We start from the raw sequence: 57,226 nt of genomic DNA, 5'->3' as shown, positions 1-57,226 counted from the left end.
ACGCCTGGTAACCGATGCTGGTGACCGGCAGACCATAGATCGTGCTGGGGATGGTCAGGGCGCCCCTCGGCCCTGTGTATCCCGTGATGGTGATCGTGCCGTTATTGGTCGTGTAAGTAGTATATGGTGGCGGCAACAACACGGTCGGGAGGCCGCCAAAGGTCGTGCCCCAGCCCGTGGTCCCCGGCAAGCAGTAGACAGTCGCATTGTCGTCACCGTTGAATACATCCAGACCATCAAGCGTGGGGGCGTTGCCTTCAAAATAGACTGCTGTCAGACCTGCGCAATCAGCGAACGCATAACGTCCAATGCTGGTGACGCTGTTGGGGATCGTTATCCTGCTCAGACCCGTGCAATCAGCGAACGCCCAGATCCCGATGCTGGCGACGCTGTTGCCGATCGCAATGTTGGTCAGGCCGCTGCAGGAATCAAACGCAAAGTCTCCGATACTGGTCACGCTGCTGGGGATCGTATAACTTCCGGCTTTGCCCGCCGGGCACTGGATGAGCGTGGTTTGGCCCTTGTTTAACAAAACCCCACCCACACTACTATAGGCAGCATTGTTGGTATCCACTGTGATCGCTGTCAAGCCGCCACAGCCGTAGAACGCCAAGTACCCGATGTTGGTGAGGCTGTCGGGGATGGTCACGCTGCTCAGGCCGGTGCAGAATCCGAACGTCTGTTCCCCGAAGCTAGCGACGCTGTTGCCGATCGTAACGTTGGTCAGGCTGGTGCAAGCATAGAACGCGCTATTCCCGAGGCTGGTGACGCTGTCGGGGATAGTCACGCTGATCAGGCTGGCGCAGGCCCAGAACGCCTCGTCCCCGACGCTGGTGACCGGCAGGCCATCGATCGTGCCGGGGATGGTCACGTCACCGCCGGAACCGTAGTATCCCGTGATGGTGATGGCGTCGTCGTCATTGGTCGTGTAATTCCATTGGGCTTGCACCACGGCGGGTAGCGTCACAAACTGCAACGCCAGCGCAATGACTGCAAAGTTTGATCGGATTGCTTTCATAACACTCTCTTGGGGCAAGACACTCCTTCGGGTCTCCGGGTCTCCACACTTTCAACCCAAGCCCCGGAGTCACCAACACCGCAATGGCCCAAAAACTCCATAAATCGAGCGCATTATTGAGCCATAGAGGTGCTAATACAAAACGAGAAACTACGCGAAAGCGTTCCGGTAAAGTACGGACAGCCAGAAAGCCACGACTAAAGGTGCCTGCCAAGGGCGGATTGCCGGCCTAATTTCTCTGCTCGCCCACACTGCCGCAACAAGGCATGACCAGCGTCATGTGCCTCACCTCCTTGTTGTCATAGTTGTTGAGAATACCTGCGCTGCTATTTCCACTGCTCCACCACTCCACCGCCCCGGCATACACTTCGTGCCAATTCGTGGAATTCGTGTCTGCCAGCCGCCCTGCCCGCTCTTCCTCCCCTGGGAAAAGACTAGTCGTCTCCCCGCTGCCCCTCCATTACTCTGCCCCCGTCAATCAGCGCGGCGGCGTGGCGTCCGATTGGCCGGCCAAAAACATCCCGGTGGGATGTGAAGCAGCCCCCGGTCTTGCCGGGCCTTTCTCGGTGAGGAGGGGAGAGCGGCGAACGCGTGAGTGCGCGTCGAGAGCAGTTGACTTGCCCCACTCGCTGGTGGTGGGGCGCATCGGTTAGTGGACAGTGACGGATTTCACTCCGTCTGCATGGCAAAAGGCTGATTATGAGCGAGCGGCGGTTAGTAGTTCACCCCCGATCGGTGGGGCTAGATCTGATTTCTGCCTCGTTTCTGCCTCACCCGGCAGCCGCCGGCCTGCAGAATTGGATTTTAGGTCATTTATGTCATTTAAAGTCATCTTTAGTCATTCGAGTCATCCGTGGTCGGATTTCAAAATCTGGTAACGTTTTGGTAAAGTTTTGGTAAAGTTTGTGTCCCTTTTTGACCACTGCTGGTCGAGGAAACGAGAATCGGACCGGCTTGGGACTGTGTTTGGACCCATGTCATCGGAACATGAAGTTTTCAAAAGCACGAGGTTCGGTCCTCGCGCGCGCGGCTCTGCGATAGCACTCGCCGCTGCGATTGTCGTTGGGTCCCTGCTTTCTTCTTGGACCGGACACGCGCAGATTGGCAAGGGCCATCAAATCCTCATCAACCGCGGTTTGCAGATCGAGGGCCTGGTGGCCACCTATGACACGTTCACCCTAAGCCGGTATTCTAACGCCAACTACACCGCGATCATCTGGCTCTGGGATCCGCCGCGGTCGTATGATTCGATGTCGGTTCTTGGCGCCGCTCCGGGTTTTCCCTGGGCGCGGTGGGTAGCCGGCGAGAACGACATGCCCCCGCTCGGCGGGGAGTCGGCCTGCTTGAGCCAGCTCGTGAACCTGCAATTAGCCGACGAGTGGAATCTCAACGATGACGCCATCCGGACGCGCGCGGTCAATTGGTTCAACAACGTCCGCACCAACTGGCCCAACACCATCCTCTCGGCGAACAACTGGGGCGGCCAGATCAGCGACGCGAACCTTGCTGATTTCATCACCCGCGCCCAGCCGGACATGATCTGCTTCGACACCTATCCCTGGCAATGCGTGCACGACCTCAACGCGCCCGGCCATGTTGGCCCGCCGATCGCCGGACCGCCCACCACCTGGTACAGTCATTTGCGGACCTACCGGGACATTGCTCGCGCCCTAAGCCGCGTGTTCCCGTCAGGACAATGATGCAATCTGCGCGGTCCTGGAGGCAGCCCTTCATGGGCCGGATCGGCCCGTCAGAGACTTGAGTTGATTCTGCGCCTCAGCGTAATCCGGCTTGAGCCGCAACGCCTCTGTGAGATGGTTTATGGCTTCTTCGCGCTTACCCAGGCGCAGAAGGGCCAGCGCAAGATTGAAGTGCGCCTCGGGATTAACCGCATTCAGTCGGATGGCCTCGCGGTAGTGGTCTATGGCTTCCTCCGCCTTCCCTTGCTCAGCCAGCGCGTTGCCCAGGTTGTTATGGGCCTGAGGATCCTCCGGTTTGAGGCGCAGCGCGGTTTGGTATTCCTTTATGGCCTCATCCAGCTTGTGTTGCACGGCTAACGCGTTGCCCAGGTTGCTGTGCGCGCTGGCGTAATTGGGTTTGTAACGGATTGCGGCATAGAAGTGGGGCACGGCCTCATCCAGCTTCCCCTTCATGGCAAGAGCGATGCCGAGGTTATTGTGCGCGTCGGCATGTTCCGGCTTCTGTTCCAGCACAATCCGATAGTGCTGGATAGCCTCGTCAATCCGGCCAAGCTCGGACAACGCATTACCCAGGTTGTTGTGGACCTCGGCGTGATTGGGCCGCACCCGCAAGGCGGCCTCGTATAGCGGGACAGCTTCAGCGAACTTCTTCTGGCCGGCCAGCGCATAGCCGAGGTTGTTGAGAGCGTCCTCGTAAGCGGGATTGATCTTCAAGGCCATGCGGTAGTTCTCCATCGCCTCGGAGGTCCTGCCTCGGCCGTTCAGGTAGAATCCCAGGTTATTGTAGGCGAGGTAGTTGTTGGCCGTTACTTGGACAGCGTGCCGGAAGAGGGCCTCACTATCGCGCCAGAACCGGATTTGCCGTTCAGTCAGCAAAGCGCAGACTGCCAGCGACAACGCGGCCACTATAGCCAGCACCCCCCCGCGCCAAGGCCGCTCGGGGACCAGTTCCTCAAGCCCCCACGCCACCATAATGAACAGCCCGATGAGGGGGAGATAGGTATAGCGGTCGGCCATGGACTGGATGCCCACCTGCACCAGTCCGATAACCGGCACCAGCGTGCCGCAAAACCACAACCAGCCCACGGCCAGGTATGGCCTTCGGCGCGCCAACAGAAAGACAACAACGCAGACAGCCACCAGCAGGACCGCGGACCCAACCACCTGCCAGGCAGGCCAATGGCCCGGATGGGGATAGAGGATCGAAAGGTCCTTAGGCCACAACATCTTGCCGATGTATCGGACGTAAGAAACAAGCGCGTTAGCAAGGCGCTCCCCGAGCGTCAGGCTGGTCGAGACGGCGCCGCCTTTGCGTTGCACGATAAAGGTGATCACGCTCGAAGCCGCCGCCAGCAGAAGGAACGGCACCTTTTCCAGAACCAACCGCCCGACGGCTGCACACCGGAAACGCCGCAACGGCCAATAATCCAGCAGCACCAGCACAAACGGCAGCGTGACGAGCATCGGCTTGCTCATCAGGCCCAGGCCGAAGCAGCCGAGGGCAAGCAGATACCAGATGCCGGGTCCCAAACGGCAACCGCAGGACCACGACGCGATGGATGAGGCCGGTTGCCCGCCGCTGACCTCCAGCCCCGGCCTCCTGCCTTCAGCCACCGGCATTCCGCCTTCGGCATATCTCGCATACGCCCAAATTGTCAGCAGAAAGAAAAACGCGCTGAGCACATCCTTGCGTTCCGAAGCCCAGGCGACCGATTCGACGTGGAGCGGGTGCAAGGAAAACAATCCCGCAACCACCAGGCTGCGCCACAGCGCGCCCGTCATGCACCGCAAGAGCAGAAAGAGCAGGAGGGCGTTGGCGATGTGAAAGGCCACACTCACCAAGTGGTGGCCGCCGGCGTTGAGGCCGAATAGCTGGCTGTCCAGCATATGCGAAAGCCAGGTCAGCGGATGCCAATTGCTGGCGTGGCCGGTAGTAAAAGCCCAGACAATGTTCGTCCACTTCAGTCCGCCCTGGACGTGCGTGTTCTCGGTGACATAGTCCGAATCGTCGTAGTTGACAAAACCCTGCCAGGCAACGGGCAGGAAGATGGCCACCGTGAGCAGCGCCAGCAACAGGCAAAGCACACTCGGACGCCGCAGTCTCTCCCGCCAGTCGAAACCCCGGGCGGGTGAATCGGTTCTCCTGGCTGAGGGGGTTCTTGCTCGCGCAGTCATCACTGTTAGTGGCAGGGCAAGAAGCTATCCAAAAGGCCGCCTGCCCGAAACATAAAATCACGCTGGGAACGTGGGCATTCCCACCACTCTCCGAGGGATCCGCACCGTATCCTCACCGTATCCACACTGTCTCCACACCGTGGATACAGCCTTGACATCGCCGGTGCGTTTCAGCCTAACACACTGTCATTATTGAACTTATGCCAATCCAGGCCCAAAATCACCATTTTCCTGACCCCGAATCCGATAAATTGCTGTCACTATTGAACCTCCGCTACGTCTTGAGCCCGATGGGCCAGTTTCGTCTCTCAAAGCAACGAGGGAAGCACAGCGATGCTCGCACCAGCGGCACCATGGCGGTCATTCTGGCAGATAATGCGCCAACCTGGCACACTTCAGATTGTGGCATTTCGGCCCTGTGCCATCCTGGCACACCCTGACTGGTAGCCGCAGGCGCCCCTCCGAAGGGCCCGGCGCACATGAGGGCGAATCCCGCCTCTACCCCGCTGAGCAGAGCATCCGTCAGCACTGCCTTCGCCATGGGAAGAACGCACCTCCGGAACTCAGTGGCGTTGACAAGGCCACGAAGACCGGCAATCAAAGCACAATAAAGACGTCAAACCGGGGATCCGGCTGCCGCAGCTCCATGATCCGCCCTTGATTCAGCCGCGACCTGTGACTCGCATATAGTGGAACAAGTACTGTTGGGCGTAGCCGGAGCGGGAACCGAAGTGCTCAGCGGCGAAGCGATGCAGGCGCCTGGCGTTGACCCGGCGGCGAGGGAAGTAAAGCTGCCGCAGCGCCCTCATGACCCAGACATCCACGGGGAAAGCAGACTGGAATCCGTACGCAAAAAGCAGCACACAGTCGGCGATCTTCCGCCCCACGCCGGGCAAGCGCATTAGCTCCGCGCGGGCGGCTTCGATCGGCAGCCGCCCCACGTGCGCCAGCTCGAATTCACCGTCGGCGATCCGGCGGGCGGTTGCCAGCAAGTAGTGCGCGCGGAATCCCATCTTGCAGTCCCGCAACTCGGCCTCGGTGGCGCGCGCCAGGCGGGCCGCGCACGGGAACGCATTTATGCCCGCGCAGCCTCGCGCCACCGCCAGCGGCTCCCCGTAACGTTCGCACAGCAAGGCAACGATCTGTCGGATTTGCACTATCTGTTTGCTGGAGGACAGGATGAACGAGGCCAGGCATTCCCAGGGATCCTGGCGCAGCAAGCGCAAGCCCCGGCTCGCGGCAACAGCAGCGCGCATTGGTTCGTCCTCGGGAAACGTCCGCACCACCTCGCCCAGGTCAATCTCCAGTTGCAGGTAATGCGTCAGCCAGTCCCAGTCGGACACCGGTTCCGCTGTCTCTGCTGTCAAGGTCCCCTGCCCTGCACGAAGCCGGACCCAACGGGCGCCAATCACGCCAATCCAATACGGGTCTTGCCACACCCAACGGAAGACTTGCCCGCTGGTTAGCGTGGCAGCCAAATCATAATCCCGCACTGCAAAGGTTCTCGTTGTTTCCAAGCCAATTACCCCAGGCCGCGGCAGGCAAACGGCTGCATCGTGACCGCCAGGCGGGCGTTGCTTGCCGTCAAGGGAATCGCCGCGCCGAAGACAAGATTGATCCACCCAGGCTTAACGAAGGCCAACCGCTCAATGTCCAGCGTTGGCGGCCAGTTCATCCGGCAGGGCCACGCTCAGTAGACGACCAGCGACCGCACCGGGTAGTCCTTGAGCTTCCCACGCCCGGCCAGGAAGCTCAGCTCGATCAGGAAGGAGATCTCCAGGATGCGGGCTTCCAACCGCTGCACAAGCGCCGCCGCGGCGGCGGCCGTACCGCCGGTGGCCAGCAAATCATCAATCAGCAAGACACGGCTGCCCGCCTTAAGGGCATCCGCGTGGAGAGCCACCGTGGCGGTGCCATATTCCAGTTTGTATTCCTGCTCCAGCGTGCGGTACGGCAGCTTGCCCTTCTTGCGCACCGGCACGAACCCAGCCTGCAGCTTGACCGCGGCGGCGGCGGCGAAAATGAAACCGCGGGCATCAATTCCCACCACGGCGTCCACGTCGCCGGGCTTGAACGGCGCGGTCAGCAGATCAATGCTCGCCGAGAACAACCGGGCATCCGCAAGCACCGGCGTGATGTCCTTGAACTGGATGCCGGGCTGCGGGAAGTCTGGAATGTTGCGAATAGCCTTCTGGATGTCGGCAGGCGTCGGGCGTGGGTAGCTCATAGGGAATGGGTCTAGGACGGGTTTGGCCAAGAAACACTTGCGCTGGGGTGTTTAGCTCTTGGTCGCCTCCATCTTCTCAATCATCTTGCGCAGCTTCTTCAAGGCGATGTTCTGAATCTGCCGCACTCGCTCACGGGTGACGCCAAACTTGGCCCCCACTTCTTCCAGCGTCTTTTGCGGACCGCCGTCCAGTCCGAAGCGCGCCCGCAGAATGGTCGCCTCGCGGTGGTCGAGCGTCTTGACCATCTCCCGCAGCATCTTGGTCACCGTCTTGCCTTCGAGATGCTGGTAGGGCGTATCGGCGCTTTCGTCCTGCACAACCTCGGAGAAGTTGTTCGAATCCTCGTCGCCAATGGGCGCGTCCAGCGAGGCGGGCCGAATGGCGGCCATGCGCATCTGCGAGACGCGCGAGGCGCTGATGCCCAGCTCTTCGCCCAGCTCTTCGTCCGTCGGCTCCCGGCCCAGCTCCTCCTGCAAGCGCATCGAGGTGCGGCGCATCTTGGAGATCTTGTCCACCAGGTGCACAGGCAGGCGAATGGTCTTGGATTGGTTGGCCAGCGCTCGCTTGATGGACTGCTTGATCCACCACGAACCGTAGGTGGACAGCTTGCCGCCCTTGGCCGGGTCAAAGCGTTCCACGGCCTTCATCAGGCCGATGTTGCCTTCGCTGATCAGGTCCAGCAGCGGCAGGCCGATGCCCTCGTAGTCGCGGGCGATCTTCACGACCAGACGCAGATTCGCCTTGATCATTTGCTCGCGGGCCTTCTTGTCGCCCTTCTTGATGCGCGCCGCCAGCTGGATCTCCTCCTCCGGCGTCAGAAGTTTGACCTGCCCGATCTCACGCAGGTAGAGCTTGATAGCCGTATCGCCGTCGTAGCTCGAACGCTCCCGCTCGCGCGCGGGCAACTGGTCTTCGGTCTCGGCCTCCACGGCTGCAGCCGCCACCTCGAGCTCCTCGGGCCTGATGGTCTCCTCTGCGAGCGGCTCTTTCGCCTCACGCGCCGTCTTGCGCTCGGGCACTTCGCGGCGCTTCGACACCCTGGCGCGGCGCTTCGGCAGCGCCCGCGCTTTGGGCGCTTGCGCTCGGCGCAGACGGTGGCGCTGTTTTCGCCGGGCCGTCCTTTGACTTTTCTTCTGAGGGGCCATGAACCGGGTTACGAATTTAGGCGCTGTGGGTGACTTGGCAACCAAATAAAGCAACCAAATGAAACGACCGCTTACAAAGTGCCACCTCGCAAGGCCAGCCACCAGGGCACAATGATCAGCAGGGCGAAGGCGAGTCCGCCGACGAGATTGGCGTTGGACTTTTGCGCCACGGACGGGCAGAGGTTCAGCAGCGCGCCCAGGAGCAAGCCGCATACAAATCCTCCCAGGTGGGCCATCACATCGGTTCCCGGTGTCAGCGCCAGCAGCACGAACAGCATCACCCCGCCGCAGATGCCGCCCAGAGCAAACTTCCATGCATGGAACGTTTGCCGCCACACCGAAAACGATTGCACGGCCAGCAGCCCCAGGCTGCCCATGACCATTCCCGATGCCCCCAGGCTTCGATGCGTTTGGAGCGAGATGAATCCCGCAAGCAGGTTGCCGCCGGCCCCGGCCAAATACGCCGCCAGCAGTCCCGCGCCCGTCCCGTAGCGCCCCATCGTCAGCCCAAGCAACAACAGTCCAAGGGCCGAATTGGTGGCCAGGTGAGCCAGATCAGCATGGAGCCAGACGGCCGTGAAAAGCCGCCACCACTGCCCGCGCGACACCTCGGCCCAATCCATGACTCCGATGGATTGCAGCCCAGTGCGCGGGGTCAACCAGAAGAACAGGCACGCCAACAAAACCCAGGCCAGGCTCCCCCAATCGAACAGCAAGCCGGGCCCGAAAACCGGCTGCTGCCATGGCCAGCCCCGATTCTCGAGGCGATACTGGCGGAGCGTCTTGAGCGCGTGTTCATACTCCCGCCTGGCCACCACCAAACCCCAGCCTGTGCCGTCCTCAGCCTGGTCAATCGCGGTCTCGATGCCCTGGCTGACCAGCACGAGGCTCCAGTCCATCGCCTGGCGTTGTGAGCGCACAGGAATTCTCGCGGTCGCAGGCTCCATTGGCTCGGATCCTATCCGCCCTGCTCAACCCGTGCAACTCAAGTAACTTGTCTGCCTCTTTGACCGCGGCTCAGGCGCCCCCTCCTCAACTGTGATTCAGCAGGCCGAGCTGCCGAATCGCAGCCAGGGTCTTCTCTGGCGATTCCTGGAGGATGGCCTGCCAGCCGCGCGCGGCGCCCGCGGCAACGTTCTCCGGACGGTCGTCCAGATAAAGCAGGTCCGCGCCGTGCGCGCCGGCCCGGCGTTCGAGGACTTCGTACAGCCGGGCGTCGGGTTTCATTGCGCCATGCTCATAGGAAAGAATGTGGCCATCGAAGCTCGCGTAAAAGGGGAAGGTGCGGCGGATGTGCTCGATCGCAAGCTCGTTCGTGTTGGAAAAAGCGTAAGCTCTGAGGCCGCGCCGCTGCAGCGCCGCTTGAAGCTGAATCATCGGCTCAATCGGAGAGAAGATGTCGGCGAAGCACTGGCTGAACTCGGCGAGGCTGCCAAGGAAGCCGGTCACGCGGCGAATTTCATCGAAGAACTGCTGCGTAGTCACCGCGCCGGACTCGTACTGCAGGAACAGCGGGGACTGCTGGATGAACTGCGCGATCTCGGCCAGCGTCATCTTGCCGCGCGCGGCGATTCGCCGCGCTGCGATGGCGTAGTCGAAATCCACCAGGACTTTGCCCAGGTCAAAAACTACAACAGATGGAAGGTGCATGAGTGGGACGTTGCATCAGTCACATGGTTAGGCGGGCCTCTACGAGGTCATCTCCCTCCGCCCCTCCAACGCGCGGCTGAGGGTTAACTCGTCGGCGAATTCTAGTCCCGTGCCGGCGGGCAGCCCATAGGCGATGCGCGTGATCTTCAAGCCCTGCCGGGCCAGTTGCTTCGCCAGGTAAAAACCCGTGGCGTCGCCTTCCACATCGGTTCCCAGGGCCAGGACAATTTCCTTGATCACTCCCTGCGCCAGCCGCCGCTCCAGCTCGGCGATGCGCAAGTCCCCCGGCTCCACTCCCCCGAGCGGCGAGATGCGCCCCCCCAGCACGTGGTATTGGCCGTGAAAGGTGCCGGACTTCTCGAGGCTGAGAATGTCCACCGGCCGCTCGACCACGCACACCAGGGCGGCATCCCGGCGCGGGTCGGCGCAGATCCCGCAGGGCGACTGCTCGGTAAGTGCGCCGCAAACCTCGCAGAAACGGACCTGCTCCCGGGCATGAACAATGGCATCGGCGAGCTGCCTGGCGGCGCCGGGATCGGCCTGCACAAGGTGCAGGGCAATGCGTTCCGCCGAGCGCGGCCCGATGCCGGGCAGCTTGCTCAACGCCCCGATCAGGGAACTGATTGGCTCAGGCAATGCAGCCACTTGAAAAGGCGTCGCTCCTTGCGTGTTGCGGGACGGCGGGTCGGGCTCTCAATCCTTAACCATCACCTTCACTACGCAGTCAACCCCGGCAGGTTGAATCCGGCGGTGGCCTTGCCCATCTCGTCGCTGGAAATCTTCTTGGCCTGCTCGAGGGCCTGGTTGGCCGCGGTCAGAATCATGTCTTCGAGCACCGGCGCATCCGACGGGTTCAGCGCCTGCGGATCAATCTTGATCGCGGCAATCGTGCCGTCGCACTTCGCCACGACCTTCACGGCACCGCCGCCACTGGTCGCTTCAACCGTGCGGCTGGCTAGCGAGGCTTGGATTTGTTCCATCTGCTGCTGCATACGCGCAGCTTGCTTCATGAGTTTCCCGATGCTGGACATGTCTTGTTGTTTGTAGTTGTTGGTTGATGATTGATCGCGTAGCGACGAAACTCAGGCGCGGACATCCACAATCTGGCCCTTGAACTTCTCCAGCGCCTTCTGGATCAGGGGATCGTCCTTGAAATCGTCCTTGCTAAACGGCACGGAGGCGAGCTTCGCCTTGGCGGGCGCGGCGGCGGTCCGGGCGGCGGCGGAAGCCTTGGGAGCAGGTCCGGCAGCCGGGGCCGGGGCCGGGGGAGCTGTCCGTCCCGCGGCCAGCGTGGGAGCCTCGGCCTTGATGAACTTGATCTGAACACTGGGGTGGCCCAGTTCAAGCAGCTTGGTCCGCAGCAACTCGTGGTTGCGGGCATTGTCCACCAGCCCGAGACGATCCTCGAATTCAGGATCGAAACCGATGGTGAACACGTTCTGCTGGAACGAAACCGGGTGCGCCTCAAGCAAGTAGGAGCGAGTAAACGGGCTGACGCGACCAACCGATTCCACCAGGCCGGCCCACAACTCCTCCAGGTCTCCCGCCGGCGGAGGCGGCGCGTCCGCCGACGGCTGGCTTGCAGCCGCGGGCGTGGACAGCGAACTTGACGGGGCAACGGCGCGCAGAGGCTTCGAGCTGCCCGTCGCCGGTGGGGACGTTGTGCCGGCGGCATCACCGGCCCCGCCACCACGCAGGTTCTGGAGTTGCTTGAGAAGCGAGTCAATGCTCACCGCGCTGCGCGCCTCAATGGACTTGAGCAGGGCAACTTCGATCAGGATCTTCTTGGAAATGGCATCCCGCATTCCCGCCTCCGCCTCCGCCAGCACTTCCATGATGCGCGTGAGCCCCTCGGCGCTGGCCATGGCGGATTGCTCTTTGAGCGACCCGGCCTCGGCCTCCGAAACCTCCAGCATCTTCAGGTCGCCACGAGAGACCTGGAAAATAAGCAGGTTGCGGAAATGATTCAGCAGGTCGGACAGCAGCCGCCCCAGGTCCTTGCCGTGATTCGCCAGGTCGTTCAATTGGCGCAAGGCCGTCTCAACTTCGCCCGCCAGCACCGCCCGGGAAAGCTCCAGCAGTTGGCCCTGGGCAGTCAGGCCAAACATGGATAGCACGTCGGATTCCTCGATCTTGTCACCGCAAAAGCTGATGAGCTGGTCGAGCGCCGATTCCGCGTCGCGCATCGCGCCTTCGGCCCCGCGCGCTATCGCATAAAGCGCGGCTGGGTCTATCTTGACCTCCTCCAGCCCGGCGATGTGCGTCAGATGCTTGGCAATCAGCGCCGCCGGGATGCGCCGCAAGTCAAACCGCTGGCAGCGCGACAGGATGGTGGGCAGCACCTTCTCCGGGTCGGTCGTGGCGAACATGAACTTCACATGCGCGGGCGGTTCTTCCAGCGTCTTGAGCAGCGCATTGAATGCCGCCGTCGAGAGCATGTGGACTTCGTCAATGATGTAGATCTTGAACCGGGAGCTGGCCGGGGCGTACTTGCAGGTCTCGCGCAGCTCCCGCACCTGCTCGACGCCGTTGTTGCTGGCGCCGTCGATCTCGAACACGTCCAGCGATCGGCCCTCGGCGATCTCCTGGCAGCGAGCGTCCTTGTCGTCGAAATCCACCTTGGGGCCGCCCTCGCAGTTGAGGCACTTGGCGAAGATGCGGGCGATGGTCGTCTTGCCCGTGCCGCGCGGTCCGCAGAACAGGTACGCGTGCGCGATGCGCTTCTGCTCGATGGCGTGGGCCAGCGTCTGCGTGACGTGTTCCTGTCCCACGACATCCTGGAAGCGCTGTGGGCGATATTTGCGAGCGATGACCTGATAACTCATACAACAGCCGACGGCTCAGCGCAGAGGCGGTCTTGACTCTCCGCCTGCTGCGTTCTGCCTTCTGAATTCGAAAAGTGCCAGGGTGACCACGGCAGATGCGGAGCAGACTGCCGTTGCTGCCTTCCGGCCCTGGCGGGGTTCGTAAGTCCACAGTCCATGGGCCCTGGCAGCCTCAAATCTGCCCCATCGCCCCCACCGCTTCAAGGCCAAATTGTTACCCGAATTTGTTACCCGTGTTGCGCACACAACGCCTATGCATGAAGCCCAGGAGGGCACGGCTATTCCTGCGCTCCGATGAGTGAGGTGCGCCCGGGCAAGAGCCAAGTGCTTGAATTCTCTCGAATGCGCCTTGGGCGCCAGCTAATCTAACGCACGCATTGCTGAATTTATGACAGCCCTGTCCGGATACCTGACACTTGGCACGCGCCGCCTACAGGGCGCAGCCGCCAACGCCAGTCGGCGCCGACTAACGTCGGCGGCTGCTCTGGTTGGGGAAATGGGCCCTAGCAGAGCGTAATGAGGGATTTCATCAAAATCGAGCTGCTGCCACATGGCAAGGTGCTGCGGGTCAAACGCGGCACAGCCTTGCAGGACGTGCTCTTCGCACAGGGGGTCGAATTCCCGTGCGGCGGACGGGGGCAATGCAAGGGCTGCCGGATCAAGGTGCTGGGCGGAACACTGCCGATTACTCCAGAGGAGAGACAGAAGCTCACCGAACCAGAATTGGCCGAGGGCTGGCGGCTGGCATGTCGCAGTCAGGCACTAGGCGACTTGAAGATCGAACTGGCCCAATGGGAGGCGGCTATTCTCACCGACGATTCGGTGTTTGCCTTCACGCCGCAGGAGGGACTAGGCATCGCGGTTGACCTGGGCACTACCACGATTGTGGCACAATTGGTGGATCTGCAGACCGGCCGCGTGCTGGGCGTGCGCGCCGCGCTGAACGCGCAGGCCAGGCACGGCGCGGATATCATGAGCCGTGTCGAGTTTGCCGTGGCCGGCCAAAGCCAGCACATATTGCAGAACCTGGTTCGCCGGCAAATCGGCAGCCTGGCGCGCGAATTGGTGATGGTGGCCTCACCCAGCGAACATGAAGTCAGAAATGTGGTGCTGGTCGGCAATACTGTGATGCACCATTTGTTCTGCGGCGTGAGCCTCGAACCGCTTTCGCATTACCCGTTCGAGCCGGTTTCGCCGGGCTTGCAGATGTTCGACGCCGCTCAACTGGCCTGGCATTTGCCCGGGAATCCGGCAGTGCGGTTCCTGCCCTGCCTCGGCGGATTCGTCGGCAGCGACATCTTGGCGGGTCTGCTGGCGACGAAGTTGCACGAAGGCGACCAGTTGGCTGCGTTGATTGACTTGGGAACGAACGGTGAGATCGTGGTGGGCAACCGGGAGCGCATGCTGTGCGCATCCACGGCGGCGGGGCCGGCGTTTGAAGGGGCGCGCATCTCGATGGGCATGCGGGCGGCAACCGGCGCCATTTCGGAAGTCCACGTGCAGGAAGGCCGGCTGCATTGCCATGTGCTGGGCGATGTTGCGCCACGGGGGCTTTGTGGAAGCGGACTCGTGGATGCGGTGGCGGCAGGGCTGGACTTGGGTTGGATATCACCCAAGGGACGGATGACCCAAGGCGATTCGCTCGCGCTGGCGGGGTCGGTTTCCCTCAGCCAATGGGACGTGCGGGAGCTACAATTAGCCAAAGGCGCGATTGCCGCGGGCTTGCGCATCCTGCTCGATCGGTGGGGCGCGACGAAGGATGCCCTCAAGCACGTATCGCTGGCCGGGGCGTTCGGCAATTATATCAATCATGACAGCGCGCGGCGAATCGGACTGTTGGATTTCGCCGCAGACAAAATCAGACCAGCGGGCAACACGGCACTGCTGGGAGCCAAACTGGCGCTGTTCGGGCTGGAGCAGCAAGACGGCGCCTATCCCGATATCCTGGCCAGAATTAAGCACCTCTCGCTGAATGACGATGCAAGCTTCCAGGAGACGTTTGTGGCGGAAATGGTCTTCCCCGAGAAATAGCTCAGCAGGCTGCAAGACCCCCGCAGGACTCTGCGCCAACCCTGCAGGCCGGTATCAGCGAGGGGTAGCAGGCGTTTCGGCAGGCGAAGCGGCGTCGATTGGTTTAGGCGCGGGGCGCAGAGCCTGGCGACGGGCGTCCAATGCATCCAACTGTTGGACGGCTGCCTCGGCCGCCCGGCGCCGGCTTGCCTTTCGGACAAAGGGGAGCACCGCCCCGCTGCGATCGCGTTGCTGCAGGTAGGTTGCGATGACCCCATGATAATCCTGCACCAGACCGATTAACTCGGGGGCCATCCGCAGCCCAAGCAATTCCAGATCGCGCAGGACGCCTTGGAGCGCCGGGGTCTGCCGCATTGGATCCCATTCCCGGATGATCGTCTGCAGCGAAACGCTGGCGTGCAGCGGCAGCTCGTTGGTGCCGGTGCGGACCTGGATGGCGAAGTGGATGGACTGGTCCAGTTTCTGCCAGCTTTCCTCCAGCGGCCACGTTTGGGTCGGATCGCGCGCGTTCACTTGCGCCCGGGACAGAGCCCACCACTTTTCCACGTCCAGCGCGCGTCCGAAGTGAACGCGAAAGGCCTCCAAAAAGGCAAACTGCCAGTTGAGATATTGCGGCAGCCGGTCGAGCATTGCGCGGAGATTGGCCCGGCCATCCGGCATGCGGAGCAGTTCGCCCACAAACAGTTGGGCGCTGCCGGAGTAAAGGTCGCCGGCGTCGCCGGATAGTTGATCTTCGGCGGGCCAGCTCAAGTCATCGAAACTCAGTGGCGAGCGCCCGCGCAGCTTCTTCTGGACTTGTTCCGTCAGGGTTGAACGACGGGCGTTGCTCTGAGTGGCGCTAAGACTGACGCCGCGAGCGCTCTCCGTGGGCGGGGCGAGGATGATCTCCTCGGCGCTGGAGTCCAGCAGCAGTTGGGTGAAGCCTTCGCTGAGCCAAAGCGGGATCTCCGCAGCGTGAGCCCGGGCCTTGCGATTGGCCATCTCAGTCAGCAACATTTGCACAATTGACCGCACATACCGGGTGCGCTCAACCACATCTGGCATATCAAGCTTATATTGCCAGCCAGTGGTGAACCGCTCCGCAGTGATCGTGATGGTGTCGCTGGCAGACCGGGCGGGATAGAGCGCCAGGTAAATCGTTCCACGCCACGGCGCCGTGGCATCCAGCTCGCGCAGAAGAATCTGTTTAATGCGCTCGCATGACACCGCCACCAGGGTCGGCTCCAGCTGAACGTAACCCTGGCTCTTCGCTACCTCCAGGATGGGTGGAATGGAACCGGGAGAACGCCCGGCATATACCATGAATTGGCCGGATTGGCTCCGTGCCGAAACCAGACCAGTCGGCGAAACCGGCGCGCTGGCTTCGCTCCGCAAAGCACCCAGGCCTAGCGCCGCCGTGGCTGCCAGCACCGCCCCAAGCCTATGTCCGGCTTGAACCTGCTTTGTCATTCGCGGCCGTCAGTTGTCCTCGTCAGAAATCCAACTCCAAACTAGCGCATCAACCATGCCCCTGATCCGTCGAACCCCATCGTCGGCCTGGTGGTCCGGAGCGCATCACTTCTTCTCTGCGGGAGCTTTGGATTGCTTGCTCGGCGACTTGGCCGGTGCCGGCTTGCCACCCTGGTTTGAGGCAGGCTTCTCGGTCCCGCTGGAGGAACTCGCGGGGGCGGACTCCTTCTTGGCGGCTTCCTTATACTTGTCGCTCCGGTAATCGGTAATATAGAAACCGCTGCCCTTAAATATTAAGCCCGCGCCTGCGCCAATGGCGCGTTTTACCTTGCCTTTACCCCAGCGCTTCTGTGCGCACGAGTCTTCCGGGCAAACGGTCAGCGGGGCGGCCGAAATCGGTTGAAACTTCTCAAACTGGTGCCCGCACTTCTCGCAGATGTATTCATAGGTCGGCATAACTGGTATGTAAATAATCGGCTGGCGTGACGGGGTCAAGGAATGTGGCGCCGCTCTCCTTATCCGCCTATACAGCTCATAGACCGCGGCGGGGGCACAAACTCGGGCTCGCCAATGTGATGCCGAGCCTCCTTCTGCCAAACCACAGCCTTGAGCCAGTCGGCAATCTCCTCGTCGGAAGCCCCGCCTCGCAAAAGAGAGCGCAAATCGTGCTCCGTCACGCTGAACAGACAGGTCCGCACCTTGCCGTCCGCGGTCAGTCGGATGCGATTACAGTGGCCGCAAAAGGGCTCGCTGACCGGCGCAATGATGCCAACCTCGCCGCGGCCATCAGGGAATGCCCAGCGCTTGGCGGTCGCGGAAAGATTATCGGACGCGACCGGGCGCAAGTCGAACCGCGCTCGGAGGCGGGCCAGGACCTCGTGACCGGGCACCACCATCTCCTTGAGCCAGGCGCGCGCGGAGTCGAGCGGCATGAACTCAATGAAGCGCAAGCTTAGTTGGCGCTCCCGCGCGAATTCCGCCAGCCCTTCAATCTCATGATCGTTGAGCCCGCGGATGATCACCGCGTTAACTTTGACCGGGCGCAGACCCAGTTCCTGGGCCAGGCTGATGCTGCCCAAGACCTCCTCAAGACCATCGCGGCCGGTGATCTTCCTGAAGTTGTCGCGCACCAGTGAATCCAGACTGAAGCTGACTCTGCGGAGGCCGGCCTCACGCAGCGCGGGGCCCTTCTGGGCAAAAAGCATGCCATTGGTGGTCAGCGCCAGGTCGCCAACGCCCGGAATCCTCGCCACGCGTCCGACCAGGGACTCCACGTCGTGCCGCAGAAGGGGTTCACCGCCGGTCAGTCGGACTTTCTGAATTCCGAGACTGACCGCCAGGCGGATAACCCGCTCAATCTCCTCGAACGCAAGAATGTGGGTCTTGGGGACCCATTGCTGCAGGATCGGCGCCGGGTTGGGTAGATTCGCCCAGTGGCCGCGGTAAAAGTTCCGCGCAGCCTCTGTTTCCGGCAGGCAGTACAGGCAGCGGAAATTACACCGGTCCGTGACGCTCACCCGCAGGTCGCGCAGGACGCGCCCCTGCGAGTCAATGAGCCGCCCGGCCCCGGTCATTTGGCCGGCGGAGGAGTCGCCGCCGGACGATTGGTCAAGGGCGGTATGACCTTGACCGAACCGTCGGCGCTGACCTCCACGTTGAGATCATAAGTGGCTTTGGGAGTCTTGGCCGGCGTCAGGGCCGTTGTGCGCATTAGCTTCTGCGCGCCTTTCTGCTCGGTGCTGGCGAATAGGCCTTGGCGAATCCACTCGAGCCTGCGGGCAACCGAAAGCTCTTCCTTCAATTTCGAGACTTGTGCGCGCAGCACGGTCAAGTCGTTGAACTGCCGTTCCAGCTCCGACTTTTCAGCCATAAGTCGTTTCAGTTCTTTCTCCAGAAAACCCTTCTCGCCCTCCGAAGTCGCCAGCTTGCGCCTGGTCTCCTCAATCTGCTGAGTCAGATTCGTGATGGCGGTGCTCAGGTCAACAGCCTGCTTGTCGAGGGCTTGATTCTGCGCCTCCAGGTCCGCGATCTTGGCATCACGCTTGGCAGTTTCCTCCTGGCTGGTCTTGAGCGCAACCTCAGTATTAACAAGGCTGTTGGAAACCTGGGCTAGACTGCCGAGGACCCGCGTATAATTGTTCGTCAGCGCCTCGAATTCCTTCCTGCGTTGCTCCCGATCGCTTTCGAGCAGGGCATTGGCTTGCCTTGTCCGATCGAGCTCATCGTGGGCCTGCACCAAACTATTCGACAGTGCGCCGTTCTTGTCGGTCAATTCGCGCTGCTGCTCCGTTGCCTGTTTCTTGATGGCGATCAACGCAATCCCAAGCCCGACGCACACCAAAACCAGAATCAAAACGATAATCCCAATGCGATTTTTCATATCGGGAGCTAGAATGCAGCATGCAGTCACGTTTGGCAAGACCCCATCGGACCCCATCGTTGCCCCTGTGCCATGAGCGGATTGCCCGAGTCACTGCTTGTTTCCCATGGCGTATTGTCTTATTGCTTAGCCGATGGAAATAGCCCGAAACGCCCGGATTTATGTAGCCGGCCACCGTGGCCTGGCAGGCAGCGCAATTTGGCGCGAACTTCAGCGGCGCGGCTTCACCTGCCTCATTGGCCGCGCCCATGCCGAACTGGACCTGCTGGACAGCGCTGCCGTTCACAGTTTCTATGCGCAGGAGAAACCCGAATACGTCGTGGACGCGGCGGCGAAAGTCGGCGGTATCCTGGCCAACGACCGCCAGCCGGCCGGGTTTCTTTACCAGAATCTTCAAATCCAGAACAACCTCATCCACGGGGCTTACGAAGCAGGGGTGCGCAAGCTGCTGTTCCTGGGCAGTTCCTGCATCTACCCGCGCCTGGCGCCGCAACCGATGAAAGAGGAATATTTGTTGACCGGTCCCCTGGAACCAACCAACCAGTGGTACGCCATCGCCAAGATCGCGGGCATCAAGCTGTGTCAGGCCTATCGCCGTCAGTATGGCTGCGATTTCATCAGCGCCATGCCGACCAACTTGTACGGACCAAATGACAATTACGACTTGCAGAGCTCGCACGTCTTGCCTGCGCTCATCCGCAAGTTCCATGAGGCCAAAGTCGCCTCGGCTCCAACGGTCACCTGCTGGGGCACCGGCTCGCCGCTTCGCGAGTTCCTCTATGCGGACGACCTGGCCCGGGCCTGCGTGTTCTTGCTGGAGAATTACAGCGAAGAACAGTTCATCAACGTTGGCGTCGGCAGTGAAGTAAGCGTGCGGGCGTTGACAGAGACCGTTAAGCGGATCATTGGCTATGCGGGGGAAATCGTCTGGGACACGAGCAAACCGGACGGCACGCCGCGCAAGCTCATGGACAGCTCGCGCTTGCTTGCGCTGGGCTGGCAGCCCCAGGTCAACTTGGAAACTGGCATCCGCCTTGCCTACGAGGACTTCGTGAAGCGGTCCGGCTGAAACCTCATCCTGGCGCACTTATGTCATCCACACGTGTCGTTATCATCGGCGGAGGAGTTGTGGGTCTGGCCACGGCGCACAAGTTGCCGCTCCGCTGCCCTGCCGCGCGAATTACCTTGCTGGAGAAAGAAAGCCAGGTCTGCGCGCACCAAAGCGGGCACAACAGCGGAGTTCTGCATTCCGGGTTGTACTACAAGCCGGGCTCGCTGAAGGCGCGGCTGGCTGTGACCGGCATACGGGAAATGGTGGCATTTTGCCAGAAGCACGCAGTGCCACATGAGATCTGCGGCAAGTTGGTCGTAGCGGCGAACCTATCCGAACTGCCCCGGCTGCATAACCTCCACGAACGGGGAATGCAAAACGGCCTGGAAGGACTGCGTCTGCTCAACTACGAACAGATGCGCCAAATCGAGCCGCACGTGGGCGGGGTTGCGGCGCTAAGCGTGCCCCAGGAGGGCATTGTGGACTATGCAAGGGTCTGCCAAGCGCTGCAAAAGGAAATCGAGGCCAAAGGTGGATCGGTCGTGCTGAACGCCAAGGTTACGGCACTGCGGCTTCGGAACAACGAATGGCGGATCGTGAGCACCCAGGGAGAGTATCCAGCCGACTTCGTGATTAACTGCGCCGGGCTGCATTGCGACCGGCTGAGCATGCTTGCGGGCGAGAAGCGGGAGGTCCGCATTGTGCCTTTTCGGGGCGAGTATTACGGGATCAAACCGGAACGGCAGCACCTGGTGCGCAACCTGATTTACCCGGTGCCGGACCCCCAGTTTCCGTTTCTGGGCGTTCATTTCACGCGGCTGATTCACGGCGGCAGAGAGGCTGGCCCCAACGCCGTGCTGGCTCTGTCACGCGAAGGCTACCGCAAGACCGACTTGAAGGTTGCTGACGTATGGGATGCGCTGACCTTCCCGGGCTTGTGGCGGTTTCTGGCCAGGCACAAACGCATGAGCTGGGAGGAACTGCGGCGGTCGTTCAGCAAACGGTTGTTCTGTGAATCGCTGCAGAAGCTGGTGCCGGAAATCCGCGAGAGCGACCTGGCGCCAGGTGGCGCCGGCGTGCGCGCCCAGGCGATGTCCCCCGACGGCAACCTGGTCCAGGATTTCTGTCTGTTGCATCGGCCGCGGGCGCTGCACGTCCTGAACGCGCCCAGCCCGGCGGCCACCGCGGCGCTGGCCATCGGACAGGAAATCACGAATCTCGTTGCCAGGGAAATCTGACTTCCTTTACTTATTGCCTCCCTTAACTATGAAGATCTTAATCACAGGCGGCGCGGGCTACCTCGGATCGGTGCTAACCCCTGCTCTGCTGGAACTCGGGCATGAGCTTACGGTCGTGGACAGCTTCATGTTCCGTCAGAACAGCCTCGGAGACTGCTGCCACTACGACACCTTCCAGGTGGTGCGCGGTGATTGCCGGGACGAAGCGTTGATGAAGAAGTTGGTGGCGGGGGCCGACGTCATTATTCCGCTGGCGGCGCTGGTAGGAGCGCCTTTGTGCGACCGCGACCCGGTTGCGGCGAAGACGATCAACTTTGAGGCGGTGGCCATGCTTTGCCGCCTGGCTTCCAGCTCGCAACGCATCATCATGCCGGTGACCAACAGCGGCTATGGCGTGGGCGAGAAGGGCAAATTCTGCACCGAGGAGACTCCGCTGCGGCCCATCTCCCTTTATGGAGTGACGAAAGTGCAGGCGGAGCAGAGCATTCTCCAACGCGAAAACAGCATCAGCTTGCGCCTGGCGACGGTCTTCGGAGTGTCGCCGCGCATGCGTATAGACCTGCTGGTCAATGATTTCGTGCATCGCGCGGTGACTGACCGGGCGGTGGTTGTTTTCGAGGGGCACTTCAAGCGTAACTACATCCACGTGCGCGACGTGGCGCGCGTGTTTGTCCACGCCCTCGACCAGTTCGAGGTCATGAAGGGCAAACCCTACAATGTGGGATTGGACGAGGCAAATCTCTCGAAGCTGGAGCTGTGCGCCGTGATCAAGAAGCATCTGCCGAAGTTCGTCTTCCTGGAAGCGCCCATCGGGGAAGACCCGGACAAGCGGGATTACATAGTCTCCAACGCCCGAATTGCCGGCGCGGGCTTCAAACCGGAATGGAGCCTCGACCGCGGCATCCGGGAGTTAATCAAGGGCTTCACCATCCTGCGCAATAGCCTTTACTCCAACGTCTGAGCGCGGGCATGAGTCTGGAGCTGAACCGGACGGTGGCGGTCGTGCTGGCGGGCGGCTTCGGAACCCGGGTAGCGCATTTGCTGCCCGGTGTGCCCAAGCCCATGGCATCGGTGGCGGGCAAGCCTTTTCTTGAGTGGGTCGTGCGCTTCCTGGCGACACAAGGTATTCGGAAAGTCATTCTTTCCACGGGCCACCTGGCCGATGTGGTGGAGGCGCACTTTCGGCGCCGGCCCGTGCCTGCGGTGAACATCAGATGTGTTGCGGAGGACCGACCGCTGGGGACAGGAGGCGGCTTCCTGAACGCGGTTCGGCATGCCGGCGAGGCTCCCGACACATGGCTGGTGTTGAATGGCGACTCACTGGTCTTTGCTGATCTCGCGCAGGCGAGTTCGGAGTTGAAACACCCCGAGGCAGCCGGCGTCGTTATTGGCTGCGCGGTGGCAGACGCTTCCCGCTACGGCACCCTCGCCATCGGACCGTCCGGTGATCTAAGAGGTTTCTCGGAAAAACGGCCCGGGAAGGGAGTGATCAATGCCGGCATTTACTTGTTGCGCAGCTCGCTGCTGCGCCTATTCCCCAACCGGCTGCCGCTGAGCCTCGAACAACACGTGTTTCCACAACTGCTCACGCAAGGGGCTGTGCTCAAAGTATGCGCGGTTGATGCCCCGTTCCTCGACATCGGTACCCCTGAATCGCTGCGGCAAGCCGAGTCTTTTGTTGGGCGAAACCGCGCACGGTTTAGCGACTGAATCCCACCTTCCGCGGGAGCCGCGTCAAGCTTTGGAGACGGCCGGCACGACCCCGCAGCACCACGTTTCAGCCGGATTGGCTCAAGGGGACAGCCCGGTCAAATCTCGAGCGTCTGCTGGTAATCCGGAACGATGACCTGCGCCTTGGGTTTCATCTGCATCAGGGTCTCGGCAAATGCCAGGGATTGAGCCTCTTCGCCATGGATCACGGCAATCTTCTTGATATCTCCGGTAAGGGTCTCGACGTAGCGGCGGAGTTCGTCCTTGTCCGCATGGCCGGAAAACGAATCGAGCGAGGCAATCCGGGCGCGCACCTCGTGGGGCTCGCCAAAGATGTTCACCGGGCTTCGGCCAGACATAATTTGCGCCCCCAGGGTATGTTCGGCGCAGTAACCCACGAAAAGAACCAGGTTCGCCGGGTTCCCGATATGGTTCGCCAGATGATGGCGAATTCTGCCGGCTTCCGCCATGCCTGAGGCGCTGATGATAATGGCCGCGTCCTTCAGCTCGTTGAGCTTCATCGAATGTGCCACCTCCCGGATGTAGGTGAGGTTCTCCATGCCGAAAGGATTCGCCTTCTCCCGCAGGAACTTGTAGATGGTTTCGTTGAAGCATTCCGGATGCAGGCGATAGACCTCGGTCGCGTTCACGCTCAACGGGCTGTCCACAAAAATGGGGACGCGTGGCAACTGGCCCTCCAGCGTCAGCTGATGCAGGGTATAGACGACCTGCTGCGTTCGCCCAACGGAAAACGAGGGAATGATGATCTTCCCTTTGCGATCAATGGTCTCCCGCACCATCTGGCCTACTTCAGCGTTGGCGCTGGCTTTCGGCGAATGCGCCCGCGCGCCATATGTGCTTTCCACCTGCAGGTAATCCACGTTCTCGACCGGCACTGGGTCGCGAAGAATGTCGTCGTTGCCGCGCCCGATGTCGCCGCTGAAGAGATACCGATACTCGCGCCCACTCTCGCGAATGTCGAACACCACCTGAGCCGCTCCGAGGATGTGCCCTGCGTCGCGAAAAGTGACGGTTAAGCCGTCCGCCACCGGGAAGGGGCGATCGTAGTTTATGCTGACAAACTGCTGGATGGCCTTGTCCGCATCACTCGCGCTGTAAAGTGGTTCAACGGGCGGGAGGCCTTGTTTGGCATGCTTCTTGGACACGAAAGCAGCGTCATCCCGTTGGATTTGCGCCGAATCCTCAAGCATGATGCTGGCCAGGTCGCGCGTCGCGAAGGTGCAGTAGATATTTCCCTCAAACCCCTGCCGACACAGGTTCGGCAGGTTCCCGCAGTGGTCAATATGCGCGTGGCTGAGAACAACCGCATCAATTTGCTTTGGATCGAACGGGAAATTCCGATTCCGCTCGATGGACTCGCCCCGCCGGCCTTGGAACAAGCCGCACTCCAGGAGCAATCGCTGCCCGTTTAGCTCGAGGAGATACGTCGATCCGGTCGTCGTGCGAGTAGCACCAAGGAATTGTATTCGCATGGGAAGCAGATTGCCCTGCCCCGTCTCAAAGTCGAGCCAAAGCGAACGCTGCGGCGTGAAGCAGGGGCCCGCCTCGCCACTCCTTGCCTTCAGGCGTGCCGAAACGTAATCCGCGCCTTGCCCAGATCGTAGGGCGACATCTCCACGTTGACTTTGTCGCCGACGCTGATGCGGATGAAGTGCTTGCGCATCTTGCCGGAAATATGGGCGAGCACCTCGTGACCATTTGGCAACGCCACGCGGAACATCGTGCCCGGCAGGACCTGCGTCACTGTGCCGGCCAATTCAATCGGTTCTTCCTTAGCCAAGCTGATTAACTCTGAACTCTGCGGGCCGCGTGCAGTTCACGACAGCCCAACTTAATCCCCGCTCACCGCGTCCGCTGGGAGCGGGTCATTCAAGCACCCGAACTCTGCCGCTTTTGCCATCCGAAGGCAAGTATCTTTTAAAGCAAAATCATGGTGGACAATGGTGAAGAAAACACTACAGTGCCCAGCATTAGCTATGAAAAACTCTCCTTTGATTACGATCCTGCTCGGGGTCTTGACCCTTAGCGCGCTGGCCTCGCTCGTATTGTGTTGGCTTTTTATTTCCAACACCCGCCAACTGCGCGCGCTTCAAGGCCAGGCGGCCATGATCAATCAAAACCGCGCGATCATCACCGCCCTGGCCAACGACACTCTGGAATACAGCAAGACCCATCCGGCGATTGACCCTTTGCTGGAATCCGTTGGTTTCAAGCCGGCCAAGACAAACCCCGCTGCCCCCAGCAAATCCGCCACCAAGTAGGTTCCTATGGACTATATTGACACCAATGCCCCCACCCGTTCCGGCGCCAATGACCTTCAGGCGCAGCATGACTCCCTGCGTCATTTGGTCGTGTCCATCCTCATCCTGGTCATCGTGATCAGCGGGACACTGAACATCTTCTTGCTCCGGCAGTGGCGCTCCAGCAGCAAGGATCTCGCCGCCATTCGCCCGCAGGCCGCGCAAATGATCAATGACTATCAGAAAGTAAGCGGCCCGCTGATGACGGATTTTATTAAGAAAATCACCGAATACGGGCGGGTCCATCCCGACTTTGCTCCCATCCTTGCCAAATACAACCTCAAGCCGGCCATCCCTACCAACTTGCCGCCTGTGGCCCCCGCGCCAGTTGCCCCTAAAAAATAGGCGCGCGTCAGCCGGAGACCATTCCCTCACCGGCGGTCAGTCGGGTCCCACAGGCAAGACAGAATCTTGAGTGCGGCGGGCACTGGGTTCCGCAACTCGGGCATGTCAGGTGCGCCGCCGCGTGCCGCCGGTGAATCACCAGGTTGCGAATGTAGGGAATCCACGTGAACGCGTAGGCAAAGATGAACACCGAATCCCGGTCGTGGAAAAGCGCGTAGCTGAGCAGGAGCAGGGAGCCTACCAAACTGAGCCACCAAAATGCTGTCGGCACCACTACCCTTTTTCGCTTCTCGGTTGCATACCATTGCACGAAGAAGCGGGAGAAAAAGATCAGGTTGCCCAGCCAGCCGATGACCTTCCACGTGTGCCATTGGATCCCGAACAGGCTGCCGTCGTGCCAAATCAGGTTGGTTAGCCAATCCATAATCGAGCCAGCCTAATGGGTTTTCCGCAAACCGGAAGCAGGAATTGAGCGCCTGCTTTGCGGGTAAAAAGCCGGAAATCAATCCCGGTTTAGCCAGCCTTGCCTCACCAGACAATGCCTTGCGACCCGCTCCAGTGGTGAAGCTGGGTTATGCTAACCTCTTACGCCAGCAGCAGTCGTCGGCAAAGCCTGCCAGGGGCGAAGGCAAGATGCGCTGCTGTTACGATATGGCCAGATTGAATGCCGAGGCTTTCTGCCACTGGCCTTGCTCGAGGCACCGAAAGTCTACGCCCCGTCGTCGCCGATCGCCTCGACCGGGCAGCCTTCTTTGGCTTCCTTGCAGCGAGTCTCCTCCTCTGGTGAACCCGGTTGCTTCGCAAGAAAGGAGTAACCACCGTCCTCGTTGCGCTGGAAATTGTCAGGGGCCGTTTCCCGGCACAGGTCACAGTCAATGCACTGGTTGTCAACGTAATACTTGCCAGGAACGTTCTCAGGATATTTGTTAGCAGCGTCAGCCATAGAATTTTGTGTATTGCTATCGCAATATGGCTACCTGTTGCTTCCGTAGCAAGCCCATTCCGCAACTTTCATGTTCGCCCCAATTCTCGGTGCGTGATTCTACAAATTCACTACCGCATTGCGTGCCCCCGGCGCAGAGTCCCACCTGGCCAATATCAGATAGAATCGTCTCACCGGGCCGGTGGGCTCAAGACCTGCACCGGAAGCCGGCTGTGCCCGGCCAAGCCCACCGCCTGCCGACCCGACTGCTGGCTTCGCCCGTCCCCCAAGCCTGAGGCACCCCACGCCCAAGCCGCCTACGGCGATGGGATGGTGCCAATCCGGCGGGACCCCGGTGTGGTTCCCATGGGGGTCGGCCCCCATGGGAACCACACTGGGATATCGCAGGCTTCACACCGTTGTCGCACCGGGGCGGCTACTCGATCCAGGAGTGGGCAATTGTATTAACGGATTACGGCACTTAGCGAGTTCTGGAACGAACCAGAGGACTGGTCGTCCTGCCTTCGCTGAGGATTCAGGTATTCGCTTCAACCAGCGGCGGGCTCGCTGCAGGCCCCTTTCCCGCCCGGAAATGCCAGCCGCGCCCGGCAACGGCGAAGTTAGCCGGTTGTCAGGCGGATCGCAGAATCTGCTCGCCCTCTTAGCTCAGGAACGGCGCGCGCATCCTACCATCAGCTCGCGCCCTTCACAGAGGCCAACCGCGTGCGCCGGGCAGCCGCCGGCCGTTTCTTCCGGGCGGCCGCCTGCAACCGGTAACTGAGCGTGCCGAAGTAGCGGCGCTTGAGGCCCCGCTTCTCACGCTGGCGTTCCCGTGCTTTGATCAGATGCTTCAAACATCGCGAGCCTTGCACCGCCGGTTCACCACACTCGGTGCATCGCCGGTCACGCTTCATCCGCAGTTGGTATTTCCGCTGCCGCGAAACAGGCAGATCGGCGAACTCATCTTTGATGCGTTTTCTCATATGGTCGCTTCCAGCCCGGTGATGTGATACTCGTTAAGGGGCAGCCGTTTCCTAAACCCCGAATAGTATGCTTCTACAGAATTGACCTCCCATTGTCACGCAAATTAAACGCAAAAAATGCATGCCCCAACACCCCCCTGTCGGACCGTCTGGCCGCTTGCCGGCGGCGCCTCAGTACTTCTTGGTAAACTTCTTGGCCGGGGCCTCGTCCGCCGCAGCCACGTTGGCTGCCGGCGCGGGCGTGCCTGCCGTTGGTCCCGGAGCAGCTCCCGCCGACGGCGGCGGGGCGTCCACGGATTCCACGAATGCCATTCGCAGCGACATTAAGCTCTGTTTCAAAAGCGCCGCTTCCTCCGCGGTAAGGTTGCCCTTCGTCTTGAATTCGAGCATTTCCAACTGGTCAATGAAGAGTTTGGCCGCCTCAAGATCCCGGATAACCTGGCCGGTCTCAGGATGCGTCGTCTTCCCCAACAGCATCATAGCCATGCTGGCCTGTTGCATGACCATTTGCGCGAAAAGCGCCGATCGCATCTCATCAGGATTCCCGCTGGCGGGCGTGTTTTCGGTTCCGTGCGAATCATTCATGCGGTATTACCTTTGCGGTTACCCCGGCTTTCGGCCAGCAAAAAATCTCTTCCGCCGGAAGCCTGCGCTATTGTCGACTGCGACATGAACGCGCGGAGTCGTAAGCGGTCGAAGTCCAAGGTTGTCATAGCGGCATCAGTCAACGAAGACGGCGAAGATTTGAAGACCCCTGAACCCTCGCGGCGGTGGAAGTAGCTGAGCAAGTCCGCGCTGGTGCCTCAGGCCGTCGCTCCCAACTGGAGGCGCGGGTCAGAATCCAGAAAGGCCGTCAGGTTTTTCCATTCCAGTTCATTCATCTTGTTGAAGGCGTGGAGATAGACCGCCACGGTTTCGGGGGGATACTTGACGAGCAGGGCGTCCACTGCGGCGCGCAGCTTGGCATCGTCCATCGTTGGGGGCAACTGTTCGACGACCCCGTCCTGATGGGCGACCCCGAGGGCATCCAGGAAATCGGCCAGCATGGGTTTGTGCTTCTTGAGGAGCCAGGCATGGAGAAGGTTGCTCGCTACCAAATCCAAGCCCGGCCGGGCCATCATGCTTAGCATCGTGGCATGGCGCTGGGGTTTGGGTTGGCGTTCGAGAAAGACGGGCCTCAGCTTGCGGGCGTCGGCAACGGCGCCAAGGGTGGCACGGTAGAGGGGCTTGTCGTTGTCGTAGGCGTAAATGAGGATTTCCAGCGCCAGCGAAGGCGACATGAAACCGAACAGTTCGTGGGAGGTGAGCATGGGCGGGGAGTGAGTTAGAGGAGTTGAATGGATTATACCGTTACGAGAATTGGATGGCTTGGTCAGGACATTGGGCGCGACGGGCATCAGCCCACCGTTGTTACTGCGATCTTAGCCCTGGTGGCGATGCCTTCGCAAGTTTCTTGTTCCAGGAGCAGTGACTTGCCCGCCTCGAACGCAAGCACCGCAATCCGAGCCGCGGCGCAGGTTTCCAGCGTTTGCGGGCCGAGGCAGGGAATGTCGAACCGGAAATCGTGCTGCTCTTTGGCCACTTTGACGGCGACTGCACCACCGTCGGCGCCCGCCTGCTCGCCGCCTCGAGCAAGGCACTTGTCAGTGCCTTCGAAGGCCTCGACCGCCAGCACCGTGCCGCCTTTGACGAGGACGGTCTGGCCGATTTCCAGGCGGGATACTTCCTTGGCGATCCGAAAGCCGAATTCGACGTCCTTGCGCTGTGCTTCGGAGAGCTTCGGGCCGAGGCGGAAGCCAGCCTGCGGCATCAGCGATTTGAGCCACGGAGTGGCTTCGATGAGTTCGACGCCGTCGTGCTTCAATTCGTCAGCAATCGCGCCAAAGATGGTATGGGCATTCTTTTCGCGCAACCGCAACAGCAGCGCCATAGCGCGGAGGTCGGGGCGGACATCGAAGAGGTTCTTCGGCGCGATCTGACCGGCCATCACACACTGCCGAACGCCGCGATCGGTGAAGGCGGCGATCATCTTCGAAAGCTGCCCAACCCTCAGCCAGACGATGTCGTCCACCAGCGATGCAAGGGCGGGATCGGTCTCGCCCTCGACGGCAACGGCGACCAACCGCTTCACCCCCTGGCGGCGGGCTTCTTTGGCGAAGAGCAACGGCAGCGACCGATTGCCGGCGATGAGGCCCAGGATGTCAAGTGGGGTGGCGGTCATGCAGGTCCGGTCCATCCAGGGACTCAAAGAGGGGAAAAGCGCGGAATGGCCCCGCGTAGCACCAACCGCCCAAGGTCGTCCCAGCAGCTTTCATATGCGCTTGCCTTCTGACGGAGACAGCTTCCCATTCTCTCACTCATTCCGCCCAGTTAAGAGCAAAGCCCGCCACTTGTAAATCCGGATACCATGAGGCCTATGGTTTGCCACCCGTGTTGTCAGGTGGAGGTTTCGGCGGCGGCGGGGACAACCGGGTGATCTCTGCTTGGTGTTTCTCCGCATCGGCCTTGCGGTCGAGTTTCTGCGCCAGGGGCAGCAACTTGCGGTACAAGCCGAGCTTGTCGGCGTAATCCGGGAATTCCTGGAGCAATTTCTGGTAGGCCTCATAGGCTTCCTGTGTCTGGTCCGAGGCGAGCAGCCGTTCACCGAGCGTGAGCAGGAGCCGAACGCGCTGTTGCGGCGACGGCGCAAGCTCCAACGCCTGCCGACAGGCATGGATTGCCGAGGAGGGCTTGCCCTGGGCGGCGTACAAGTCGCCCAGCTTTTCCATGAGCACGGCGCCGCGCTTCACGGCCACGACTTGCTCCAAGAATCCCGCCACATCCGCCCGCGGTTTGCCGGCGGCCAGGTGGAGATTAGCCAGGCGCAACCACGACCATTCGATCAGTTTGCTGTCCCGCTCGTGGAGTGCCCGGTGAAGCCGGTCAGGATCCATCCCATAGGGCCGATAGAGCGGGTCGCCCACTACCGTCGTTTGCCAGGATAACACCGGTTGGCACGCATAAGCCGCCTCGCCGAACGAGAACCGGCTATAGATCAGCCGGGCGGTGAAAACCCCCAAGTCCGGTGTCCCGGTCAGGTAAGGTTCGTTCACGCACCCCATGGTAATAGTGGTGCCTTTGGCCAAGAGCGGGCCAACCCAGTGCTGGCTGGCGCTGCGCAGCGTTGCCGCGCTGTAGGAGTGGATGTGATAAGCAAACGCGCCAGGCATGAATTCGACCGTGCGCTGCGCGAATGGCCCCGACACACTCCCGTCGTACCAACCCAGGTAGTAGGCAATCTGGCTCATGGGAAAGGAGGCCGGAAATGTCCCGGGATTCTCATCCACCACCGTCTCGAACCCCAGCCGCCGGCAGATATCCGCCGCGCCCCGAATCCAATCGTCGCCTACCTTGTAACCGGGATCGGTCGTGTTGCGCGCATCGCAGTAGGCGCGCCCCCACAGACCGTCCCTTTCAGCCTGAAGCGCCTTATCCACCAAGCCACGCGCAATGTCGGGCGTCGGACCGTCGAGCCTCGCCACCAGCAAAACGCCGTTGGTCGGATGCAACATGGCCCCATTCGTCGTCGTGTAGATCGAATTCCGCAATGGACCCGCCAGCGGCGGTTTCTCCTCAATCAGCGGCAGCAGAGCCAGTTCGCTGTCCAACGCGGCCTCGTCGCGGCGCAGTTCCGGCCGCAGGCTTTCCACGCCCGCCTCCTTAAAGGTCGCGTCATGCTCAACGCGCAGAGGAACTCCGTAACACAGCACAGCATAGCGGATCTTGGAAGTCACCGCCCTCCATTCCACCCGGCCAGGGTGGTTGGTAGTAGCCTGAATGATCACCGGGCCGATCTCCCAAAGCTTCTGTTTCTTCAGTGCCTGCGCGAGAGGTTGCGCCAGGACCTCGTGGAATTCCCGCCGCGACATGTTCTCGTTCGTGGAAAGCGGAAAACCGAAGACCTGGCTGGCCGGCACATGGCGCCGGTCGGCGTAATACTCGGCCACGCCCTTGGAATCCGGCACTTGGGTGTTATAAACAACGATCACCTCATCACCCGGACTCGCCGCGCACAAGTTGTGCGCTGCCGCACTAGCCAGAATCGTTAGAGCTGGAAGCAGCCCTTTCACACCTCACGCCTCACTTGCCACACTCGATCTTCAACCCATCATATGCAAGCTCCACCCCGGGTGGGAGTCCTGCCTGGGCGGCATCGTGGTCGTAGTCATGCGTCAGGTGCGTGAAGAAAGTCCGGCCTGCGCCGATCCGCTCTGCCGTAGTCAACGCCTCATCGAGGCACATGTGCGTGGGGTGCGGCCTGGGCCGCAGAGCGTCCAGCACCGCCACCTCCACGCCGCGCACCTGGCCCAGGGCTTCGGTCGGCACTTCCTTGCAATCACTCAGATAGGCCAACCGCTTCTGCCCGTTCTGCAAGAACAGGTAGCCCAGCGTGGTCGCCGCCCCATGCGGCAGCGGCAGGGGAATTATGTCCAGGTCGCCAAGCCTGAAAGGGCCATTGACGACATGGGGCTCTGGAATGAAGTAGCCCCTCGGCCACGGGCCGTCGTGGAACGCGTACCGAAATACGCGCCTCAAATCACCCATCGTCGTTTCGCTCGCATACACCGGCAGTGCCCTGCCACCGCGCAGGTCGCAAAACCGGCGGCAGTCGTCCAGGCCCATGATATGATCAGCATGAGAATGCGTGAAGACCACCGCATCCAACCAGTTGATCTTCTCCCGCAACATCTGGAGGCGGAACTCCGGCGTCGTGTCTATCGCCAGTCTAGTGTGTTCCGTGGCCACGTAGCCCGAGGGTCGGGTGCGATGGTTCTTCGGATTGGCCAGGAACGCGGGCGGATACTCCTTGCCAATGACCGGCACGCCCTGCGATGTGCCTGAGCCCAGAAAGATGAACGTGAACGACATTACAGGCCTTAGCTTAGCCAATGCCGCCCCCCGCTGCAACCCGCCCCACACCTCCCGCCCGCCCCCCACCGCGGTCAACTTTTCCTTTGCCCCAGGGCGGTCTTACCGCCAAATTCACCCGCGTAACTGCGGCATGCTGACTACCCTGCGCATCAAGAACCTCGCCCTCGTGGCCGACTTGACGCTTGAATTGCAGCCCGGCTACAACGTCATCACGGGCGAAACGGGCGCGGGCAAGTCCATCCTCATCGGCGCCTTGAACCTCACCCTGGGCGAACGCGCCGACCGCACACTGATCCGCAGCGGGTGTGACAGTTGCTCGGTCGAGGCTGTCTTCGACGTGTCCAGGCTCAAAGCCCCGCTGCCTTCCTTCCTGGAGGAGAACGGCCTTGAGCCTTGCGAAGACCACCAGCTGGTGCTGAAACGCGCTTTCACCAGCGCTGGCGCAAACCGCCAGTTCATCAACGGCTCACCCACCACGCTAGCCATCCTCGCGGCGCTGGGTGAGTGGTTGGTGGACATCCACGGGCCACACGAGCACCAGTCCCTTCTGCACCCGGCGCGCCAGCTTGCCGTTCTGGACGCCTTTGGCGGGCTGGAGGCCGAACGTGACGCCTTCTCCGATCTCGTTCGCCGCCGCGCCGCACTTGAAGCGGAGAAAGCCGCGCTGATCGTGGATGAGAAGGCCTACGCTCAACAGCTCGACCTGCTCCGCTTCCAGGCCGAAGAGATTTCGGCCGCCCGCATCCAGCCTGACGAGGAGGGACAAGTCGAGCAGGACCATCGCCGGGCCAGCAATGCCGCCAAACTGCTCCAACTCAGCCAGGCCGCGCTCGATTTGCTCAGCGAAAACGAGACCTCCTTGCTGACCCAGGCCGGCATCATAGGCCGCACTTTGCAGGAATTGCAGCGCGTGGACGCCTCGGCAGCCTCCCTGGTGACCCAGCACGAACAAGCCGTGGCTGCCCTGCACGAGCTGCGGTCCGAACTCTCCCATTACTCCGACAAGGCCGACATCAACCCCGCGCGCCTCCAGGAACTCGAGGAGCGGCTCAACCTGCTCCACTCACTCAAACGCAAGTACGGCGCGACCCTGGCCGAGGTCATCGCCTTTGGCGACGAAGCCCGGCGCAAGCTCCGAAGCCTGGAGCAGCGCGACGCCGAGCTGGGCCGCCTCAATGCCGAACTCCAGCGGCTCGAAGCCGAACTCTGGCGCGCCGGCCAGAGCCTCTCCGCCAAACGGCGCAAAGTCATCCCCCAGCTCGCCAAATCAGCCAACAAGCAACTGGCCGACCTTGGCTTTAAACAGAGCCAGCTCGACATCACCCTCACCCCACTGGGCCAATCCGACCCCAAAGCTCCGGTAACACGGTTCACTCCCCATGGCCTCGACGCCATCGAGTTCCAGTTCGCCCCCAACCCCGGCGAGCCGCCTCGCCCGTTGCGCGCGATTGCCTCCTCGGGTGAACTGGCTCGCGTGATGCTGGCCCTCAAGACTGTGCTGGCCGCCGAGGACCAAATCCCGGTGCTGGTCTTCGATGAAGTGGATGCCAACGTGGGCGGCGAGACCGCCAATGCTGTAGGCGAGAAAATGCAGCATATTGCTCGGAAGCGACAGGTGCTGTGCATTACCCATTTGCCTCAGGTGGCGGCTCCGGCCTCGGCGCACTACGTCGCAACCAAGCAAGTGAAGGCCGGCCGCACGATTTCCGAGATCACCCGACTCGATTCTAAAGCGCGCGTCACCGAGCTGGCCCGCATGTTCGGCGGCCAAAGCGACGCCGCCCGCAAGCACGCCGAGGCTCTGCTCGGAGCATAAGACCGCCCGCTCGGGAGGTTGGCGCCTCGACAGCCGCACAAGCCCAACAACCCGCCCAGTTGCCTCAGCCCGGTACCGGTCCACCGGACCTCCGCGCGAGCTGCCAGGACTGCGCCTGCGTGGATCGCTTCCGCCCCGCTTGTCTCGCAGCCCAACCTCCGTTACGTTCCGCCGGTGATTTACGACGCGTCTTTGGACGGCCTGCTGCAAAAGGTCTGGGACGGGCAGCGCATTGACCAGACCGAAGCATTGCGGCTGTACCATCTGCCGCTTGAGGAACTCGGCGCGCTGGCCGACCGGCGGCGCCAAATCGCCCGCAGCTCCGCCTACACCGGCCGTGGCCATCAGATTGTCACCTATATCGTAGATCGGAACATCAACTACACCAACGTCTGCAACGTCTACTGCAAGTTCTGCGCCTTCTATCGCACGGAGAACGATGCCGATGCCTATGTCATCTCGCTGGAGGAACTGGACCGCAAGATCGAGGAGACCGTCGCGTTGGGCGGCACGCAGATTTTGCTTCAAGGCGGCCACCACCCAAAGCTCACCAAGCAATGGTATCTGGACCTGCTTGCCCACATGAAGGGCAAGTTTCCGCAAGTCAATATCCACGGGTTCAGCCCCAGCGAGTTCATCCACTTCCGTAAGATATTTAACGAGCCGCTGGACCGGCTGATCGCCGATTTCCAAGCGGCGGGTCTCGGTTCGATACCTGGCGGCGGCGCCGAAATCCTGGTGGACCGCGTGCGCCAGAGAGTGGCCCCGCTCAAAGCGATGAGCGATGAGTGGCTGCAAGTGATGGAGGTAGCTCACCGGCTCGGGCTGAGTTCAAGCGCCACCATGATGTTCGGCCACGTGGAGACGGTGGAGGACCGGATCGAGCACCTCGAACGCGTGCGCGCGCAACAAGACAAGTCCAAGGGCTTCACCGCCTTCATCTGCTGGACTTTCCAGGCCGAGCATACACGGCTGCGCGCGCCAACCGTCGGCGGGCACGAATATTTGCGCACGCAAGCGCTGGCGCGCATCTACCTCGACAACTTCCCCAGCGTGCAAAGCTCGTGGGTGACGCAGGGACAGGAACTCGGCCAGGTTGCGCTGAAGTTTGGCGCGAACGACCTCGGCAGCATCATGATCGAGGAGAACGTGGTTTCGCAAGCCGGCACGACCTTCCGCATGGCCGTTGCCGACATGCGCCGGCTCATCTCGGACCTCGGCTACGAACCGCATCAGCGGGACAACTGGTACCGACTGCTGAATTGAGGCCAGCCTTTAGCAAATTCGCTTGAAGCAATAGCCCGAAGCCCGCCCCCCTCCATCCTTCACCAACCCGACGGTAATCGCCTGGACTACAGCGCCTTCTCTTGATTGATCACGGATTTCCGGGGATTCCCAACCGTGGTGTTCACCTCCACCACCCGGAATCCCCTCAATCCGCAACCCGAGCACTGTCCGTATTTTGGACAGTGATGCTGCCGGCCGGCCTTTTCCAGTCGCCGCTGACCCCGGCACCCCTGGCTGGGGAATATGGCGCTGAACCGGTGGTGCTACGGTGTGTATCCCATGGGGAGCGCTCCCCATGGGATACACACCGTAGCACCACCTCACTATCAAGCCATCGTCTAGCCAACCACGCCAATCAGCCCGACCACCAGATATGGTTCCCAAGCTGATGCATAACACCTTGGCGCCAGCGACAGAGACGAATGGACTGAAAAGCAATGTAAATTGGAGAAATGAGTCTGGACGCCCCTACTCACGTCTGCGACGCTGTGGCGGAGTTCCGCGGAAGAGAAAAATGACCAACACACCGACACTAAGCATCGTCATTCCGTGCTATAACGAACAGGACAACCTGCGGCCGCTGGTAGAGGCGATTCGCAAGGCGCTTGACCCACTGAAGCTGCCTTATGAAATCATCATCACCGATGACTGCAGCAAGGACCGGTCATGGGAGATGCTCAGGGAACTGGCCGCCAGTGACCCGAGGGTTCGCGCGCAGCGTTTCGCCTTTAATTGCGGAGAATCGGCGGCGCTTTGGGCGGGCTTGAAGGCAGCCCGCGGGCACTATTTGTTTACGTTGGACGGGGACATGCAGAACGATCCTAAAGACCTGCCGCGATTCCTGGAGCCGCTGAAGCAATACGACTGCGTTTGTGGCACACGAGTCGAAGCCCGAAGTCAGGGGGACAATTTCATTCGGGTCGCCTCGTCGCGCATTGCCAACTGGGTTCGGAACCGGCTGTCCGGCGAACAGATTAGCGACGCCGGCTGCACTTACCGCGGCTTCCGGCGCGAGTGTATCGAGAACTTGAAGTACTTCAAAGGCATGCACCGCTTCATGCCCACGCTGGTCAAGATCGAAGGATTCACCGTGACCGAGATTGCCGTGTCGCACAACGCGCGTCTGTCCGGCCAGACCAATTACGGCGTATGGAACCGGCTGTTCGTTTCTTTCCACGATTTGCTCGCGGTCCGCTGGATGCAGAAACGGATGCGTCCGTACAAGGTCGCCGAGCGTGTCAACTAAACTTGCGAAGCGCCCAGAAGGGATTGGCCCGTCGGCATTACCGCTTGGCGCTGAACACGTTGTCGAGGATAACTTCCTTGGTCTTCCACAGCAGCGCCATGGTCATGGCGAGGGGCAACAGAACCAGCGGTATCAGAAACCACAAACTGCCGCGTTCCATCGTGGCCGCCACCGCCACCAGCCAGAAGGGCAGTGGTTGGATTTGGCCAAGCCCCACATAAAGCGCGGCGAGCAGCAACGTTGCCAGGAGCAAATTCAGGTTCAGCGTTGTAAATTGACGGGTCTCCAGGCGCAGCGCTTCGTCGGGCAACATGGCGCCGAGGCGTCGCAGCACCAAGTTCAGGCTGCCCAGGAACGCCAACGCCGAGAGCGCCATCAGGAGCACCATAGTCAGAAAGAAGATGTTGGCGGGGACTTTGTTGTACCAATAGAGAAAAGGGCTGAGGCCGAAATTAACCAGGCTGAGCAGCCAGGCGCGGTCCAGCGCGGTGCGCCACACGCGTTCCTGCCTTTGAAAATCCCCGAGTTGCCACAACCCGAAGACCAGCAGCGCCGTCGTCACCAGTGGCGGCGCGATACCGAACGATCTTAAAGACTCGGCCTTCGCCGTATGAAAGCACACGATCAACGAAATCGGGAGCCCCCAGAACAAGGCCGACAACCCGCGCACCAACCGGCCAAGCGACCGCAACAGTTCGGCGTTGGGCGCGGGGTCAGGCATGCGTGGGCGGGTGCGGACAAGACCGCTAGAAGCTCAGGTAGGTATACTCCTTCAACCCGCGCTCGTAATCGTCGAGCAAGCGCATGGCTTCGGACGGCTTCATGCGGTCGGACTTGATAGCTTCGTCAATCTGCGCCTTCATTTGCCGCTTGAGCTCGTTCTCGTCGTATTGCACCGAGGCGAGACACTGAACAATTGTGCTGCCTTCGATTATCTCCTCGACGTAGTAGCCCGCCGGTTCGTCGGGCTCGAGGAAAACATGGACCTCGTTGACGCGCCCAAACAGATTATGCAGATCGCCCATGATGTCCTGGTAGGCGCCCATCATGAAGAAGCCCAGGTAGTATGGCTCCGGCTGTCCGTTGCCATTGGTGTTGAGCGGATGCAGCGGCAGCGTGTCGCGCACATCGCGCAGGTCAATAAACTTGTTGACCTGGCCGTCTGAATCGCAGGTGATGTCCACCAGAGTAGCTTCGCGCGTGGGGCGCTCGTTCAGGCGGCTTACGGGCATGATGGGGAACAACTGGTCCAGTGCCCAGTGGTCGAGCAGTGATTGAAAGACCGAGAAATTGCAGAGATATTGGTCCCCGAGGCTGTCTTCAAGCTTGCGAATCTCCGCCGGCACGTAGGCCTGGCCTTTGAAGCTCTCGACGACCTCCCGGCTGATTTCCCAGTACAGTTCCTCGATCTTCGCCTTCGCCGGCAGGTCCATCATACCCAGCGTGAACATGTGCTGCGCGTCTTCCTTTCGTTCCAACGCGTCGTGATATGCCTCCAGCTTGTTCAACTTCGCCAGATTCGTCTGGATGTCGAGCAATTCGTCCACCAGCGGGGCCTCATTCTCGCCATACACGGGACGCTCCGCCAACCGGTCCTTGCCGATCGCGCCGAAGACTTCCACAATCAACACGCTGTGGTGTGCGACAATCGCCCGCCCGCTCTCGCTGATAATGTCCGGATGCGGAACCTTCTCCGCGTCGCAGACATCGGCGATGTAATACACAATGTCGTTAGCGTACTCCTGCAGCGTGTAGTTGGTGGAGCTGTCGAACGCGGAGCGGCTGCCATTGTAATCCACGCCCAGCCCGCCGCCGACGTCGAGAAATTCAATCTGAAAGCCCATCTTGTGGAGTTTGGCGTAGAACCGCGAGGCTTCCTGCACAGCCTTCTTGACTATGAGAATGTCCGGCACCTGCGAACCAATATGGAAATGCAGCAGCTTAAAGCAGTGGGCGAGGTTCTCCGCCTTGAGCATCTCCGTCGCGGCCAGCAATTCTGCGGTGCTCAAACCGAACTTCGCATTCTCGCCGGCGCTCTCAGCCCATTTGCCGGTGCCCCGGCTCAGGAGTCGCAACCGGATGCCGATGAGGGGTTCCACGCCAAACTGCTTGGACAACGCGATGATCTGGCGCAGTTCTTCGAGCTTCTCCACGACCATGATCACCTTCTTGTTCAACTTGATGCCGAGCAGTGCCATCCGAATGAAACTAGCGTCTTTATAACCGTTGCAGACAATCAGGCTGCCGAGTTGACTCTGCAGGGCGAGGCCCGCTAGCAACTCCGGCTTGCTGCCGACTTCCAGGCCGAAATCAAACGGCCTGCCCGCGTCCAGAATCTCCTCCACCACTTCGCGCAACTGGTTCACCTTGATGGGGAAGACTCCGCGATACTTGCCCTGATAACCGAACTCAGCGATCGAGTTGCGGAAAGCGAGGTTAATCGACTCGACCCGGTGGTGCAGAATGTCCTGGAACCGGATCAGCAACGGGAACTTGAGCCCGCGCCCCTTTGCTTCTTCGATCACATCCGCCAGCTCGACGGTCGCCCCTGCCTCACGCAGCGGTTTGGCCACGACGTGCCCAGCTTCGTTGATGTCAAAGTAATCCGCGCCCCAGCGATGAATGTTGTAAAGGTTGCGAGCGGCCTGGATATCCCAGGGCTCCCCGCCTTCAGTCGTGTTGCTCATTTCCGTTGTTTCAGAACGATGCGCACTATAGAATGCCGCCGGGGGAATTCAATAGGCGGGTTGAAGATATTTTCATGGCCGCTAAACGTCTCGCGATTCACTTCCCGCTTTGCAGACGGGTGTAGTTTTGGTTTCATCGCCGCATGTCAAAAGCTCCCCTGGCGGCCATTGTCCGCTACTGCGATCGGTTGCTGCGCATCGCCGGGATTCAGGATTACGAGCGGGCCGCCAACGGCCTGCAGGTGGAGAATCGCGGTACGGTCACGCGAATCGCCGCAGCGGTGGACGCCAGCCTGGCAACAGTCCGGCTGGCGGCGGCGGCCAAAGCTGATTTGCTGTTGGCGCATCACGGGTTATTCTGGACTTCCGCGCATCCGTGGACGGGAGGCCGCTACGAGCTGCTATGCTGCCTGCTCGAGCATGATCTTGCGGTATACAGCTCTCACCTGCCATTGGATGCTCACCCGCGCCTGGGCAACAATGCCCTTCTTGGTGCGGCACTCGGACTGAAGCGGCTGCGTCCTTTCTACCTGAGTCACGGCCAGCACATTGGATTTCAGGCGCGAGCCAGCGTCTCTCGGATGGACCTGATCAAACGTCTGCAGCGCGCCACGGGAATGCAGCCACGGGTGATTGCGGCCGGGCCGAAGCAGTGCCGGCGCATTGGCGTGGTAAGCGGAGGAGCGGGCGACGGGCTCAGGCAGGCTGCCGAAGAGGGCGTGGACACTTTCGTCACGGGGGAAGGGCCTCATTGGACTTACTCTGTGGCGGAGGAGTTGGGCTTAAATGTGCTGTACGGGGGGCACTACGCGACGGAAACATTTGGCGTCAAGGCGCTGGCGAGGCATCTTTCGAGCCGCTTTAAGGTGCCTTGGGTCTTCCTGGATCATCCGACGGGCTTGTAGTCATGGCAAGGTCGCTTTGCGCGCGCCGCCGCGCGGCTCCCCCGCCCTGCCTGATCGTTGACTATTTGGCCCGCTTGCCCCAAAGCCCGTGCTTCTCCTCCGAGTAGTGGTCGCGCTCCGCAAACCGGCAACCGTAGCTGGCGGTTCCCGGGAAGATGAAAATAATCCCGCGGTTGCGATAGCTCCATGGATTCAGGCAGAATTTGTAGTCGGCCGGAACGCTGCCGGCGATGTAGTTCAGGTCCAGCTTCCGGTCTTCATACTGATCGAAGCATAACCCGTTGCCGGCGTCGAAGTCGTCAATCACGATGACCGGCTTTTCACACTCTTTGAAAATGAGGGACATTTCATCCCTCAGCGGCCAATAGGCCCCCCAGTGGGCATCGAGAAAGAAGAGGGAATCAGCCCGAATTTCCGGAAGGTGAGCACGAAGGAACTCCGGCGAGTTCCTGGTCTCGTAAACGACGTTTTCCGCGAAATAGAGTTCTGGGCGGCGCTTCCAGTCTATCACGTCGCAGGTGAACACCCTCTCGAACAAAAGGCTCATGGCGAGGGAGGTTTCACCGTCGTAGGTGCCAGTCTCCACAAAGTTGCGCAGGCCGAAGTCGGCTTTCAGCTTCTTGACCACCCGGACGAAGTTGGGATCAATGATGACCCGGCAACCGCAATTGTCGTGCATATAGCGGTCGAAGCCCTTTGCGTCCTGACTGAATCTCTGGCGCAACTCGGTGACTTCAAAGCTGGTCAAGCGGCGGGCTTCGCGCTTCTTGATCTTGTAGTTGATCAGCCAGTTGAGCAGCGCATTACCTGCGGCAGTTTTCTTAAACGTCTCCAGCATAGCAATTCCTGACCATCGCCTGGCCCAACTCAACCCAGCTTCTTGTTCGGATCCCGCTTTCCTTTGGAAGTGAGCCCAACCAACAACCCCTTGGCCTCGTTGGCCACCATGCCAAGGAACCGGAACAATCGCCGCAACGCGCTCATCCGCGGCCAGGCCAGGATGGCGTCCCTCGCCACGCGGTCGGCCTCCTTCTCACGGCCAAGCGCCCGGAGGCACTTGACCATCATCTCCTCCGCCGTTCGCGCCCGAATGTCCGCCAGTTGAGTAGCCTCCAGGTACTTCAACGCCTCGGCATATTGCTGCTTGTCAAAAAGCTCCTGGGCAATGCCAAGCAGGCGGCTGACCGCGTGTGCCTCCTGCTTGAAGTACAGCGGGCTGAAGCGGTCCCGTTCCTCGGGGGACATTGCCGTATGGCGCTCCTCCTGGAAGGTGGAATAAACGTCGGAGAAGCTCTCTTCCTCTTTCTTGAAGCCGGCGGCTACTTCTTCCATTTTTGCCAGCGCGGCGGCGCGGGCTTTTTCATCTTTTGGGTGCATGGCGGTAATCAGTTTGACAGCGGTTTCCTTTCGCTCGGGCAGGGTCAGCTGGAAGAATCTTGTCCAAAACGGCAGGCAGCGCATGCGTTGAGTGCGGCCTTTGCCGCGGATCGGGGAAAGCAACATGGGGATGTTGATATAGCGGCCCACCATGCGGCCAATCTGATCCACCCACTTGTCGTCATACCAATAGTGGAAATACCCGGCATAGACGCGACCCATCGTGTTGAGCCACCCCCACCCAATGATCGGGAAAGTGGCAATAGCGGGCGCGACGGGATCATACGGACAGGCCAGAAGGATGCCGTCCGGGAACTTGGCAATTTCGGCCCGGAGGACGTCGTCCCACCCTTTCGTCTCAAACCGCACATCGTCGTTCGCGATCATGTAAACCTCGGCCGTGCGCCCGAGCGCTGTCCACAAGACCTGATAGGTTTGGCCCCAATCCGGCGTGCGTGGACCGATATGCCAATGGACCGGGAAACCAAGCTCAGGGAATTTTCCGCCGTCAATGGCTGCCCGTGTGACCCGATCGTCGTCATCCACGTACAACCAAAGGGCCACCTTGTCTTTGCGGACTGTTGTCGTCCTCAAAGACTCGAAGACCTCCAGCAGCATGTCCGGCCGGCCGCGCGTGGAGAGCAGGATGGCGATGTCCCCTCGTTTGATTTCGGGCTGGGCAGGGGCGGCAGTCCCTGAGTCATTCATTGGGCACGCAAGTTAGGTAAACCCCCTTGCAAAGTCAAACTCTGAACGTCCAGATTCCCTCGTCAAGAGCGCCTGAACAGAACCAGGCACGCACGCGCTAGGCATGCGCATGTGCTGCAACGGCACGCGCAAAGGCGCCTGGAAGTATTTGCTGTTTGCGAACACGGGTCTTTTCCTGTTCAATCTGGCGGGGCTGCCTGCGCCCAAACGCGGCGAGGACTTATAGGCTGCCGTGCCGACGATTTGTGATTGGCCCGGTGGTTAATGCGGCATTAGCGGATCACCATGAAATGAATAGGAATTGTCTTGTGACCGGTTCGTCCGGTTTGATCGGCTCGGAGGTTGCCGCTTACTTCCACGCGCGCGGCTTGACGGTGCACGGCGTGGACAACAACCAACGCGAAGTCTTCTTCGGCGCGCAGGGCAACACCCGCTGGAACCAAGAACGACTGCGGCAGACACTGCCAGGTTTCGCGCATCATGAGCTGGATATTCGCGACCGAGCCGCGGTGTTGAGGCTAGTCAAAGCGCTTAAGCCTGCCGTCATTATTCATACCGCGGCCCAGCCTTCGCACGATTTGGCCGCCAGCATTCCTTTCGACGATTTTGATGTGAATGCGGTAGGGACACTGAACCTCCTGGAGGCAGCGCGGCGCTACTGTCTGGAGTCGCCTTTCATTCACATGTCCACCAACAAGGTCTACGGCGACCGGCCCAATATGATCGCCTTAAAGGAGCTGGACCGGCGTTGGGACTACGCTGACCCGGAATTCGCACAGGGCATTCCCGAGACCTTCTCGATTGACCAGTCGAAGCATTCGCTGTTCGGGGCGTCAAAGGTCGCCGCCGATGTGATGGTGCAGGAGTATGGCCGGTACTTTGGTTTGCCCACCTGTTGCCTGCGTGGCGGTTGCCTGACGGGCCCGAACCATTCTGGAGTGGAGCTGCATGGTTTCCTTAGTTACCTGGTGAAGTGCAACCTCGAAGGCCGCGAATACAAGATCTACGGCTATAAGGGCAAGCAGGTCCGTGACAATATTCATTCGGTTGATGTGGCGGGTTTCATGTTCGAGTTCTACCAGGCGCCCCGGGCAGGCGAGGTCTATAATCTCGGCGGCGGCAAGGATAACTCGTGCTCAATCCTGGAAGCCTTCGAGATGGCCTCGGCCTGCACCGGCAAGAAGCAGATCCACACTTATGTGGACAAAGCACGCAGTGGCGACCATATCTGCTACTACAGCGACTTGCGCAAGATGCAGTCGCATTACCCCCGGTGGCAGCTTACCCGGGACCTGCCGCACATCTTCGAGGAGATTGTTGCCTCCTGGCGAGAGCGCATGGCGGCCAAGTGAGTATGCGCCTTCTGATTACAGGCATTTGCGGGTTCGTTGGAGGCACCCTTGCGCGCGGACTGCGTGCCGGATGGCCGGATTGGGATATTGTCGGCCTCGACAACTTCGTTCGGGCCGGCAGTGAAACCAATCGCCTGAACCTGCGTGACCTTGGCGTAAGACTCTATCATGGCGATGTCCGCAACCCCAGCGACCTTGAGACTTTGCCCCCGTGCGACTGGATCGTCGAAGCCGCCGCCAATCCGAGCGTGCTTGCGGGGGTGGACGGCAAGACCAGCAGCCGCCAACTGATCGAACACAATCTTGTCGGCACGATCAACATGCTGGAGTTGATGAAGACCTGGCACTGCGGATTCACTATCCTCAGCACCAGCCGCGTCTATTCGATACGCGCGCTGGCGGCGATCCCGGTGGAGCCTCAAGAAGACCGGTTTGTGCCTCGCGCCGACGCCCAGTTATCGGGGTTCAGTACGCAAGGCATCGCGGAGGACTTCTCGACCGAGCCGCCATTATCGCTCTATGGCAGTTCCAAGCGCGCCTCGGAAGTCCTGGCATGTGAGTATGCCGAAACCTTCAACCTGCCCGTTTTCATCCTGCGTTGCGGGGTATTGGCCGGCAGTGGCCAGTTTGGCAAGATAGATCAAGGCATTTTCTCCTATTGGATCCACTCCTACTGCCAGAAACGGACGCTGAAGTACGTCGGTTTTGAAGGTACGGGATGTCAGGTGCGCGATTGCCTGCATGCGCGCGACCTGCTGCCGTTGATAGCGCAGCAGCTCAAGAAACCGCATTCAGACGCGCCACGAGTGATCAATGTGAGCGGCGGCTTAGGCCAGAGCGCTTCGCTACGGCAGTTGAGCGAGTGGTGCGCACAACGGTTCGGAGCCCACTCGATTGCCGCCGATCCCAACAACCGACCGTTTGACGTCCCCTGGCTGGTTCTGGATTCAAACCGTGCGGCCCAATACTGGGGCTGGAAGCCTCAGACACCACTGGAATCTATCTGGACCGAGATCGCTGAACACGCCAGGAAGCACCCGACGTGGCTAGACTCGACCGCCGATTGACTGGTTACTCCAAAGGAGCAGACACAGGGAACGCCCAAAGTGGCCCCAAGATGCACTTGGCGAACTTACCCGGCTTGCCGGCAGCCGGTATGGCACGGTCACTTAACGCGCCTGCCGCACGCGGATGGTGTACTTCCTCGCGAGGTTGTTGATGGAAGTGAACCGTACATCTTCGGTGGCGTTCTCCGTCAGGATCACCGTTACGAAGGGAGTCTCGTCGCCGGTCGAGAAGCCGTTCTGGTCCTTGAAAACGCAGTTGGCCTGCACCTCGATGCGGCGATTCTCGCGGTTGCGAAGATGCGCGACCAGCTCCAGCCGGCCATCCGACAGGATCTGTTCCTGGATGCCGCTGCATGTCACCGAATACTGGACGCCGGGATCCAACAGCACCAACGGCTCCTTGCCTTCATAGGCCGGGGTCTTTGGCGTCTGCGTGAGGTAAGGTCCTTTATCATGGGTGCTGCTGCAACCGGTCACTAGCAGGAAGGTCCCGCCTGCGATGAGGAGTGATAGGAGTGTCTTGTTCATAACGTTTGCGGTGTAACCGACGTGTCGCTGACGAACACGACCTTGTCACGGTCGGTCGTCGTGATGTTAAGGGTAATGGTCTTGGTCAGGTTTGTTTGAACCTGGCCTGCGGAATTAAGAAATTGGATAGTAGCGGTGTGCTGCCCCACCGACAGGGGTACGCTGGCAAGGCTTAGGTAACGCGGAAGATTGTCCCAGGCGCGGGTGTCAGCCGCCGGCACCGTCGCTGCCGAAACCACCTTGCTTAGCAGCCCGGCAAGCGCAATGCCCAAACCCACCTGTTGAGCCGTGCGGTCGTGGCTCGCCGCCGCAGTCGTTAACCCGCCGATCAGCGCCACATCGCCGACAGCTCCGGTTGTGGACTTAAAGACGGCCTTATTGCCCAAAACATGGTCCATTACGCGTCCGCCGCGGGTGGTGGCCTGAAAACCCGTATCGTCCGTCGGCGCGACAGGGATTCTGAGGGAATCCACCTTAAGCTCGGCCGAAGTCACCGGGGAAGCCGCGGTGTTAAAACGCAGTTCCTCCTTGTACTGCCCTGTCGCATGCTTTGTGGGACCGGGGCCAAACTCGACGAAGAACAGTGCATTGGCGTTAGGCATGTAGGGCGGTAGCTTCACCCCTTTGGCATTGGCCTGGGCGCGTTTGAAGGCGTCCGAACCGTCGCCGCTCAGCTTGGTGGTCGCCAGGCCGTCCAGGTATTCGGGCAGCACCCAATCGCCGGCATATTGGTTCTGCACAGCATCACCGTCCTCGAATTCGGCGCTGCGGAAGCAGGCCCGGGCGTTGTCTCGTTCCCCGTCCATCCAGTAAAGTATCCCGCGATAAATGTATGCCATAGACCGCTCGTAAGGCTCGCCGATGAACGTTTTCTTTGCTTCGGCGTGGAAATAGCTCCGGGCCTTTTTCGCATCCGGGTCCTTGCCGAAGATTCCACCCAGCGTAAGCAGGGCGTCATCCAAGCTCTGTTTGGCCAGATCGAACTTGCCCTGCCGCATTGCCGCCGCCGCCAACCGGTACTGCCATAACACCCGGTCGCGCGCCGGCCCGTTGGCGATGGCGTTCGGACCGTCCACCATAATGTCACCCGTCAGCGCCACTACCGGCTTCTTTGTCGTAGCGCAGCCGGCCAAACTCAGGACGACGGCCAGCAGCGTCGGCTGCCAGAGTGATTTCATCACCTCGACCGGCAACGCGCGTCAGCGATACGCCGCGTCTTCCAAGCCCTGTTTCTTCATCTCCGCCGAGTCTTCCCAAACAATGACGCTCGTCCGCGCATCAATGAGATGGAAATCATACAAAATGTAATCGCTGGTGCCAGCCTTCGTGCGCGTGGACAGGCCTTGCAGGGTGCCGGTCAGAAAGTAGTCAGCGCCTTTGAATTCCTGGACCGTCGGATCCGCACTCGCCGTCACCTGCCCCTCGCGCTTGCGGTTCCGTTCCTTCTCCAGTGCTTCCATCTGGTTTCGAGCCAGGAACATCACCTTGCCGCGCGCCTTGGAATTCAACTGCGCACGAATTCGCGTCAAGAATATCTCTTTGTTGATGGGAAACCGGGTCTGGTTGTCTACTGGCTCCAAAACGATGGTTGGCGGCGCCGCCGCACTGGCAATCTGCGGAATTCCCAGGATGCTCCGTGCCATCTTGTCGGCCACCATCACCAAATCCTGCGACTCCATGCCTGTCCCTGCTACGAATCCCTGCTCGTCAGCGGTCATGTGAGTCACAGGCACGCCTGATGGATTCTTCACGCCCTTAGTGGCACAACCCGCGACAAGCGCGGTGATCGTTATGGCAAAAATAGGAAGAGCAAGTTTGGTCAATAATGTTCTCATGGTGTAGTAGGTTTGGATTTATGGCTTCAAAACGTCGGGGCGTCAGGGACTCGAGGCGCATCTGCAATCTGATAACGCGGCGGCTCGTAGGTTTGTGGCGCCACCTGGATTGGTGCCTGGTCGAATGGAGGGGACTGCGGCGCAAGTTGATAGCCTGACGGCGCGGAAGTGTTACCCAAAACAGTGGGTTGCGGAGGCGGGTACGACGCCAATTTCTGCTCGTGCTTCTGCGCCGCGTACTCTGCCAAGCCGCCCAACACAAGTCCCGAGGCGGCTCCAATACCAGCCCCCTCCCACCCTTTGTCATAACCCACGCCGATCAAACCACCCGCCAGCGCCCCTACCAAGGTGCCGCCGATCACATAATTGGGCCGTTGCGGCGCGCTAGTGTAATAGACCGGCGCATAGGCGTCCGCAGGGACATAAGCGTAGCCGTATCCAGGTTGCACACAGGATGCTGCAGGGTAGCTATAGTAAGGCTGGGAATTGTAATAACTCTGGCGCTGCACCTCCCCCAAAATAGCCCCCGACGCCAGTCCGATTCCTGCGCCGATGGCCGCGCCATTGCCTGAGAAGCCATGATGGCAGTCACCGCCCACAATCCCACCAATGAAGGTGCCCATCAGCGCCCCGCCGACAGCCTCAGAACTAAACAACTGCGCATGCACACCCGTCATACCACTGCTGGCCAAAATGATCAGAAGCAGCTTTCTCATATTGTCACACCAACTACTTGGACGCTAAGCTTAGATATATATTCGGCAGAAAGCTACCACTAAAGCTCGATTTCTGCTACCTTGTGCGAGGCTAGGCTGTGGCGGGTCTTGGCCACAGATTGACGGAGCAGCATGCCGGGCTAATAGTCTAATACATGAACATGAAGGTGAAATGGCTGACAATGACACTCGCCGCAGCCCTGCCACTTGTTGGGGGCGGTTGTGCGGCGGTGGTGGTGGGCGGAGCGGTAGCGGCCGCGGGAGTGGGTACCTACGCTTACGTAAACGGCGAAATGAAAGGGACTGAAGCGGTGTCGCTGGATCGGGCGTGGACAGCATCTCAGTCAGCTATGAAAGACCTGGAGTTTCCCATCACCAATAAAGCCAAAGACGCACTCCAGGCAGAATTGACGGCGCGCACATCCGCGGATAAGCGAATCCTGATCAAGTTGAAGAAAATGTCAGACGGGGCCACGGAAATCCGCATCCGTGTGGGTACGTTTGGGGATGAATCCGCCTCGCAACTGATTTTGGACAAGATCAAGAGTCATTTCTGATATCTGAAGACCTACCGCCGAAGGCGACCTGAGTGGAGTTGCCCTGTCCCGCCAGGGCGGTTCGGAATCGAGACGGGGTATAGACTTCATGGATCCCAAGGGACACCAAAACTTCTCCCCGCCCCTTGGTTCCGGTGGCTGAATCTACTCCCACCCCGTGGCAGATCAATGTGGGGTACACCTATATCCGTAACTTTTGCCTCGTTTTGCTTAAGAAGTAGGTGAAGGCAGTCTGCAGCTGGGCGAATGGGCCGGCGTTCGATTTTGCATAACGGTGACAATGCCGAATTAGTGGTGGTCCAGGATCGGCCAACAGTTAGCCATATGAAGATAAGTTACTTGAAGACAGAGTGGTTGGCCCCTGTGCTGGGGGCTGCGGTGGTTGCCGGCAGTTTGATGGCGACGACAACATACCTCGACCTGGAGCGCAAGGTTAGGGCAAACGAGGCGCTCATGCAGACACTAGATCGTTTGTCTCAGGACCAGACGGTCTGTGCGGCACTGAAGTCAATTCATGACGGAGACGTGGAGGGGGCCACGCGGCGCTTGGACGTGCTGTTGTGTGAGAACATCCTCAAGTTAAACGCTGATCTGGAATCCACCGATGTGCGGACCCGGACATATGTGGAGGACAATTTTATCCGGATCGCTCTGACGCGGCCAAAGACTGCCGGGGCAGAGGCCACCGGGTCGAACCCGATATCCACCGAGGACCAGGCTGCGGCGGAGAGGATCCTCAGCAAGGCGCTGGCGAACATTCATACCGCGCAGGCAAGGTAAGTGGGGTGGAGTGGAGGGCCGCTAAGAGCGGAGCGCGGCGGGTAGTATCGACGGGCGACGGGTTGGCACCCGGTGGGTGGCAGAGCAACGTGCTGCGCGCCGCCGGCTGCCGCCACCGGGCGCTGGCTTGCCGCATAATGGAAGCCGCGCCCGAGATCGGGTGTTACCGTCAGCGATTACTTCCTAAGAAAGAGTCGAAGCCAGGTGTCGGATAGGGAGAGGGCACATGCGGTCTTAAAGGCAATTCGCGAAGGCGTGAACCTGCCGTGGCGGCAGTGTTTCGGGTTTCGTCAAAGCAAAGGGCCGCACCAACGTGCCCAAGAAAACAATGAAGACAAAATGCATGACGATGGATTGGGTGATCCCTTTTGTGGGGATTGCGGTGCTGACCGGCGGCCTGATGGCCGGGAGAGCGTATTTCGAGGCGGAGCGCGAGACCCGGGCGCACGAGGCGAACTCGGTGATGTTGGAACGTCTGTTTCTGGGCCAAAAGCTGAACACGGCGCTCAAATCAATGCGCGGCGGGGACGTGCAGGGAGCGGCGCGGGAGCTGGAGGCGCTCTTTTGCCAGAGCATCCTGCGGGCGAGTGAGGAACTGACCTCGGCGGACGCGCAGACCCGGATGAATGCAGCGGAAGCGTTCCGTAGAATCGCGCTGACGTGGCCGGGGTTTGCCCGGGCAGAGGGCGCCGGCTCGGGTGAGGAGCGCACCGACAATGAACTGGCGGCGGAGAGGATTCTCCGCAAGGCCTTGGGCAGCGCCCAGACCGCACAAGTGCGGTAGGGTCCGGGGCGCTAGGCCGGTGGCGGCGGGGCACGGACTTCAGTCCGCAGTCACAGGCATTCGACAGTTGCTGCGGACTAAAACCCGCGCTCCGCTCTCGCGAGTATGAACCATCCCCGTTAGGCCCAAAGGGAGCCGGTGGTGGCGAGCATGATCACGGTGCGCGGCTGGCCGTGTGAATGCTTATGGTTGTGGGCGCTGTTCACGGCGGTGTAGAACAGGTGCCAGCGGCGGTCGCGCTGGACGAGGAAACCGCCGCTGTAGATGCCGTAGGAGTCGGGTTGTTTTTCGTCACCACGAGGCAGCCAGGCGGTGCGGCGGGGGCGATGCCAGGTGGCGCCATCGGGGGAGAAGCACCATTCCAAGTCCATCGTCTGGGCCTGGCAACGATAGTGGCCCAACATGCCAACCCGGCCCTTTGGAGTGAGGGTGGAAGCGAGGTAGTAAAACTGCTGGTCGACCGGATCGCGGGCATCACGCTGGATGACGCGTTTGCGGTCCTCGAAGTGGAGGCCGTCGGGGGAGGTGTAGCGGTCTATGACGCGGAGGAGACCGGGGGCGTTGTCGTGAGGCATGTAAGCAGGATCGTCCCTGGGGACGGAGAGGAGGGCGACACTGTACATCTCGAAAGATCCGTCGGGGAGTTGGTAGATGTTGGTAGCGTCATTAGAAATGAGGCGCGACAGAGCGAGGGGCTCATTGGCGGGCCGGGCGGGGCTGGGGTTCTTGTGGATTAAGGTGCCATCCGGCGAAGGGATGCTGTGGGCGGCACGGTCGGAGGGGTGATAGAGCACAGGCCGATGGGGATCGATAACGGTGTAGCGTTTGCCGTCGTCACTATCCGCAGCGAGGAAGCGAGCAATGCCGGGACCGTGCGCCCAGAAGTAGATGCGATGCCGACCGTTGCGGAGGTGGATGTGGACGACTTGCACCGGACTCCATTTGTCGGGCAGATGGCCGATAGTGAATGGACCTTCACCGGGCTCGCCGGGTGTGCACCGGGCAGGGAACTTTTTGAAGGGACCGCCAGCCGTGCCTTCCGCGTAAGCGATCAGATACTTCTTGCCGCAGGCGGAGTACCACAGGCGCCAGCGGTCTCCGGCGAGCGGTTCGGCCGGACAGGTAAAGTTCTGGATGTGGCCGCCTTCCCAATCCTCTGCAGGCGCCAAGACAACGCCACGCTTCTGCCACGCGGTGGACGCGCAGGGCTCGGGGATAGCGGCGCTGGCTACAGCGCCAGCTGCGCGAAGCATGCGCGGTGTTGAGGTGACCAGTGCGGCGGCGGCGAGACTTTGGTGAAGGAAGGTTCGTCGTGTGATGCGGCTCATGCCACATCTATTAACCGCAGCTTCGACCGGTGACAAGCACAACGGGCGTTCGGCTCCCAACGGGGTGGACTCACGAGCAAGGATGGTGCAGGATGCCGGCATGAACCGCCGAATATCGTATCATCCCTTTCTGCTGGCTGTTGCACTTGCCGCCGGGCTGTTGGCGACGACAGCGCGGGCGCAGCCAGTTGTCTCCGCGCGCATTGACGCGCGCATGATGCGGCAGCCGGCGGTGTCGGCGACGCAGATCGCGTTCGTGTATGCGGGGGACATCTGGCTGGTGGAGAGGGCGGGAGGCGTGGCGGTGCGGCTGAGTTCGCCGAAGGGGGAGGAGTCGTTTCCGCGGTTCTCGCCGGACGGGTCGCTGCTGGCGTTCACGGGGGCCTACGACGGGAACGAGGACATTTACGTGGTGCCGGTGGCGGGCGGGCTGCCGCAGCGGGTGACGCATCACGGGGCGCCGGACCGGATTCTGGGTTGGTATCCGGAGGGAAATTGGCTGCTTTACGCGACTTCGATGACCAGCCCGAAGAACCGGTTCAACCAGCTTTACCAGGTGCGGGCCGAGGGCGGGCTGCCGGAGAAACTGCCGGTGCCTTATGGCGAGTTCGGGGCGATCTCACCGGACGGCAAGACGCTGGCGTATGTGCCGATCAGCGTGGATTTCCGGACCTGGAAGCGTTACCGGGGCGGCATGAACCCGGACATCTGGCTGTTCGACCTGGAAGACCTGACGGCGCGGAACCTGACGGAGTCGGCGGCGGCGGATTCGACGCCGATGTGGCACGGGGAAACGTTGTATTTCCTGTCGGACCGGGACGAGCACCAGCGGGCGAACCTCTGGGCGTGCGACCTGAAGCGGAACAAGTTCCGGCAGGTGACGTTCTTCAAGGAGTTCGACGTGCACTTCCCGAGCATCGGGCCGGGGGACATCGTGTTCGAGAACGCGGGGCGGCTCCATTTGCTGGACCTGGAGACGGAGAAATACCGGGAGGTGGAAATCCGGGTGGTGACGGATCGGGCGACGCTCAAGCCGCACTCGGAGAACGTGTCCAACCACCTCTTCAGCACGACGATCTCGCCGGGCGGGAAGCGGGCGCTGTTCGAGGCGCGCGGGGACGTGTTTTCGGCGCCGACGGAACACGGGGTGGTGCTGAACCTCACGCGCAGCTCGGGCGTGGCGGAGCGGCACCCGGCGTGGTCGCCGGACGGGAAGTGGATCGCGTATTTCAGCGACCGCACCGGGGAATATGAGCTGACCGTGCGCAGGGCAGCCACGAGCCCCGGCACGAACGAACTCGGCGAGCAGACGTTGACCGAGCTGGGGCCGGGCTACCGCTACCGGCCGCAGTGGTCGCCCGACAGCAAGCGGATTGCGTTCATTGACCAGGCGATGCGGATCAACCTGTTCGACTTCGAGGCGAAGACCAACGCGGTGATCGGGCGGCAATTGTGGTTGTATCATGATGAGCTGAGCCGGTTCCGGGTGGGCTGGTCGGCGGACAGCCGTTGGATCGCCTGGGCGCAGGACCTGGAGAATGGCCACTCGGCCATCGCCCTTTACGACTGCAGGTCAAACGTAATGCACCAGGTCACCTCGGGCTTCTACAACGACGAGTCGCCGGTGTTTGACCCGGACGGGAAATACCTCTTTTTCCGGACGGGGCGGACATTTGTGCCGAGTTACAGCGAGCTGGACCCGACGTGGATTTACGCCAACACCGCGGTGCTGGCGGCGGTGCCGCTGCGCAAGGAGGTGATCTCGCCATTGGCGCCGCGCAACGACATGGAGGGCGACAAGGCCAAGGACAAGAAAGACGAGGAGGAAAAGAAGAAAGAGGACGACAAGGGCGACAAGCCAAAGGACACGGAGCAGACAGATAAGAAAAAGGAGGAGAAGAAGAAGGAGGAAAAGCCCAAGGCGGTGGAGATTGACCTCGCCGGGTTTGAGGAGCGGGTGGTGGTTTTGCCGCCCAAGGCCGGGCGCTATGACAGCCTGGCGGCGCTGCCGGGCAAGCTGCTGTTCCGGCGGCTGCCGCGGGTCAGCTCGGGGGAGGAGAAGCACCCGGTGGTGTTCTACGACCTGGAAAAGCGGGAGGAGAAGACCGTGCTGGCGGACGCGGATTTCATTGAGCTATCCGCAAACCGGGAGAAGCTGCTGGCGCGGAAGGACAACGACTACGCGATCATCGAGCCCAAGGAAGGGCAGAAGCTGGAGAAGAAGATCAACACGAGCGGGTTCATGGCGCCGGTGGACCCGGTGGCGGAGTGGCGGCAGATTTTCACCGACGCGTGGCGGCTGCAGCGGGATTATTTCTACGACCCGGGCCTGCACGGGGTGGACTGGGCCGGGATGCGGGAGCGTTACGGCCGGCTGCTGGAGGACGCGGTGACGCGGTGGGACGTGAATTACGTTCTGGGGGAATTGATCGCGGAGTTGAACGCGTCGCACACTTACCGGAGTGGCGGCGACGTCGAGAAGGGGCCAACGGTGGGCGTGGGTTATCTCGGGTGCGACTTCGCGCTGGAAAACGGCGCCTACCGGATCAAGCGCATTGTGCGGGCGGCGGAGTGGGACAGCGAAGCGCGGTCGCCGCTCTTGCAACCAGGGGTGACAAACGTTCAGGAGGGCGATTACCTGCTGGCGGTGAATGGGGAGCCGCTGGATGCGAAGGCGGACCCGTGGGCGGCGTTCCAAGGGCTGGCGGACAAGCCGGTACTGCTGACGGTGAACGACACGCCGGAACCAGCCGGGGCGCGCGAGGCGCTGGTGCAAACGCTGGCGAGCGAAGAGCGCCTGCGCAACCTGGCGTGGATCGAGGAAAACCGGAAGCGCGTGGAGGAGTTGAGCGGGGGCAAGGTTGGTTACGCATATGTGCCGGACACGGGTCAGAACGGCCAGAACGAACTGGTGCGGATGTTACGGGCGCAGGTGAAGAAGCCCGGATTGGTCATTGACGAGCGGTTCAACAGCGGAGGCCAGATACCGGACCGGTTCATCGAACTGCTTAATCGTCCGCTACGCAATTACTGGGCGGTGCGCCACGGGAGGGATTGGATGACGCCGGCGGTCACGCATCTCGGGCCCAAGGCGATGCTCATCAACGGCTGGAGCGGGTCGGGCGGGGATTGCTTGCCCTTCTACTTCAAGCAATCCAAGCTGGGGCCGCTGATCGGCATGCGCACCTGGGGCGGTTTGATCGGCATCACCGGCTCGCCGAAGCTGGTGGACGGCGGGGGCGTGACGGTGCCGGCGTTTGCAGTCTACAGCACCAACGCCCAGTGGATCATCGAGGGGCACGGGGTGGAGCCGGACATCGAGGTCGTGGACGACCCGGCGGCGATGGCCAAAGGCACCGATCCGCAGCTTGAGCGGGCGGTGGCCGAGGTAATGAAGCAGTTGAGAAAGCACCCGCCGGCGGAGGTCAAGCGGCCACCCTACCCTAAACGCCCAGGGGTATGAGCCGGTGCGAATCCCGGCAATCCGCACCCGCCGCCGACGTCGGGCGGCGCTGATTTCGTTCACGGAGCGGCGAAGTGCGTCAACCAATGGCGACGCCCGCGAGTCAGGCATCAGGGTTCCACATAGACGGACATCCCGACCCAAGCCAGCTGGACCAGATACTTGGCGTTCCAATTTGCCAGCCGGAAACAGCCGTGTGATTCTGTGCGGCCCACTTGCTCCGGGCCGGGCGTCCCGTGGATGCCGTAGCCCGGCCTATCCAGGCCAATCCACGCCACGCCGACGGGATTGTTCGGCCCCGGCGGCACGATCAGCTTTGTCTTCAACTGCCGCGCCTCGGCGGATTCCGGGAATACATCCGGGTCAAAGGTATAGTTCGGGTTCGGGGCGACCACGGCCACGTGCAGTTCGCCCACGGGCCGTTTCTCGACCCGTTGCGCGATGCTGCATGGAAAGTGCGCAATGAGATTGCTGTTCGCGTCAAAGGCTTGAAGGGTCTTGCCGGAAAGGCTTATCGTGGCAAAGGCGGCTTTGACGCCAGGCTCCGGACTGGCAACGTCCGGGATTTGCAGGGTGGTGCCCGCGAAGAGGTGGTTCCAATCAATAGACGGGTTGAGCCGGCGGATTAGGTTGGGGTGGGAGAGACTCTTTTCGGCAACCAGTTCGAGGATCGTCTCGAAGTCGAGCGCCGTTTGGCGGGATTTGCCGAGCCAGGTGCCGCTCAAGGGTTGCAGTCGCGCCAGGTCGCCACTGGTAACAACGTAGTTGGTATAAGGCGGAGCGGTAAGGAGGAGCCGCTCTTTGGTGGCCAGATCCAGCACGCCGCTGACGGCCAAACCTTCCTTTTGCTGAAACGCGCGCAGGGCGGCCTGGGTTTGCGGGCCGATGAGTCCATCCAGGGAACCAGAGGAGATGCCCAGTCGAGCCAGTGCCAGTTGGGCCTCGAACGCGTTCCGAACCGGCCGGGGGAAGATATCCGGAAATGTGGGTGCTGAAGTGGGTGCTGAATTCGTCCGTGCGACAGGTCGTGGGGCCGGCACGGGCACCATCGGAGGCGGCGCCTGTGTTTGCACGATTGCGGGCGCCGGCTCGGGTTGGGCTACTTCCTGAGTCGGCGGTGGCGGGGGAGCAGCCTCTGGCTCTGGCGCCGGAGGGGTGGTCGTGCCAGAGTGCCACCAAAGCCAACCCCCCACGATTAGGACTATGAGCACAAGCAGCCAGTATAAACCCTTGCGCGGCCTTTTTCGTGACTTTGGAAGATGGTATTTGGATTGGCGCCGCACGGCCAGATTTAGCCACAAGCGCAGCCGCTTGCCCAAGCACTAATTACGGCATATTATGGTTTCAGCCGCCGGTTGTCACTGCGTGGGTCTTGAGGAAAGCTCTCACAGGACTTGCGTCTTCGAACCCTTGGCGACGTTTTGCTTGCTCCACCATTCCTGGGCCTCGCGGCGGGTCCAATCGCTTTTGGAAGTGCACTGCCCGAGAGCCTCTCCAAGCGCAGCAGCGCTGGCGGGCCGGCCCGAAGGGTCCTTAGCCAGGCAGCGCATCAGCAGTGTTTCGAGGTCAGGTGACACCGGCCGTTTCAGGCGGGCAGAGGGAAGCTCTGGCTGCTCGCGGACCTGCTTGAGCATCACTTCCCCCAGACTCAAACCACAGAAAACGGTTTCCCCGGTCAGCAACTCATAGCCGACACTGCCCAGTGAGTAGATATCGCTCAGCGCATCCACGGCATTGGGACTCTTGACCGCCTCGGGCGACATGTAGAGCGGGGTGCCCAGCGTGGCGTTGGCGGCAGTCAACTCCAGTTGTTCTTTCGTATCAAGGGCTTTGACCAGGCCGAAGTCGAGCACTTTAACGAAGTCCGGGATGCCGCCGCGGCAGGTGAGAAAGATGTTCTGCGGTTTGATGTCACGGTGCACCAAACCGCGCGCGTGCGCTTCCGCGAGCGACGCGCAGACCTGCTGGAGAATGGAGATGACCCGACCTTCCGGTTGAGGGCCATGCTTTTTAATCAGTTGATCGAGGCTGTAGCCGTCCAAGTATTCCATCGCGTAATAAAAGAACCCGTCGTCGGTCCGCCCGTAGTCGTAGAGCGCGATGGTGTTAGGGTGGGTCAATTGGCAGGTCATCTGGACCTCGCGCTCGAATCGGGCGATGCCGCGGTCGCCCGCCAGCGGGTTGAGCACCTTGACGGCAACGGGCCGGCGCATGAGGGCGTGGTGTCCGCGAAACACGGTGCCGAACGCCCCGCTGCCAATCTCGTCGTCCAAGGCGTATTGTCCAAGCTGCTTTGCTTCGAGAGAAGCCTGGCGCGCCTTCTCGTGGAAGCGCCTGGCGACCCGCATCAACACGAACACAGCCACCGAGCCAACGGCCAATAGACCAAACAACACCCAAAAGGCGAACCGCAGCGTGCGCAGGGGAGCAAGTCCTTCAGCCAAGTCAATTTCCGAGACCAGGCCCATGTCAAACTCCGGCAGCCACTTCCACGCTCCCACCACCAATACGCCGCGATAACCGCGATAGCCGTGCGCATCGAGCCCCTCCTGCCCGGCGATCGCCTCGGTCACGGCCTTGGTGAAAGGCAGGTCTGCCCGGTGTTTCGGCGATCGGAGCCCCCGTCTTAAGTCCACCAGCGGGTCGCGCAAGTCCAGAAGTTCTCTGTGCTGAGAAGGACTTTTTCATAGTAATTATTCACTTGGATT

Annotated in this window: 54 protein-coding genes and 1 other RNA gene (1 of these 55 cut by a window edge); 18 read left to right on the top strand and 37 right to left on the bottom strand. The window is 61.0% G+C overall.

The window, feature by feature from the left end; all coding sequences use genetic code 11:
• On the bottom strand, positions 1-1,018 hold the start of the coding sequence (locus tag P5205_06615; GenBank protein ID HSA10028.1) for a leucine-rich repeat protein. Its footprint begins 2,300 nt before the window's first position; only the first 1,018 of its 3,318 coding nucleotides appear in the window; it begins with the start codon at positions 1,016-1,018; its stop codon lies off the left edge, out of view.
• Positions 1,019-1,992: 974 nt separating this feature from the next.
• Here P5205_06615 and P5205_06610 point away from each other — a divergent pair.
• Positions 1,993-2,718 (top strand): hypothetical protein, encoded by a 726-nt coding sequence (locus tag P5205_06610; GenBank protein HSA10027.1) that lies wholly within the window; start codon positions 1,993-1,995, stop codon positions 2,716-2,718.
• A gap of 30 nt (positions 2,719-2,748) precedes the next feature.
• Here the strand turns inward: P5205_06610 and P5205_06605 are convergent, their stop codons facing one another.
• The 11 genes from P5205_06605 to ffs all read right to left on the bottom strand — a co-directional run bounded on the left by P5205_06605 (position 2,749) and on the right by ffs (position 12,910).
• Positions 2,749-4,803: a tetratricopeptide repeat protein gene (locus tag P5205_06605; GenBank protein HSA10026.1), complete on the bottom strand. Its 2,055-nt coding sequence runs from the start codon at positions 4,801-4,803 to the stop codon at positions 2,749-2,751.
• A 752-nt stretch (positions 4,804-5,555) separates the two neighbouring features.
• Positions 5,556-6,410 (bottom strand): DNA glycosylase, encoded by an 855-nt coding sequence (locus P5205_06600; protein ID HSA10025.1) that lies wholly within the window; start codon positions 6,408-6,410, stop codon positions 5,556-5,558.
• Between the two features lie 5 nt (positions 6,411-6,415).
• Positions 6,416-6,568 carry a hypothetical protein gene (locus P5205_06595; GenBank protein HSA10024.1) on the bottom strand — a complete coding sequence of 51 codons (153 nt, stop codon included), beginning with the start codon at positions 6,566-6,568 and terminating at the stop codon, positions 6,416-6,418.
• Between the two features lie 15 nt (positions 6,569-6,583).
• Positions 6,584-7,120, bottom strand: coding sequence for an adenine phosphoribosyltransferase (locus P5205_06590; GenBank protein ID HSA10023.1), 537 nt, complete (start codon positions 7,118-7,120; stop codon positions 6,584-6,586).
• Positions 7,121-7,171: 51 nt separating this feature from the next.
• A complete protein-coding gene (locus P5205_06585; protein HSA10022.1) occupies positions 7,172-8,026 on the bottom strand; it encodes a sigma-70 family RNA polymerase sigma factor in 855 nt (284 codons plus the stop codon).
• A 311-nt stretch (positions 8,027-8,337) separates the two neighbouring features.
• Positions 8,338-9,186, bottom strand: coding sequence for a rhomboid family intramembrane serine protease (locus P5205_06580; protein HSA10021.1), 849 nt, complete (start codon positions 9,184-9,186; stop codon positions 8,338-8,340).
• Positions 9,187-9,298: 112 nt separating this feature from the next.
• The gene (locus tag P5205_06575) at positions 9,299-9,916 is read right to left on the bottom strand and encodes an HAD family phosphatase (protein ID HSA10020.1); all 618 of its coding nucleotides are present in this window, start codon (positions 9,914-9,916) and stop codon (positions 9,299-9,301) included.
• 39 nt (positions 9,917-9,955) lie between these two features.
• Positions 9,956-10,561, bottom strand: a complete 606-nt coding sequence (gene recR / locus P5205_06570; protein HSA10019.1) for a recombination mediator RecR — start codon at positions 10,559-10,561, stop codon at positions 9,956-9,958.
• Positions 10,562-10,632: 71 nt separating this feature from the next.
• The gene (locus tag P5205_06565; GenBank protein HSA10018.1) at positions 10,633-10,947 is read right to left on the bottom strand and encodes a YbaB/EbfC family nucleoid-associated protein; all 315 of its coding nucleotides are present in this window, start codon (positions 10,945-10,947) and stop codon (positions 10,633-10,635) included.
• Between the two features lie 51 nt (positions 10,948-10,998).
• The gene (gene dnaX / locus P5205_06560; protein HSA10017.1) at positions 10,999-12,741 is read right to left on the bottom strand and encodes a DNA polymerase III subunit gamma/tau; all 1,743 of its coding nucleotides are present in this window, start codon (positions 12,739-12,741) and stop codon (positions 10,999-11,001) included.
• 72 nt (positions 12,742-12,813) lie between these two features.
• Positions 12,814-12,910, bottom strand: an RNA gene (ffs, locus tag P5205_06555) — signal recognition particle sRNA small type.
• 347 nt (positions 12,911-13,257) lie between these two features.
• Here ffs and P5205_06550 point away from each other — a divergent pair.
• Positions 13,258-14,772: an ASKHA domain-containing protein gene (locus tag P5205_06550; GenBank protein ID HSA10016.1), complete on the top strand. Its 1,515-nt coding sequence runs from the start codon at positions 13,258-13,260 to the stop codon at positions 14,770-14,772.
• Positions 14,773-14,826: 54 nt separating this feature from the next.
• Here P5205_06550 and P5205_06545 read toward each other — a convergent pair whose 3' ends face one another.
• The 4 genes from P5205_06545 to P5205_06530 all read right to left on the bottom strand — a co-directional run bounded on the left by P5205_06545 (position 14,827) and on the right by P5205_06530 (position 18,601).
• Positions 14,827-16,221, bottom strand: a complete 1,395-nt coding sequence (locus P5205_06545) for a hypothetical protein (GenBank protein ID HSA10015.1) — start codon at positions 16,219-16,221, stop codon at positions 14,827-14,829.
• A 105-nt stretch (positions 16,222-16,326) separates the two neighbouring features.
• The gene (locus P5205_06540; protein HSA10014.1) at positions 16,327-16,677 is read right to left on the bottom strand and encodes a zinc ribbon domain-containing protein; all 351 of its coding nucleotides are present in this window, start codon (positions 16,675-16,677) and stop codon (positions 16,327-16,329) included.
• A gap of 59 nt (positions 16,678-16,736) precedes the next feature.
• Positions 16,737-17,795 carry a GTP 3',8-cyclase MoaA gene (gene moaA / locus P5205_06535; GenBank protein ID HSA10013.1) on the bottom strand — a complete coding sequence of 353 codons (1,059 nt, stop codon included), beginning with the start codon at positions 17,793-17,795 and terminating at the stop codon, positions 16,737-16,739.
• Positions 17,792-18,601, bottom strand: a complete 810-nt coding sequence (locus P5205_06530; GenBank protein ID HSA10012.1) for a hypothetical protein — start codon at positions 18,599-18,601, stop codon at positions 17,792-17,794. Before P5205_06530 ends, moaA begins: the two co-directional genes overlap by 4 nt.
• Before the next feature lie 139 nt (positions 18,602-18,740).
• On the opposite strand from P5205_06530, the gene P5205_06525 reads away from it, so the two are divergent.
• From P5205_06525 to P5205_06510, 4 genes are read left to right on the top strand one after another with little or no spacing between them, the layout of a single operon-like run.
• Positions 18,741-19,670 carry a GDP-L-fucose synthase gene (locus tag P5205_06525; GenBank protein ID HSA10011.1) on the top strand — a complete coding sequence of 310 codons (930 nt, stop codon included), beginning with the start codon at positions 18,741-18,743 and terminating at the stop codon, positions 19,668-19,670.
• Positions 19,671-19,690: 20 nt separating this feature from the next.
• Positions 19,691-20,890 (top strand): L-2-hydroxyglutarate oxidase, encoded by a 1,200-nt coding sequence (gene lhgO, locus P5205_06520; GenBank protein HSA10010.1) that lies wholly within the window; start codon positions 19,691-19,693, stop codon positions 20,888-20,890.
• A gap of 28 nt (positions 20,891-20,918) precedes the next feature.
• The gene (locus tag P5205_06515) at positions 20,919-21,851 is read left to right on the top strand and encodes an NAD(P)-dependent oxidoreductase (GenBank protein ID HSA10009.1); all 933 of its coding nucleotides are present in this window, start codon (positions 20,919-20,921) and stop codon (positions 21,849-21,851) included.
• 8 nt (positions 21,852-21,859) lie between these two features.
• Positions 21,860-22,600 (top strand): sugar phosphate nucleotidyltransferase, encoded by a 741-nt coding sequence (locus P5205_06510; protein HSA10008.1) that lies wholly within the window; start codon positions 21,860-21,862, stop codon positions 22,598-22,600.
• A 98-nt stretch (positions 22,601-22,698) separates the two neighbouring features.
• On the opposite strand, the gene P5205_06505 is transcribed toward P5205_06510, so the two are convergent.
• Together P5205_06505 and infA are read right to left on the bottom strand one after the other, a co-directional pair.
• Positions 22,699-24,093: an MBL fold metallo-hydrolase gene (locus tag P5205_06505; protein HSA10007.1), complete on the bottom strand. Its 1,395-nt coding sequence runs from the start codon at positions 24,091-24,093 to the stop codon at positions 22,699-22,701.
• An 89-nt stretch (positions 24,094-24,182) separates the two neighbouring features.
• The gene (gene infA, locus P5205_06500) at positions 24,183-24,401 is read right to left on the bottom strand and encodes a translation initiation factor IF-1 (GenBank protein HSA10006.1); all 219 of its coding nucleotides are present in this window, start codon (positions 24,399-24,401) and stop codon (positions 24,183-24,185) included.
• Between the two features lie 196 nt (positions 24,402-24,597).
• Here infA and P5205_06495 point away from each other — a divergent pair, with 196 nt between their 5' ends.
• Positions 24,598-24,882, top strand: coding sequence for a hypothetical protein (locus tag P5205_06495; protein ID HSA10005.1), 285 nt, complete (start codon positions 24,598-24,600; stop codon positions 24,880-24,882).
• 6 nt (positions 24,883-24,888) lie between these two features.
• Positions 24,889-25,266, top strand: a complete 378-nt coding sequence (locus P5205_06490; protein HSA10004.1) for a hypothetical protein — start codon at positions 24,889-24,891, stop codon at positions 25,264-25,266.
• Positions 25,267-25,273: 7 nt separating this feature from the next.
• Here the strand turns inward: P5205_06490 and P5205_06485 are convergent, their stop codons facing one another.
• The 8 genes from P5205_06485 to P5205_06450 form a co-directional block, all read right to left on the bottom strand.
• Complete coding sequence (locus tag P5205_06485) at positions 25,274-25,690, bottom strand: lipid-A-disaccharide synthase N-terminal domain-containing protein (GenBank protein ID HSA10003.1); 417 nt, start codon at positions 25,688-25,690, stop codon at positions 25,274-25,276.
• A 285-nt stretch (positions 25,691-25,975) separates the two neighbouring features.
• Complete coding sequence (locus P5205_06480) at positions 25,976-26,209, bottom strand: ferredoxin (protein HSA10002.1); 234 nt, start codon at positions 26,207-26,209, stop codon at positions 25,976-25,978.
• 671 nt (positions 26,210-26,880) lie between these two features.
• Positions 26,881-27,171 carry a hypothetical protein gene (locus tag P5205_06475; GenBank protein ID HSA10001.1) on the bottom strand — a complete coding sequence of 97 codons (291 nt, stop codon included), beginning with the start codon at positions 27,169-27,171 and terminating at the stop codon, positions 26,881-26,883.
• Positions 27,172-27,342: 171 nt separating this feature from the next.
• Positions 27,343-27,756 carry a DUF1844 domain-containing protein gene (locus P5205_06470; protein ID HSA10000.1) on the bottom strand — a complete coding sequence of 138 codons (414 nt, stop codon included), beginning with the start codon at positions 27,754-27,756 and terminating at the stop codon, positions 27,343-27,345.
• Positions 27,757-27,974: 218 nt separating this feature from the next.
• Entirely contained in the window at positions 27,975-28,481 is a 507-nt protein-coding gene (locus P5205_06465; protein ID HSA09999.1) for a hypothetical protein, read from the bottom strand.
• Between the two features lie 86 nt (positions 28,482-28,567).
• Positions 28,568-29,392: a UDP-2,3-diacylglucosamine diphosphatase LpxI gene (gene lpxI, locus P5205_06460; protein ID HSA09998.1), complete on the bottom strand. Its 825-nt coding sequence runs from the start codon at positions 29,390-29,392 to the stop codon at positions 28,568-28,570.
• Between the two features lie 193 nt (positions 29,393-29,585).
• On the bottom strand, positions 29,586-31,280 hold the full coding sequence (locus P5205_06455; GenBank protein HSA09997.1) for a TIGR03790 family protein: 1,695 nt from the start codon (positions 31,278-31,280) through the stop codon (positions 29,586-29,588).
• 10 nt (positions 31,281-31,290) lie between these two features.
• Positions 31,291-32,079, bottom strand: coding sequence for an MBL fold metallo-hydrolase (locus P5205_06450; protein ID HSA09996.1), 789 nt, complete (start codon positions 32,077-32,079; stop codon positions 31,291-31,293).
• 133 nt (positions 32,080-32,212) lie between these two features.
• Here P5205_06450 and recN point away from each other — a divergent pair, with 133 nt between their 5' ends.
• From recN to P5205_06435, 3 genes are all read left to right on the top strand, one after another.
• Positions 32,213-33,898, top strand: coding sequence for a DNA repair protein RecN (gene recN, locus P5205_06445; GenBank protein ID HSA09995.1), 1,686 nt, complete (start codon positions 32,213-32,215; stop codon positions 33,896-33,898).
• 174 nt (positions 33,899-34,072) lie between these two features.
• Positions 34,073-35,164 (top strand): cyclic dehypoxanthinyl futalosine synthase, encoded by a 1,092-nt coding sequence (mqnC, locus tag P5205_06440; protein ID HSA09994.1) that lies wholly within the window; start codon positions 34,073-34,075, stop codon positions 35,162-35,164.
• A 535-nt stretch (positions 35,165-35,699) separates the two neighbouring features.
• A complete protein-coding gene (locus P5205_06435; GenBank protein HSA09993.1) occupies positions 35,700-36,431 on the top strand; it encodes a glycosyltransferase family 2 protein in 732 nt (243 codons plus the stop codon).
• Positions 36,432-36,468: 37 nt separating this feature from the next.
• Here the strand turns inward: P5205_06435 and P5205_06430 are convergent, their stop codons facing one another.
• Positions 36,469-37,152: a hypothetical protein gene (locus P5205_06430; GenBank protein HSA09992.1), complete on the bottom strand. Its 684-nt coding sequence runs from the start codon at positions 37,150-37,152 to the stop codon at positions 36,469-36,471.
• 25 nt (positions 37,153-37,177) lie between these two features.
• Positions 37,178-39,118, bottom strand: a complete 1,941-nt coding sequence (gene speA, locus P5205_06425; GenBank protein ID HSA09991.1) for a biosynthetic arginine decarboxylase — start codon at positions 39,116-39,118, stop codon at positions 37,178-37,180.
• 143 nt (positions 39,119-39,261) lie between these two features.
• Here speA and P5205_06420 point away from each other — a divergent pair, with 143 nt between their 5' ends.
• On the top strand, positions 39,262-40,023 hold the full coding sequence (locus P5205_06420; protein ID HSA09990.1) for a Nif3-like dinuclear metal center hexameric protein: 762 nt from the start codon (positions 39,262-39,264) through the stop codon (positions 40,021-40,023).
• 61 nt (positions 40,024-40,084) lie between these two features.
• On the opposite strand, the gene P5205_06415 is transcribed toward P5205_06420, so the two are convergent.
• The gene (locus P5205_06415) at positions 40,085-40,861 is read right to left on the bottom strand and encodes a hypothetical protein (GenBank protein HSA09989.1); all 777 of its coding nucleotides are present in this window, start codon (positions 40,859-40,861) and stop codon (positions 40,085-40,087) included.
• Between the two features lie 29 nt (positions 40,862-40,890).
• Positions 40,891-42,108, bottom strand: coding sequence for a hypothetical protein (locus P5205_06410; protein ID HSA09988.1), 1,218 nt, complete (start codon positions 42,106-42,108; stop codon positions 40,891-40,893).
• A 290-nt stretch (positions 42,109-42,398) separates the two neighbouring features.
• On the opposite strand from P5205_06410, the gene P5205_06405 reads away from it, so the two are divergent.
• Complete coding sequence (locus tag P5205_06405; protein HSA09987.1) at positions 42,399-43,460, top strand: NAD-dependent epimerase/dehydratase family protein; 1,062 nt, start codon at positions 42,399-42,401, stop codon at positions 43,458-43,460.
• 2 nt (positions 43,461-43,462) lie between these two features.
• Entirely contained in the window at positions 43,463-44,527 is a 1,065-nt protein-coding gene (locus tag P5205_06400; GenBank protein HSA09986.1) for an NAD-dependent epimerase/dehydratase family protein, read from the top strand.
• A gap of 102 nt (positions 44,528-44,629) precedes the next feature.
• Here the strand turns inward: P5205_06400 and P5205_06395 are convergent, their stop codons facing one another.
• From P5205_06395 to P5205_06380, 4 genes are all read right to left on the bottom strand, one after another.
• Positions 44,630-45,055 (bottom strand): hypothetical protein, encoded by a 426-nt coding sequence (locus P5205_06395; GenBank protein ID HSA09985.1) that lies wholly within the window; start codon positions 45,053-45,055, stop codon positions 44,630-44,632.
• Positions 45,052-46,233 carry a hypothetical protein gene (locus tag P5205_06390; protein HSA09984.1) on the bottom strand — a complete coding sequence of 394 codons (1,182 nt, stop codon included), beginning with the start codon at positions 46,231-46,233 and terminating at the stop codon, positions 45,052-45,054. Before P5205_06390 ends, P5205_06395 begins: the two co-directional genes overlap by 4 nt.
• Before the next feature lie 21 nt (positions 46,234-46,254).
• Complete coding sequence (locus P5205_06385) at positions 46,255-46,806, bottom strand: CsgG/HfaB family protein (GenBank protein HSA09983.1); 552 nt, start codon at positions 46,804-46,806, stop codon at positions 46,255-46,257.
• 110 nt (positions 46,807-46,916) lie between these two features.
• Complete coding sequence (locus P5205_06380) at positions 46,917-47,606, bottom strand: hypothetical protein (protein HSA09982.1); 690 nt, start codon at positions 47,604-47,606, stop codon at positions 46,917-46,919.
• A gap of 155 nt (positions 47,607-47,761) precedes the next feature.
• Between P5205_06380 and P5205_06375 the strand changes: the two genes are divergently transcribed.
• From P5205_06375 to P5205_06365, 3 genes are all read left to right on the top strand, one after another.
• Entirely contained in the window at positions 47,762-48,163 is a 402-nt protein-coding gene (locus P5205_06375) for a DUF3568 family protein (GenBank protein HSA09981.1), read from the top strand.
• Positions 48,164-48,487: 324 nt separating this feature from the next.
• Positions 48,488-48,943 (top strand): hypothetical protein, encoded by a 456-nt coding sequence (locus tag P5205_06370; GenBank protein ID HSA09980.1) that lies wholly within the window; start codon positions 48,488-48,490, stop codon positions 48,941-48,943.
• A gap of 328 nt (positions 48,944-49,271) precedes the next feature.
• Positions 49,272-49,727: a hypothetical protein gene (locus tag P5205_06365; GenBank protein HSA09979.1), complete on the top strand. Its 456-nt coding sequence runs from the start codon at positions 49,272-49,274 to the stop codon at positions 49,725-49,727.
• 119 nt (positions 49,728-49,846) lie between these two features.
• Here the strand turns inward: P5205_06365 and P5205_06360 are convergent, their stop codons facing one another.
• Positions 49,847-50,980, bottom strand: coding sequence for a hypothetical protein (locus tag P5205_06360; GenBank protein ID HSA09978.1), 1,134 nt, complete (start codon positions 50,978-50,980; stop codon positions 49,847-49,849).
• A gap of 175 nt (positions 50,981-51,155) precedes the next feature.
• Here P5205_06360 and P5205_06355 point away from each other — a divergent pair, with 175 nt between their 5' ends.
• Entirely contained in the window at positions 51,156-54,518 is a 3,363-nt protein-coding gene (locus tag P5205_06355) for a PDZ domain-containing protein (protein HSA09977.1), read from the top strand.
• A gap of 110 nt (positions 54,519-54,628) precedes the next feature.
• On the opposite strand, the gene P5205_06350 is transcribed toward P5205_06355, so the two are convergent.
• Complete coding sequence (locus tag P5205_06350) at positions 54,629-55,729, bottom strand: L,D-transpeptidase (GenBank protein HSA09976.1); 1,101 nt, start codon at positions 55,727-55,729, stop codon at positions 54,629-54,631.
• A gap of 174 nt (positions 55,730-55,903) precedes the next feature.
• Positions 55,904-57,091, bottom strand: a complete 1,188-nt coding sequence (locus tag P5205_06345; GenBank protein ID HSA09975.1) for a serine/threonine-protein kinase — start codon at positions 57,089-57,091, stop codon at positions 55,904-55,906.
• Positions 57,092-57,226: the final 135 nt, after the last annotated feature.

The sequence above is a fragment of the Candidatus Paceibacterota bacterium genome, from assembly GCA_035452965.1.
In the GTDB taxonomy this organism is placed as follows: Bacteria; Verrucomicrobiota; Verrucomicrobiia; order Limisphaerales; family UBA8199; genus UBA8199.
The sequence above is the reverse complement of the archived record's forward strand: the minus strand, read 5'-3'. Positions and strand labels throughout refer to the sequence as shown.

Excerpts from the sequence above, each read along its gene's own strand:
- P5205_06365 (HSA09979.1), top strand. The coding sequence starts at position 49,272 with ATGAAGACAAAATGCATGACGATGGATTGGGTGATCCCTTTTGTGGGG.
- P5205_06590 (HSA10023.1), bottom strand. The coding sequence starts at position 7,120 with ATGAGCTACCCACGCCCGACGCCTGCCGACATCCAGAAGGCTATTCGC.
- P5205_06405 (HSA09987.1), top strand. The coding sequence starts at position 42,399 with ATGAATAGGAATTGTCTTGTGACCGGTTCGTCCGGTTTGATCGGCTCG.
- P5205_06465 (HSA09999.1), bottom strand. The coding sequence starts at position 28,481 with ATGCTCACCTCCCACGAACTGTTCGGTTTCATGTCGCCTTCGCTGGCG.
- P5205_06575 (HSA10020.1), bottom strand. The coding sequence starts at position 9,916 with ATGCACCTTCCATCTGTTGTAGTTTTTGACCTGGGCAAAGTCCTGGTG.
- P5205_06380 (HSA09982.1), bottom strand. The coding sequence starts at position 47,606 with ATGAGAAAGCTGCTTCTGATCATTTTGGCCAGCAGTGGTATGACGGGT.
- P5205_06435 (HSA09993.1), top strand. The coding sequence starts at position 35,700 with ATGACCAACACACCGACACTAAGCATCGTCATTCCGTGCTATAACGAA.
- dnaX (HSA10017.1), bottom strand. The coding sequence starts at position 12,741 with ATGAGTTATCAGGTCATCGCTCGCAAATATCGCCCACAGCGCTTCCAG.
- P5205_06420 (HSA09990.1), top strand. The coding sequence starts at position 39,262 with ATGTCAAAAGCTCCCCTGGCGGCCATTGTCCGCTACTGCGATCGGTTG.
- P5205_06415 (HSA09989.1), bottom strand. The coding sequence starts at position 40,861 with ATGCTGGAGACGTTTAAGAAAACTGCCGCAGGTAATGCGCTGCTCAAC.
- P5205_06610 (HSA10027.1), top strand. The coding sequence starts at position 1,993 with ATGTCATCGGAACATGAAGTTTTCAAAAGCACGAGGTTCGGTCCTCGC.
- P5205_06390 (HSA09984.1), bottom strand. The coding sequence starts at position 46,233 with ATGAAATCACTCTGGCAGCCGACGCTGCTGGCCGTCGTCCTGAGTTTG.
- P5205_06485 (HSA10003.1), bottom strand. The coding sequence starts at position 25,690 with ATGGATTGGCTAACCAACCTGATTTGGCACGACGGCAGCCTGTTCGGG.
- lpxI (HSA09998.1), bottom strand. The coding sequence starts at position 29,392 with ATGACCGCCACCCCACTTGACATCCTGGGCCTCATCGCCGGCAATCGG.
- P5205_06505 (HSA10007.1), bottom strand. The coding sequence starts at position 24,093 with ATGCGAATACAATTCCTTGGTGCTACTCGCACGACGACCGGATCGACG.
- P5205_06370 (HSA09980.1), top strand. The coding sequence starts at position 48,488 with ATGAAGATAAGTTACTTGAAGACAGAGTGGTTGGCCCCTGTGCTGGGG.
- moaA (HSA10013.1), bottom strand. The coding sequence starts at position 17,795 with ATGACCGGGGCCGGGCGGCTCATTGACTCGCAGGGGCGCGTCCTGCGC.
- P5205_06400 (HSA09986.1), top strand. The coding sequence starts at position 43,463 with ATGCGCCTTCTGATTACAGGCATTTGCGGGTTCGTTGGAGGCACCCTT.
- P5205_06565 (HSA10018.1), bottom strand. The coding sequence starts at position 10,947 with ATGTCCAGCATCGGGAAACTCATGAAGCAAGCTGCGCGTATGCAGCAG.
- P5205_06355 (HSA09977.1), top strand. The coding sequence starts at position 51,156 with ATGAACCGCCGAATATCGTATCATCCCTTTCTGCTGGCTGTTGCACTT.
- P5205_06595 (HSA10024.1), bottom strand. The coding sequence starts at position 6,568 with ATGAACTGGCCGCCAACGCTGGACATTGAGCGGTTGGCCTTCGTTAAG.
- P5205_06475 (HSA10001.1), bottom strand. The coding sequence starts at position 27,171 with ATGAGAAAACGCATCAAAGATGAGTTCGCCGATCTGCCTGTTTCGCGG.
- P5205_06480 (HSA10002.1), bottom strand. The coding sequence starts at position 26,209 with ATGGCTGACGCTGCTAACAAATATCCTGAGAACGTTCCTGGCAAGTAT.
- P5205_06450 (HSA09996.1), bottom strand. The coding sequence starts at position 32,079 with ATGTCGTTCACGTTCATCTTTCTGGGCTCAGGCACATCGCAGGGCGTG.
- P5205_06470 (HSA10000.1), bottom strand. The coding sequence starts at position 27,756 with ATGAATGATTCGCACGGAACCGAAAACACGCCCGCCAGCGGGAATCCT.
- lhgO (HSA10010.1), top strand. The coding sequence starts at position 19,691 with ATGTCATCCACACGTGTCGTTATCATCGGCGGAGGAGTTGTGGGTCTG.
- P5205_06360 (HSA09978.1), bottom strand. The coding sequence starts at position 50,980 with ATGCTTCGCGCAGCTGGCGCTGTAGCCAGCGCCGCTATCCCCGAGCCC.
- speA (HSA09991.1), bottom strand. The coding sequence starts at position 39,118 with ATGAGCAACACGACTGAAGGCGGGGAGCCCTGGGATATCCAGGCCGCT.
- P5205_06375 (HSA09981.1), top strand. The coding sequence starts at position 47,762 with ATGAACATGAAGGTGAAATGGCTGACAATGACACTCGCCGCAGCCCTG.
- P5205_06490 (HSA10004.1), top strand. The coding sequence starts at position 24,889 with ATGGACTATATTGACACCAATGCCCCCACCCGTTCCGGCGCCAATGAC.
- P5205_06545 (HSA10015.1), bottom strand. The coding sequence starts at position 16,221 with ATGACAAAGCAGGTTCAAGCCGGACATAGGCTTGGGGCGGTGCTGGCA.
- P5205_06430 (HSA09992.1), bottom strand. The coding sequence starts at position 37,152 with ATGCCTGACCCCGCGCCCAACGCCGAACTGTTGCGGTCGCTTGGCCGG.
- P5205_06410 (HSA09988.1), bottom strand. The coding sequence starts at position 42,108 with ATGAATGACTCAGGGACTGCCGCCCCTGCCCAGCCCGAAATCAAACGA.
- P5205_06515 (HSA10009.1), top strand. The coding sequence starts at position 20,919 with ATGAAGATCTTAATCACAGGCGGCGCGGGCTACCTCGGATCGGTGCTA.
- P5205_06550 (HSA10016.1), top strand. The coding sequence starts at position 13,258 with ATGAGGGATTTCATCAAAATCGAGCTGCTGCCACATGGCAAGGTGCTG.
- P5205_06530 (HSA10012.1), bottom strand. The coding sequence starts at position 18,601 with ATGAAAAATCGCATTGGGATTATCGTTTTGATTCTGGTTTTGGTGTGC.
- P5205_06495 (HSA10005.1), top strand. The coding sequence starts at position 24,598 with ATGAAAAACTCTCCTTTGATTACGATCCTGCTCGGGGTCTTGACCCTT.
- P5205_06510 (HSA10008.1), top strand. The coding sequence starts at position 21,860 with ATGAGTCTGGAGCTGAACCGGACGGTGGCGGTCGTGCTGGCGGGCGGC.
- P5205_06540 (HSA10014.1), bottom strand. The coding sequence starts at position 16,677 with ATGCCGACCTATGAATACATCTGCGAGAAGTGCGGGCACCAGTTTGAG.
- recN (HSA09995.1), top strand. The coding sequence starts at position 32,213 with ATGCTGACTACCCTGCGCATCAAGAACCTCGCCCTCGTGGCCGACTTG.
- P5205_06395 (HSA09985.1), bottom strand. The coding sequence starts at position 45,055 with ATGAACAAGACACTCCTATCACTCCTCATCGCAGGCGGGACCTTCCTG.